The following is a 57,671-nucleotide window of genomic DNA, read 5'->3' on the forward strand; positions in this document are numbered from 1 at the left end:
AATATATAAAAAAGCAAGAAGAAGCTGATCGAAAAATTGATCAGTTGGAGTTATTTTGACCACCTTTAGGTGGTTCATGGTTTTTTGACCGCTTTGAGCGGTTCACAATCAAGCCTCCGGGTTTACCGGAGGTCATTGACTGCAGATTGAATTAAACAGAATAAAAGGTCTTAATTGACCAAGATGGAGATCTACAATATGAATGATACCCATAAGGAACCCAAAGGAGTTGGTAAGAGCAGCTTTGAATTAATCGATTCAAATATATTAAGGGATATTTTACCAGTGGGGTCTGGATCTGTTGTCCTTGATTTAGCCTGTGGTAAGGGTATTTATTCTATGTTCCTGTCCGAAATTGTAGGTGATCAAGGCTTGATTTATGCTGTAGATCTATGGAAAGAGGGGCTTACACTTTTAGAGGAGCAAATTGAAATCCAGGATATCACCAATATCAAAATCCTTCTACTTGATGCTACTGAACAAATCGATATTGATAATTACAGCGTGGATGTATGCTTGATGGCCACTGTCCTACACGATTTTGAAGAAACCAATAAAGCCGGTGCTGTTTTAAAACAAATCAGGGGCTTACTCAAGCCCGGCGGATGTCTTGCCGTTATTGAATTTAAGAAAATTGATGGTCCTCCCGGCCCACCGATAAGGATACGATTGTCTGAAGATGAAGTTGAAAAAATGATCACTGGCTATGGATTTAAAAAAGATAAAACTGCTGATATTGGTGCTTATAACTATTTGATGACGTTTCGGTCAAAATGAGCCGGAAATATATGTCAACAGAATCCGGGTAGAGTTTTTTTCTGCTTGACTGTAAATCACAAATTTATTATTCGCTGATCTATGAAGCAAATCATTGAAAATATTTATCATGTGGGCGACAACGAGTGCTCTGTTTATATGGTGGATACACAAAGCGACCAGGGATTGGTCCTGATTGATGCAGGCATGAATCTGGATATGATCAAGCAAATTGATTCCCATGGGGTGCGGTTTGAAGATATCCAACATTGCATCCTGACCCATTGCCACATTGACCATATCGGTATCTGTGCTGAATTAAGTCGGGAATTGCCGGACATCAAATTTTATGCCCATGAATTAGACGCGATTCCAATTGAAGAGCCTGACCATGACGGACGGACAGCAGCATCCTGGTACGGAGTAAGGTTTGAACCTGTCAAATTGTATCAGAAATTTCGCTCAGATACTGTCCTCAGATTTGGCAGCTACGATTTCCAATGCATCCACACGCCAGGCCATACACCCGGATCAATATCTGTTCTCGTTGAATTAGAAGGTAAAAAAGTGTTGTTCGGCCAGGATCTACACGGCCCCTTTAATGAAAGCTTTTTATCTGATCTACAGGATTATCAGATATCCATGCAAAAACTCCTGGATTTGGAAGCAGATATTCTATGTGAAGGACATTTTGGCATTTTCCAGCCGGGTAATCTGGTCAGACAATACATTGACAAACACAAGCACCAGAATCAGCCCTGATTAAAACCAGCTTTATCTGGAATATGAGGGCATGTATGTGGGAAAAGATTAATTAGAGAGCATGGATAATGGAAAATGACTTGATATCAAAACAGCAGCTTGAACTATTGACCCGGGAAGCAAAAAGGCTTGGAGCAAGTGCTTCGGCTATTATATCGTCCAAAGAGATTCTGGTGAAAGATGATTTGGCAGCACTTTGTAACGGAGAGTATCCCTGCCCAAATTATGGGCTTGCAGCAAGCTGCCCACCCAATGTGGAAGGCCCGGTCGAATTTAGAAAGTGGCAGGCACAGAGCAATTATTCCATTACCGTGAAAATAGAATTGCCTGCATCAGTCATGTTTTCCGATGAGCGTAAGGGTGTGATGCAACTGCTTCATCAAATTGTAGCAGCAATAGAGCACAAAGCCATTGAAATAGGTTTTGAAAAATCAAAAGCGTTTGCCGGCGGATCATGTAAAGAATTGTTTTGCGACGATCAGGAAAAATGTTGCGTTGTAGCAGAAAACAAATCCTGCCGTCATATAGAGTCTGCTCGCCCATCCATGTCGGGTTTTGGTATCGATGTCACCCAGTTGATGATGTCTTCCGGGTGGGCGGCCCAGAAAGCGAAAGATGCAAGTTTATCCAATAAAGATGCCATAAGCTGGGTGGCAGGACTAATCATGCTTGCCTGAAATGCATGAGTTTATTGATAGTTTTATGTTCAGTTTATTGAATTTTCAATAGTATACGTCTTTAGACTTTCTTAAACTGGGCAGTAGCATCAAGTGCATCAATGGCTTTTTTAAACAGAATGTTTTTCTTCTCTTTTTCAATCCAATATGATCGGTCATTAAAACAGGGATACGCATTCGTACAGAGAACAGGCCGCTGCTCAAATGACAAGAAACATCCGGTTTTAAGTAAAACAGGACACTGGTCTTTTCTATTGTTGCAGATCAATTTTGCCAACGCCGCCTGCTGTTCTTCCGGCATATGAAATATTGCAATAAAAAAATCTACATGGGATAGGTTTCTCGGAAAATGCCATTTGCAGCAGTCTCCCCTGCATGTGGGAATGGATGCTTTGCACGCTTGAGAATATCCTTTTTGAGCTGCAATAGTTTCCATCTGATATTTTAAGGCGATGATTTCCTTGACCTGTAATTCGGCAAGTCCTATCTCATTTTGGGATAATTTTTGGAACCCACGCATTGCTATCATCAGATTTTTGTGCATTTCAGCCTGTACTATTTGCATTTTTCAAGACCTCTTCCATTGCATTCTATTGTTGTTTTTAATATAGTTTAACACAAAAAAGATCTTGAACTGAAATATATATCAATTATTTGCAAAGGCTTATACAGATGGACACTCTCTATAGTTCGACTAAACCACCGACTCTTAAGATATATCATGAATTAATGGCAAACAAGGTGGGTGAAATCCTCCTGGTATCCTGCCCGTACGATGCATTTATCATGGAGGAGGAAGGTCGTCTTTCAACAAGGATTATTAATGAGTACAAAGGGCTTAACCTTTCAAAGCCTCCAAGACTTACATGGGTGTCTTCGGCATCAGAGGCATTTGGGATGCTGGAAAGTAAGAGATTTGATTTGATTCTTGCCATGCCGAGCCTGGATGGAATGGATGTATATTCCTTTGGTGAACAAGTAAAGAAAAGATATTCTGACCTGCCCTTTTTCATGTTGCTGCATAATACCTGTGATATTGATAAATATATTGGCGTGGATAATTCAACGGCTATTGACCGGACATATATCTGGGGTGGGAATGCCGACCTTTTGCTGGCCATTATCAAGAATTTTGAAGATGAAATGAATGTTGCCTTTGATACCAAGAATGCCAATGTCAGGGTGATCATCCTGGTGGAGGATTCTCCGTATCATTATTCTTCTTTTTTACCGGTGCTTTACAAACAGATTGTGATGCAGACCCAGTCTGTTATCGAGGACTCCATTAATGAAGAACACAGGCTGTTAAAAATGCGGGGTCGGCCTAAAGTATTGGTTGCCCATAATTATGAAGAGGCCATTGCCCTTTATGAAAAGTATAAACCATATCTGTTGTCAGTCTTTTCAGATATGCGGTATTTAAAAAACGGAGTGGAGGATGAATCCGCCGGATATAAGCTTCTCACAAAGATTAAAAAGGAAATTCCGGATTTGCCTGTATTGATTCTGAGTACGGAGAACCATAATAAGGAAAAGGTGGTTGATATCCCGGCAGTATTTATCAATAAGAATTCAAATAATTTAAATGACCGGATTAAAAATTTTTTTGTATCATATCTCGGGTTCGGTGCTTTTATTTTTCGACTGCCCAATGGAGAAGAAATTGCCCGAGCAAGTGATTTAAGGGCCATTGAAAAACTTCTGCCTGAAATTCCTGATGAATCCATTGTCTATCATGCCATGAACGATGATTTTTCAAGATGGTTCATGGCCAGAAGTGAAATTGATTTCGCACTTAAGCTGAAGCCTTATAAGATCAGTGATTTTCCAGACCCCCAGGACATGAAGAAATTTTTAGTTGAGAGTATTCATGCCAGGCGGAAGGGATCAAGACAGGGACAGATTATTGATTTCGATTCTGAAAAGTTTGATTCAGATACGGATTTTATGAAAATCGGGAACGGATCTCTTGGCGGAAAGGCCAGGGGGTTGGCTTTTATGGCATCCCAGATAAGGCGGGACTCTTCTTTGCGGGATAAGTTTCCAGACGTGGATATCAGCATTCCCCAGACCTTTGTGATTTCAACGGAAGGGTTTAAAACGTTTATTGAAGAAAATAAACTGGCAAGGCTTCTTGAGTCTGATGAGGAACTGGAAGACGACCATATTGTTGAGCAGTTTGTCCAGGCCAGATTTCCAGACTGGTTGGAAAAAAACCTTCAAGCCTATTTACAGAGTGTCAGATATCCCATTGCCGTCAGGTCCTCCTCCCTTTTTGAAGACGCCCATTATCAGCCCTTTGCAGGACTTTATAATACCTATATGCTCCCCAACTCCCACCCAAATCTTGAAAAGCGGCTTGAACAGCTGATTATGGCAATTAAACTTGTCTATGCTTCTACGTATCTCAAGGCGCCAAGATCCTATTCAAAATCGACCATGCATCGAACCGAAGATGAGGAAATGGCTGTAATTCTCCAGCAATTGACCGGCATGGCGCATAAAAATCTTTTTTATCCTGTAATTTCAGGCGTGGCCCAGTCCTATAATTTTTATCCCATCTCCCATTTAAAAGCAGAAGAGGGTATTTCCTATATTGCCATGGGGCTTGGAAAGATTGTCATGGAAGGCGGTAAGACCTTAAGATTCTGCCCCAAATATCCTCAGTTCTTACCCCAGTTTTCTATTGTAGACGATATCCTTGAAAATTCCCAAAAATATTTTTATGCACTGAAACTCGACGAATTTCCGGATGCCGATAAATTTATATCCGGCTCCACTGAAGACTCAACCCTTGCAAAACTCGATTTAATTGATGCAACCGATCATCCGATTATCAGGTTTTTATCCTCCACCTTTTATGTCCAGGACAACAGGATCAGGGATTCTTTTTCCAATAAAGGCTTCCCGGTATTAACCTTTGCCAATATTTTAAAATACAATTCTTTTCCCTTGGCCCAACTTCTTGAAGAGGTCACCAAAATCGGCAGCAAATGGATGGGGTCTTCTGTTGAAGTCGAATTTGCAGTTAATTTATTGGAGGATGAAAATCAGAAACCACAATTCTCGTTACTTCAAATCAGACCCATGGGGAGATATAAACAAAATCTCGGTGTTAAAATTGGAAAAAAAGAAATTTCGGAGGCATTCTGTTATTCTACGCTTTCGCTTGGGAACGGAGAATACAAGGATATCTATGATGTGGTGTATGTGGATCCTGAAACCTTTGACGCGGGAAAAACAATTGAAGTCGCTGCGGAAATAAACAAAATCAATGCCCTGTTTAATGAAAATAACAGAAAATACGTTTTGATCGGCCCTGGCCGGTGGGGATCATCAGACCGGTGGCTGGGAATTCCTGTGGTCTGGAATGATATTTCAAATGTGGGGGTGATGCTGGAAACCACCATTGAAAGCATTAAGGCCGATCCTTCCCAGGGATCCCACTTTTTCCAGAATATTACTTCCCTTGGTATCAGTTATATTACCATATCAGATAAGGGAGATGATTTTATTGATTATGAATTTTTCAGGTGCCAGACATGTGAAAACACAACAACCTATTTAAAGCATATAAAATTTGAAAATCCCATAAAAATTCTTGTGGACGGAAAGACATCACTGGCAGTATTGATGCCCTATAAAAACGATGATCCGGATTACACGATGGATGACATCCCGGTCATTGATTCATGATAAAGCCCATGGTTTTCGCATCAATATTACCCCCGCTTAAAATAATCCCGGTCTTTTTTTTGGGTGCAATCTTTTTGCTGAGAAGAGCTGCAAGGCCAAGGACACCGGAGGGCTCTACTACAAGCTTCATTCGAAAGAATAGAAATTGTACCGCATGGATAATATCTTTTTCCGAAACTGCGACCATATCGTCAACATGTTCCAATACCAGGGGAAAGGTTATTTTTCCTAAGGATGAAGTTCTTGTGCCGTCGGCAATGGTAGCGGGATTTTTCACCGTGTGAAGGATCCCGGTTTTAAATGACCGACAGGCATCATCTGCAAGTTCCGGTTCTACGCCAATAACTGTGCAGTCAGGATTCACACCTTTTGCAGCAATGGCGCTGCCACTTAAAAGTCCTCCGCCACCACAGGGGGTTAACAGCATGTCAAGGGGGCCTGCCTGGTCAAATAATTCCAAGACAGCGGTTCCCTGACCAGCGATGACATCCAGATGGTCAAATGGAGGGATCATTGTCAGCCCCTGTTCTTTCTGGATTTTTAACGCAAGACCTTCCCGGCTTTGGGTTTGAGGGTCATATTCAATTACATTGGCACCATAGCCTTTTGTCGCGGCAAGCTTTATGGCAGGGGCGTTACCGGGCATGACAATGGTTGTTTTAACATTGAGCATCTTTCCCACCAGGGCCACAGCTTGAGCATGATTCCCGGATGAATAGGTGATGACTCCGTTTGATTTTTCTTCGCCGGAGAGCTTTGAAATACTGTTAAACGCACCCCGAAATTTAAACGCACCTGTTTTTTGGAAATTTTCACACTTTAAATGAACGTCGGCGCCCACAAGGTTGTTCAATGTCCCGGATGTCATGGTGGGTGTTATATTGGCATAGCCTTCTAATCTCTCACGGGCCTTGATGATCCTGCTAAACATTGATAGACTCCCTCAAGTTTATTGTTTTGGAGTCCATTATTCCAGGTTGTCTGTGATAAGTAAATATTTTTGGCGTCTATTTTTTAAAGAATAAAAATCTTGCGTTTGCTTTAGAAAATGGATTGCTTTAAGTTAAAGAGAGTTCTTTATTGTAAATATTATGTAGTCTTTTTCTAAGGATCTTTTTTCAATGGAATTTTTCAATAATTTTTCAAAATTTTCAAAGGGGTTTGACAATTGCATTACAACCATTGATTCCCATACTGAAGGGGAATCCACGCGTCTGATCGTCAATGGTTTGGGGGATATCAAAGGAAAAACCATGATGGATAAGCTTGAATGGTTTAAATCCCGATATGATCATATCCGGTGTCTTTTGACAAAAGAACCCAGGGGTCCCAAGATTCTGGCAGCTCTTGTGACCGGAAATGTTACTCCTAATGCAAAGTTTGGACTGATATACATGGATGCCAAACGATATCCCTATCTTTGCGGGCATGCAACCATTGGTGCCGTAGCAACCCTTGCAAGAGCAGGTTTCCTTGTGCTTGAACAGGGGGAAAATTCTGTGCTTGTGGATACCCCGTCAGGGCTGATGGAGGCCAGGGTGTTTGTTCAGGAAGATACGCTCGATGCTGTGGCCATCAATATGGTGCCCTCCTTTGTTTATGCTACAGATCAAGAGATCAAGGTTGAAGGGTTTGGAACGATAAAAGTGGATCTTGTCTGTACAGGCGGTTTTTTTGCCATGGTCGATTCACATCAAATCCGAATGGAGCCGGTTTTGGAAAATAAGGAATTTTTAACGGATCTGGGCATGAAAATTATTGATGCTGCCAATGAACAGCTTACCGTGTCCCATCCTGTCAGGCCGGATGTCAGAACCATTGATGTCACAGAATTTTATGATTCGCAGCATGATGAGGGAAACGCCTCTGGCAAAGGCATGGTCATTTACGGGGAATCCCATGCAGACCGATCTCCCTGCGGTACCGGCACGGCTGCGAAACTAACCCTGCTTCATCATTATGGAAAAATCAAAATGAATCAGAGATATATTAATTACAGTCCTCTGGGTACGTCTTTTGACGCGATGCTTGTAAAAAAGAAAAAAATCGGGTCTGTGGAGGGTTTTGTTGTGCAGATTAAAGGCATGGCCTATTTAACCGGTGTTCATCATTTTATCGTTGAAGAAAATGATCCCTTTCAACAAGGCTTTATCATGTAATGAAAACTGTTGCAGATATCATTTTGCATAATGGCAATATTCAAACCCAGGATGGTTTTCATCCAATGGCCCGGGCCGTTGCCGTATCAGGCAAGAGGATTTTAAGTGTCGGGTCTGACAGGGATATTTTGGGTTTGGCTTCAAGCCACACACAAGTGATTGATCTTGATAACAGATTGGTATTGCCGGGATTTATTGATACCCACTTTCATTTTTATGAGTGGGCGTTGAACTATGACAGTATTGATTTTTCACGGGTCGGCTCGTTTAAGGAAATGGAAAACGCTGTTTCAAACAAGGCCCTGGCCCTTGGCGAGGGTAACTGGGTGTTGGGCCAGGGATTTAATGAGTCGGACTGGCCTGAAAATAAAATACCGGATCGGTATGATCTTGACAGGATTGCACCCAATAACCCGGTTTGTATCTGGAGATGTGACCTTCATTTGTCTGTTGCCAATTCTCTTGGCTTAAAGCTTGCCAAAATCGGTTTTGAAACCCCTGATCCAGAAGACGGTGTGATTGCAAAGGATACATCCGGCCGTCCCACAGGTGTTCTAAAAGAGCTTGCCTCAAACCTGATCAGGAATGTCCTGCCTAAACCTTCCCGTGCAGCCGTGCTTGAAAATATGCAAAAAGCCGTAGGCGATGCCCATAAATTTGGACTTACATCCATCCATGATATCCGGCTCATGGGAGGACTTGACGGCGCAGATGCGTTAAAGGCATGGCAGCAGCTTCATCGGGAAAACAGGCTTCATATCCGTTGTCATGTGGCTCTTCCCGGGGAAATGACAGACCAGGCCATTGATTTAGGGCTTTGTACAGGGTTTGGGGATGACCTTTTAAAGATCGGTTATTTAAAGTTTTTTTCCGACGGAGGCATGGGCGCAAGGACCGGCTGGATGACAAAAAAATATCTTGATGCAGAATTTGGTATGCCCTTAACCCCGGTTGCGGATATTGAAAGGGCTGTGTTAAAAGCCGATCAGGTCGGATTGAGCGTCATGGTGCATGCTGTTGGTGACCGGGCCAACAAAGAAATTATAGCCATGTTCCAGAGGATTGAAAGCCATGACCGGACCCGGTGTATAATCCCCCATCGAATCGAGCATGTTCAGATGATTCTGCCCGAAGATCTTGAAAAACTTTCAACGTTGAAAAACATTGCTGTCTCCTGCCAGCCCAACAACTTAAGCCTTGATATCTCCATGATTGATTCCTGTGCAGGGCCCAGAGGAAAGTATGCCTATGCCCTGAAAAATATTTTAAAAACAGGTGTTCCCCTGATGCTCAGTTCTGATGCCCCTGTGGCAGATCCCAATCCTCTGGCAGGGATTTATTCTGCTGTTACAAGAAAAAGAATGAATAAGACCCCGGAGAAGGGATGGTATGTGGAGCAGGCACTCAGTGTTGAAGAAGCCGTTAAAGGGTATACGATCACCCCGGCTGTGGCGTCAGGGACAGGGGATTGTCTGGGGTCCATTTCAAAAGGAAAGATTGCGGATATCATTGTTCTTGACCAGGATATCTTTAAGATTGATCCTGATGGGATCGCTGATACAAAAGTGGATATAACCCTTTTTGATGGAAGAATTGTCCATGAAAGATGAATCATCACACATGACCACGACATATCTTCAAACGATTTTTAATCGGTCGGCTGATGGTTTGATGATCTGTGATGCCAAGGGAACAATCCTAAAGCTTAATCGTGCGGCTGAAATCTTAAACGGGGTAAAGGCATCTGAGGTTCTGGGAAAAGATGTTAGAACCCTTGTAAAAGAAGGACAGATTGACAGGTCAGCCACCCAGGAAGTCCTTGAAACAAAACGCCAGGTCAGTGTAATTCAGACGACACCGCGATCAAAATATACCTTGCTGGTTACGGGAACCCCGGTTTTTGATGATCACCATAATATTGTTTTTGTTGTTATAAATGAACGGGATATTTCTCTTATTGAAAGCATGAGAAAGGAGCTTGCGCTTGCACGGCAGGAATCTGAAAAAATTAAGGATGAGTTGACCGAGTTAACCCTGCTTGAATTAAAAGAGAACAATATTGTGGCCCAGAGCGATTCAATGAAGCAGACTTTAAAGCTTGCCTTAAAACTATCTGTTATTAATGCTTCCAATATTCTGATCCAGGGAGAATCCGGGACAGGCAAAGGGTTGCTGGCAAAATTCATTCATAAACACAGGACGGGGAGTAAAATGCCGTTTATTCAGATCAATTGTGCAGCCCTGCCTGAAAACCTTCTAGAGGCTGAATTGTTTGGATATAAAAAGGGAGCGTTTACCGGAGCCAGTGAAAAAGGAAAGATAGGTTTGTTTGAATTGGCATCCGGGGGCACGATTTTCCTTGATGAAATCGGGGAAATGTCCATCGGGGTACAGGCCAAGCTGTTGAAGTGCCTGGATGATCACGAAATTATGCCTATTGGTGGTACCGTCCCAAAAAAAATAGAATGCTCGATTATTGCCGCCACAAACCAGGACCTTGACTCCCAGACATTCAATAAGAAGTTCAGGCTGGATCTTTTTCACAGGCTTAATACATTTACGCTTTTGATTCCACCATTGAGACATCGGCCTGAGGATATTCTTGAGCTGGTTCGAATAACCCTGAAAAAATATAACAAACAATACAATCGCAGAGCACGTATCGGTTACAAGGCTTTTGAGACACTTCAAGCTTATGACTTCCCGGGGAATGTCCGGGAACTGATCAATATCATTAAGCAGGCCATTGTTATGTGTGACAGACGGTCTTTGGATGATTATCTGGTAAAAGCATTAAACAAGATCACGCCCCTTGGAACAAAAGTGCAACCAATGAAAGAAGGCAGCACTCTTTCGGATAAAATATGGGCGGTTGAAAATGAAATATTGATGCAGGCAGCTATGAAATGCCTTACCACCAGGGAGGCAGCCAGCTTTTTGGGAATCAGCCAGCCCTCTGTGGTCAGAAAATTTAAAAAGCACGGGATTGCTATTATAAAAAAGTAACAGTGATCCGTTTTTGTATCAGGCATGTGGATAAGCCTTCTATTTAAGGCTTTGGATGGATATAATTTTGATCCATTTTTAAATCGGATTATATATTCAATTATTTTAGATGGTTGAATACATATTGATGATTCATATGTAAATCAAAATAGATTTTTTACAATTATTAAAACTTTTCTGAAATCAAAATCCTTTTAATTTCAGATAGTTAATAAAAAAATTAATATATGGTACAAGAATTGCACCGAATTAAAATTTTAAATGCAGCTAAAATCGTATGAACTAGTAATAAGGTATAGGATGGTTGAATGAAAAATAAATCTTGGAAGCCCTGGATTTTATTATCCCCCTCTTTGATAGCTGTCTTTCTCCTTTTGGTTATACCCATCTGTTTTGTGATTGTATATAGTTTTTGGCTCAGAGCACCAAGTGGTGCGGACATCCCCGCCTTTCAATTTGGTAATTATGCTAAATTTTTTGCAGATTTTTTTTATCCGTCCATCCTTTTAAATACACTTCGTGTTGCCCTTGAAACGGTTATTTTATGCCTGATCCTGGGCTACATCCCGGCATATTTTTTTTATAAGACGGAATCCCGGTTCAAACCCTTTCTCATGATACTGGTCATGCTGCCATTCTGGATCAGCTTTATCATCCGGACCTTAAGCTGGATAAACATCCTGGGAGATTCCGGGTTGATCAATCACCTGCTGCTGAAGTATAATATCATCTCCACTCCTTTGGCCATGCTGTATAACGAAGGGGCCGTCATCATGGGCCTTTTACAATACCTTTTGCCATTCATGATTTTAAATATTTACGTCAGTCTTGATGGCATTGATAAAAGCCTGGCTGAAGCGGCAAAAAGCCTTGGATGCACAGAATGGCAGGCCTTCAAAGAAGTGACACTTCCTTTAAGCCTGCCAGGTGTGAGTGCCGGGTGCCTGCTTGTTTTCGTGTTGACCTGCGGGACATACCTTCCCCCGATGATTCTAGGTGGTCCTGGAAATGAAATGATCGCAAACCTGATCTTCAAGCGGATAATCGGAACCCTTGACTGGCCGTTTGGTTCGGCCATCAGTGTTATTTTAATGGTGCTGTTGATGGTCATTGTCTACACCTACAACCGATATATGGGCATCGGCCAGATATTTAAAACACTAAGCAATGAATCGTAACAATGGGTCGTAACAGGGAAGAAATATGAAAAAATTTATTTCAGGATGGTCATTGATAAAAATATTTACACTCCTGGTTTATATTTGGATGTTTACCCCGATTATTGCCGTTGTCCTTCTCTCATTTAATCCCCAGCAGTTTGGATCATTCCCAATGGAGGGGTTCAGTTTCAAGTGGTATGTAAAGCTCTCGCATAATTCAACTATTTTGGATGCCTTTAAGAATTCCCTGGTGCTGGGGTCCTGCACAGCGGTATTGGCCACGGCTTTTGGCGTGCCTGCCGCCATGGCGTTTATTCGATATGAGTTTAGGGGCAAGGAATTTTTAAACACCCTTTTAATTGCACCCATCATGATTCCAGAGGTTGTATTGGGGGTTGCTTTATTGTTATTTATCAGGTGGCTGCAACAACCAAAGAGTTTTGCCCTGCTGCTCATAGGTCATGTGGTTTTAACCCTGCCCTATGTCCTTCTTATTGTCCAGGCAAGACTTGTAGGAATTAAAAAGGAATATGAGGAAGCCGCATTGTCCCTTGGCGCAAACCCGTTTCAAACATTCAGGGAAATTACGTTTCCCTTGCTGGCACCTGCGATCTTAGCTGGAATGCTGTTCGCCTTTACCATTTCCTTTGATGATGTAACAGCAACGCTTTTCTGGGCCACGGCACAGAATCAGACCGTTCCTGTGAAAATATTCGGTATGCTGCGAAACTCCATCAGTCCTGAAATTAACGCCCTTGGTGCGGTCATGATTGTTCTGACGGTTTCGACCCCTCTTCTTGCAGGATATATCTCAAGAAAGTTTGCAAAAGGAATAGGAAAATAAACAAAGGTTTAAGCATCAAGGCGGCACATAATATTATTAGTTTAATTCTAAGGAAAAAGGAGAAAAAGAATGGGAAAAGATTTGAAGAGAAAGTTTGATGATGTTTATGAAAGTTATCAGCAAGGCAACATTTCAAGACGTGATTTTGTAAAATTTCTTGGCATTTCCGGCGCTGCATTGGGACTGATTGGCGGTCCTTTTGGGCTTGTACAAAACGCATTTGCTGCAAAATCAATTACCTTACATTCCTGGGGCGGGTCAACCTCTGAAGCATTAAGAAAATTTGCATTTGATCCTTTTACCAAAGCCACTGGAGTTAAAGTGATTGATGCTGCATTTACGGGTATGGCTGCATTTTTAACACAGGTAAAAGCCTCTTATCCACCCGGCGGAGAATTTAATATCGCCCATTTAAGCGCTGTTTATGATTATGCCCGCTACACAGATCTCGGGTTTGGTGTTGAACTGGATGAAAGTAAAATACCCAATCTCAAGAATGTAATGAGCAAAATGACCAACACCCTGAAAGGAATCAGTAAGGGAACTCTTTCTGCCGTGCCTTATGATTTAGGCCAGACAGGTATTGCCTATAATACAGATAAAATATCCAAGGAAAAAGCTGAAAAACTTGGTGCATCTTTATTATATGACAAGAGCCTTAACGGAAAACTTGGATCATGGGGTGGAGACCACATCACCAACATGTGGTATGCAGCGCTTCATACGGGACAGGACCCGAACAATATCAAAGACGAGAAAGCAGTCTGGGCGGCTTTGAAAGAACAAAGAGGCATGATTAAAAAATATTGGGCATCCGGTTCCGAGCTGATGAGTCTTCTGGGAAATGGTGACATCTATGCCACTGTTGCCTGGTCAGGCAGGGTAGGATTACTGCAGAAAGAGGGGCATCCAATTGGATATCTTGCACCGGAAGGTACTTATTCCTGGATGGAATACATGTATGTCCTTAAGGGGACAGACCTTGACGTGGCTCAAAAGCTACTCAATTTTATGCTTGAACCCGAAGCTGCCAAAGCCGTTTCCATAGGCATGGGCTATCCGCCAAGTCTTGACCCGACAAAAATTGCCATGCCGGATGAAATCAAAAAATTACCGGCATTTGACCCTACAGGCACGTTAGAGGGGTATAAGTTTGCAGATCCTGCATATTGGAATGCCCATCAACTTGACTGGGCTGAAAAATGGGACAGGATTATGGCCGGCAAGTAAGTTAATCACAAATGTCTTCAGACCCCGGCCTGGCCGGGGCCTGAAGATTAATTTGCCCGAAGATTACTTTAATGGATAATTTGGGAGCGTATGGCTTTGAAACAGGAAAAAGACCCTGCATTTGTAAAATTTACCGGGATTGAAAAACGGTATGGAAAAGTTGTTGCAGTTAAAAAGATGGACCTTGAAATTCCGGAAGGGTCCCTGGTAACACTTTTAGGCCCCTCTGGATGCGGCAAAACAACACTTTTACGAATGCTTGCAGGCTTGGAGGAACCAACCCATGGAGATATCTATATCAAAGGCAAACGGATCAATGATACTCCGATCCACAAAAGAAACTTAGGGATGATATTTCAGAACTATGCACTTTTTCCCCATAAAACCATTTTTGATAATGTGGCGTTTGGACTTAAGTACAGGAGTGCGTCAAAAGCCATTATGAAAGAAAAAGTTGAAAAAGCTCTGGAAACAGTCCGGCTTCCCGGAGTCGGGGACAGGATGCCATCCCAGTTATCAGGTGGCCAGCAACAGCGTATTGCTCTTGCAAGAGCCATTGTTATTGAACCGGATGTGTTGTTGATGGATGAACCCTTATCAGCTCTTGATGAAAATTTAAGGGAAGATATGAGAAGAGAGATTGACAATCTCCAGCAGGCTTTGGGAGTGACCACTATCTTTGTTACCCATGATCAGAGAGAGGCATTGTCCATGTCAGATAAAGTTGTGGTTATGAAAGACGGTTTTGTTCAGCAGGAAGGTGATCCTGAAGAGGTTTATAACAATTCGGTCAACCATTTCGTTGCAGATTTTCTAGGGCATTCCAATTTTCTCAATGCCATTGTAAATGAGAAACAAGACGATTATTTGAGTGTAACCCTGGAAGATAACACTACCTGCCTTGCGGTTCCGGCAGGAACATTTAACAAAGGGGACAAGGTGGAAATGGTAATCCGGGCGCAAAAATTTAACCTGGGTTACAGAGCCGACCATGTTCCGGAACAAGGGGAGAATGTTTTTTTCGGAAAGATTGTGGATCGCAGTTATATGGGAGGAGAAGTCAGTTATTTTATAGAACTTGAAAACAAGCTTGTGCTGCATGCAATAAACTTTGTCAAACGATCTCCATATCGGCGGGGTGATGAGGTTTTTATGAAAGTTATGCATGAACACTGCCGGTTACTTAAAATTTGATGACGATAGATTTTTCAGGGCATAAAATGATCCGAAAAAGTTTTGGCTGGATTAAGAAACATCTTGATCCTTCAATGAGCTATATTATTTTTGAAAATGATTTAACCAAACAGCGTCTTTCTATTTTTTCCGAATCCCTTATCGCATATCAATATTTAAAAAAGGGAAATTATGCCTGGAAAAAAGTTTATGATTCCAAATACTCAAAAGAATACCTGGTCATAAAAATTGATCCGGAAAATGAAGATGAAACATTGGGAAAAGTCCTGGGATATGGATTCCCTAAAGATACTGTATACTATTTGTACAAGGCCGAAAAGAGGTTGTATTGAGTTTGATGGAACCCGTTAGGAAAAAGATCCGTAATGTGGATGTTTCCGGACGGCTTGGAAATGAAATTTTTGTTTAAAGGAATATGGTAATGGAAAGTTATGATCGTTCAATAAACATAGTGTTCAAACATTCAGGGAAAAAAATAGAAGTCGGTCTTGCCGCTTTGACAAAAACCGTGATTGAATTTTTTGATATCTATGGGACGAAAACGCTTGCAGGAAAACAATTCTGCAGCATCACAAAAGAGGGCGATGGGGTGTACAAATTTTCCAAGCTTTTGGAAAAAACAGGATATCCAAATGATCCGGCAGGTTTTTTTACTGAGGTTTTATCGGTCATTGTTAATGGGGAAATGAAAAAGATAATAGTGAATCAGATTGAGATTCCTCATCTCATGCTCATGGCAATCCTTGAGCAGGTACTCCCGGGATATGGATATATTTCCATTAAAAATACCCATCAGCTTGAGCAAGCCACTCATCTTGCCGTTCCTGAAAAAGACCGGGAACAACTCCAGCAGGTGATTGAAACATATCCGGTAAGGTTGTCACGCCATACCATTCGTCAGATGCTGGTATCAAAGGATGTGGCTTATCAGTATCTGCCGTTTATCGAAGAGCTGGATTCCGGCGGTCATACCAACACCTGGATTGGCCAGTTCCATGACGGCCTCTTGGAACAGATGTACCAGAACCGGGTCATCTTTCTTTTAAATATGGCCTGTCCCGTTTATTGCAGGTTTTGTTTCAGAAAACATAAAGATTCCAGGAATGAAAAAAACCCGACGGTGGAGGGTGTTCAAAAAGCGGTCCGGCATGTAAAGGATTCGCCATCCATCAAAGAAATTGTTGTTACCGGAGGTGATCCCTTCATGAACAGGGCCAATATGGCGGCTACCATAGACGGGCTCATGCAGGTGGATCATGTTCAGACTCTCCGTCTTGCCACACGATCCATTGCTTATTATCCGGATCTTTTCCTTGAAAATGAAGGTGCTTATCTGAAATACCTCAAGCAAAAGAATTTTGAACTTCAGCAGCACGGCAAAAGGATGGAAGTGGCCACCCATTTTATTCATCCGGATGAAGTGTCGCCTGAAAGTCTTGAGATTATAACCGATCTTGTCAACAATGGCATTGCCGTGTATGTTCAGACTCCGTTTTTGAATGACTGCAATGACAAAGGCCCTGAACTGGTAAGACTTTTCAGCCTGTTGCGGGGCGCCGGTGCCGAACTTCATTATATTTATATTCCCTGCAGTCCCATCCACGGGAACAGCATTTACTGGAGTTCTTTGTCCCATGGGATAAAGATTGCCAATCATCTTCGGGCTCACCTGTCTGACAGGATTATTCCCAGCATCTGTACGGCAACCCCCATTGGAAAAATTGACTGGTATACAAGTGGATGGGCAGTGGAGAAGGTGAAAGACAATGAGAATTTTGTCTGGATCAGAACGCCCTATACACCGGGTTATTTTAAAGCCTTTGCCCCCCTTGCCGCTGAGCTTGACAATATAAGGGTCAATGATGAAGGCACCATTGATATTCAGTATATGGCGCAGATCGGGGATGAAACTCTTCTTCATGGGCCCAGACCCAAAAGAATTGCCAATGAAAAAGAGTCTTTATCTGCTGGTGATATTGAAACCCTTAAATTTATTTTAGTTAATGAAAGACAGACAGGGTCATCCATTGTAAATACGGGTTTTGAAAAACTTTCGCGGCTCCACGAAACCAGGGTTGAGATTGATGCTCTCGCATCTGAAAGCGAGATCAATTATATCAGATCAGATGACAGGATTACAGATGTCATTATATCCTCGTCAAAGGATGCCATAGAATCTCTTTTTTATATTAAAAAACTCATTAAAGACTTAAAGGATATTCCCCATGTAAATGCCGTCCGGCTTTTAAGCATGAAGTTTAACAATGAGCCCCAGGCTTATACACGGGCTGTGATCAATACTCTTGGGGATTTGAATAATCTTTGTGTGGTGAATCCTTTAAGACTGGAAATCGAAACCTGGTTTACCCTGTCAGATGAGTTAACCGATGCCCATACAAAACTTGCCGGAAGATTAAACAACAAGGGCATAACCGTATATTGCAATACCGCTCTTTTAGGGGGTATCAATGATTCAGATGAACATATCCATTCTCTTGCCTATAGTGTACGAAAAGCAGGAATCGAATTTCATCACCTCTATGTTGCAGGGCTTCCCATTCAGCAAAAATGGAATATAGACCACCCAGTGGATTCCTATGATGTAGTTGATATTGCCACAAAAGTCAGAAGAGAAGGATCAGGAAGAGAGATCCCGAGATATATGATTGCAACCTGCTTAGGGGAAGTGGATTATGGCCTGACATCATCTTTTGTTCACGATAATGGTCAACTAAAGATAAAGCCTGGTTGTTATGATTTGTTCTATTATAAAAATTTGGATGAAAAGTTTGTGCTTCCCAAAGGCGTTACCACAGATGATGATGGATCTCTTGTGGTGCCCATAGAAGGGCTTATAAAAACAAGCGAATTCCCTGTTTCCTAGGTAAAACAAAATGATGAAATATCCCTATATCGCATATAGTGAAAAAATTAAGATTCACCCCATCTTTAAAAATTTGACAGGTGATCCCCTGGTCGTAGACATGTCGATTTACTCGACTCTTTTTGATACCATTGATGTCAGGGATCAGAAAGGGTTCCAGAAGCATCTGGATGATGATATGAAAAACAGATACTCATGGGGGGTTTCGTCCTATCTTGAAAATCGGGAAATTGTATTGTCGCAATGCCCCCAGATGGTTGAGGAACAACGGTTTTACCATCTGGGTCTTGATGTAATTGTTTCTCTGGATACCCCCCTGCATTCCCCTTTGGATGCAAGGGTTATGGAAAGTGGATATGAGGCGGGCGAAGGAAATTATGGCGGCCACGTCCTTTTAATGCATCAAAGCCCATATTTTGAAATTTTTTACAGCTTTTACGGCCATTTAAATCGGGAAAGGCTCCCTGCCATTGGTACAGAATTTTCGGCCGGAGAAGCCTTCTCCTATATCGGGGATTTCCATGAGAATGGGAACTGGTTTTACCATACCCACCTTCAGGTCATTACTCAAAAAGGACTTGAACAGGGATATCTTTCCAAGGGATATTGTGCAGCCAAAGACCTGGCTATAATGGAGTCCTTATGTCCGTCGCCTTTGTCCCTGTTCAAAATTTGATCACGTAACCTGTAAATGGAGGTATGCCGTGGATGTTAACCAGATTCTCCCACAGGTTGATCTTCCCCCAAATATGATCCACCTGGGATTGGGGCAGCCGAGCAACCATTTACTCCCCATAAAAGAGTTGGAAAAAGCGGCTGGTCATTGCTTGTCAAAAGAAAATAGTTTTTTTCTTGCCTATGGAGAAGAAAGGGGCAATGCTAACTTCAGGCAAACCCTGGCTGATTTTTTAACCGGCCAATATCCAAATCCAGTGGATCCTGGACAATTGTTGATCACCAATGGAAACTCTCAAGCCCTGGATTTTATCTGCACATTGTTTACCCGTCCCGGAGATACAGTGCTGGTGGAGGAACCCAGTTATTTTTTGGCTCTAAGAATATTTGTCGATCACAAACTCAACCTGGTGAGTATCCCCGTGGATGATAACGGGATGGTAACAGATGTCCTCAAAAAAAAGCTTGAAACCCTGAAGCCTTCCTTCCTGTATACCATTCCCACTTATCATAATCCTGCCAGTGTTACCCTGTCTTACAAACGGCGGCAGGACCTGGTTAAAATTTGTGCACAAAAGAATTTGCTGGTGCTGGCGGACGAGGTCTACCATTTTCTCAATTATTCTGATGATCCGCCCCCTCCCATGGGCAACTGGATCGACAAATGCCCCTTGATCAGTCTGGGATCATTTTCAAAGATCCTGGCACCGGGCTTAAGACTGGGATGGATGCATACAAGCCCTGATTTAATTAAAAAAATGGCAAAGTCCGGTGTTTTAGACAGTGGCGGCGGTTTTAATCCCTTTACGTCTGAAATTGTAAATTCAGTCATTTGCCTCGGGTTTTTAAAGGCCAATATCCAACGCCTCAAAAACGTCTACAGTCAAAGGATTAAAATTTTCTGCGATCAATTGCGCATGCACCTGCCGGATCAGGCAGTGTTTAAGGTTCCAAAGGGCGGATATTTTATCTGGGTGCGGTTACCGGATGGTATTGATACCAATTCGTTCAGGCAAGCAGCCCGAAAACAGAATGTGGATTTTCATCCGGGATCTGTGTTTTCACACAATAAAGGATTAAAGAATTACATGCGCCTTTCCTTTGCTTTTTATGATGAAGAAGTGCTGGCAGAAGGTGCCCGCAGGCTTGGGAAAGTGATTTCGGAAAACTTATCTTAACCCTGGTTACAAAGACTTGATTGCCGTTATAGCCATTTTTTTTTTAAAGTCTGAATACAGAGCTTTATAGCCAGTTATGTAGCGAGTTACTCCGCCTTTTTTTAAAATCCCCGATAGTTTTTCGTATAGAATGATCATAGACTTGAGGAGGCACTAAACAACGAATAAAGGCCTAATGAAAAATTGTAAAATCAAGAAAAACAAAAATTGGAACTAAAATGAATAGTTATGGAAAATATAAGGGAATATTCGACTCAAGAATTTTTTTACCGAGATGCAATGTTTCTTAAAGTTTTGATATCATAATATGGGCCTGGATTCAAGGTTTTGTTCGGCCCGTGATGAACTTGATTCAGTAACCTTTCCATAGATTGATCATCCTTGAATTTTTTGTGAGTAAGTGTTACCTACCGTTTTGATATTGGGGGCCATTGAGAATGCCTGCCTCGGGGAAATTATTTTTGGTAAAGAACTTGATATTGATGAGGTGTCAACCGGTATTGCAAACATTGTATTCAACGGAGCAAAATCATAAATGAAACTGACAGATCTTCAAGAACTGATCGATGCAAGATTATTATCACCTTCAAAATCCATAGTTGAAGATGAGGCAAAAAAAATATTTAAATTGTTCCATATCCCGGTTGTGGAAGAAAAGCGGGAGACAGATGTTGCCCAAGTCCTGGATGCCTGCCAAAAAACAGGTTTTCCTGTGGTGATAAAAGGCATTGGTGCAAATATTTTACATAAAACAGAATCAGGCCTTGTTCGTGTTGGATTAAACACTGAGGATCAGGTATGTGATGCTGTTAAGGAAATGAAGAACTCTGCGAAAGATGATATTGAGGCCTTTCTCATACAACCTGTGGTATCAGGGAGAAGAGAGTTTGTTGCCGGCATGTTTAAAGATCCCCAGTTTGGCCCGGTCATTGTGTTTGGCCTGGGTGGGGTATTGACCGAGGCATTAAAAGATATTGTCTTTAAAATCGCCCCGTTAAATGACGCGGATATGGATGATATGTTTGAACAATTATCTTCAAAAAAACTTTTAGCCGAGTTCAGGGGTGAAAAAGCAGTCAAAAAGCAGGCAGTCAAAAAAATTCTCAAAGGACTGTCAGATATTGCTTTAACATATCCGAATATCAGGGAGATCGATATCAATCCTCTGATTATACAGCCTGACGGTTTTCCTGTTGCCGTGGACGGCCTGATTGTCCTGGAAGAGATGAGGCAAGAAAAACATAAGACCTACGATATTGATTTAAATGTATTGGGTTCCTGTTATTATCCAAAGTCCATCGTCTTTATCGGGGCGTCCGCCACTCCCGGAAAATGGGGGCATATGCTTTTAACCAATACCTTATCCCGGGATTATAAGGGCAAGGTTTTTCTGGTAAATCCCAAGGGCGGAAAAATAACCGGGCGAAAGGTGTATAAATCCGTCACTGAAATTGAAGAGGATGTTGAGCTGGCAGTGGTGACCATTCCAGCAAACAAAGTGATTGATCTGATACCGGGTTTGAAAAAGAAACATGTCAAAGGGATTTTGTTAATCACTTCCGGGTTCAGGGAAGTGGGTGTTGAAGGGGCAAAATTAGAGGAAAGACTTGTCCAGGAGGCGTATGATGCAGGGATATTGATCCTTGGGCCTAACACCATGGGAGTATGCAATCCTCATATTGATTTTTATTGTTGCGCTGCCCATGCTTACCCGCTACCGGGTTCTACCGCCCTTGTCTGCCAGTCAGGAAATATGGGGACCCAGCTTCTGGCTTTTGCCGAGCAGCAGGATATTGGTATCCGGGCTTTTTCAGGGTCGGGAAATGAAGCAATGGTCACCATTGAAGATTATATGGAGGCATTTGAAATTGATGACCTGACAAGAACGGTGGTTCTTTATATTGAGAGTGTAAAAGACGGCTCAAGATTTTTTAAAAGTGCAGCAAGAGTATCCCGGAAAAAACCTGTGGTTGTCTTAAAGGGCGGCAGGACCAGAATGGGTGAAAGGGCAGCGTCAAGCCATACCGGGGCCATGGCTTCAGACACAAAAGTCTTTGATGCCGCCTGCAGGCAGGCCGGTATTATTCAAGCGGATCAACCCATGGAACTTCTGGATCTGTCTGCCGTATTTTCATCCCTGCCCCTGCCAAAGGGAAACCGGGTGGCCATCATGACCCTTGGGGGCGGATGGGGCGTGATCACAACAGATCTTTGTGTGGAACACGGACTTGAGGTTCCAGAGCTTTCCAAGAATATTATTGAACGGCTCAACAGGATTCTGCCATCATTCTGGAGTCATGGAAATCCTGTAGATATTGTGGGAGAAGGTGATCCTAATATTCCCAAGATCTGTTTGGAAGAGCTGCTAAAATGGGACGGATGCGATGCGGTCATTCATCTTGGTATTCATGGGAAAAGGGTGCTGGTCAATAATATGATTGAATCGGTGCTCAGAACAGATCATGATATTGACAGGGAAGCGGCACAAAGTTTTAAGGATGCAATACTGCAATTTGAAGAGGACTATACCCGGTATGTGGTCAAATTAACCCAGAAGTATGAAAAACCGGTTCTGGGTGTAAGCCTTTTGACCGATGAAATCAGCAGAACCCTTTACAGGGTTGAAGGATATGAACATAAGAGTGTGTTCTTCCCATCCCCTGAAAGAGCGGTTAAAGCGCTTTGGGGAATGTACCAGTATAATGATTGGCGTAAAAGCCACTCAAATCAGTGATCAAGCCCAGCAAAAGCCGGGCCGGGGCAGGGTCAGACCTGCCCCGGCCCGTTTAAATTTTAAACAGGGTTAAGGGTTTTTTCGATAGTTGTTTGTTGGCTTTTTCAAGGTTTGTCCTGCTTGATATGATGGCTGTCCCTTTTTGAGTTTCATCAATGGTGAAATACTTTTTGGCAATGTCCTGGATTCTTTTTTTATCAAGTCGCAATAATGAATTCTTGAACTGCCGGCGAATGTCATCATCAAGTTTTGTGATATCCCTGTAAAAGGCTTTCATTGCTGACGGCCCAGGAGTTTCAGGCTTGTCGATTTCTGAACAGACCTGTAATATGGCTTCTTTGACATCGGTCTGGGTATAGTCTCCATTTATAATGAAGTCGCAGGCCTTTTTATAGACATCCAGAGTTCTTGCAATGTGGGGATCCCTGTATGATCCGAATGAAAAGATCCCTTCTTCAGTGTTATAGATGGCAAACCCACCGTATGCCCCACCCTTCTCCCTGATTTCACGGTGAAGATACAACGATCTGAGTATTTTGCTGATCACTGCCAGTCCCGAGGAGTCCTCATGGGTGATTCGAACGGTTTTAAATGACTGCCCCACGAAAGAGACCGATGTATTGGTATACCAGCCGTCATAGGGAAGGTCTTGTTCAAAGGATATATCCGGTGTAAAAAAAGATTGCTGAGAATCATTCAAAAGATTCTCATGGATGGACCTAAACTGTTTGTCCGCGCGTATGATGGAACCTGAATCACCAATTACAGCAGGTTTAAAATTTCCCCTTTTTAAAACAGATTGAGCAATTTTGATCAAGTTTTCCGAAAGGATTTCAAGAACTTTATTTTTATTTCCGGTTGTGTTGAATTGCTCGGTAATCTCTTTGATGAGCTGATACTGGGCAATGCCATGCCAGAGCTCATTGATATACGAGGCTTTTGAAAGATGCCTGGAGGCAAGGGAGATGGCATACCTGTGGCCGGTTGAAACAATGGAGGCTTCCATTCCAGCCTGGTATTGCAACAAAAGGCTTTTCAGCCTTTCAAAATCCTGGAAATCGTATTCTTCAATAAACTCTTTTATCAAATCAAATAGTTTTTCAACATTCCGGTCCAGGGCCTTTCCCTGAATGGCAAGAAATGAATGGGGTTCGGCTTTTTTTGAAAAGTAAGATCCTGAGAACGGGGAGACAGATACCCCTCCAGTATAAAGATCCATAATTTCTGCTATTTTGTCATAGGAATTTTTCTTTGTCCCACTGTTTGTAAACGATTGGCAGAAAAACGGTATCAGGGCAAAAAGATCCGGCGGGATGTTGCCGGCACCCATAGGGCAGGTAAAATAGAGGATACCCGAAGTAGCCTTGTCATAACAGGTGGAAAGATTAACATTTTTGATAGTGTCAGGTTTTATGATTTCTATTTCAGGAGGAACATCAACAAGATCCAGAGTCGGCAGAATTGAAACATCTTCTTCTTTTTCCTGAAGTGCTTCAAGGGTTTTGGCATCTTTTCGGATCTGTTCAAGGTCCTGTTTGGTCATCTGCTTTAAAAGATTTTTGAGTTCTTTTTTTGTCTCTTCAATTTCTTTTTGCTCAAGACCCGTATCCGGTTCAAGGGTAAAAAGGACCCTGTGAGGATTTTCAAGGAAATATTGTTTTAATTTATTTTCAAGAAAATCTCCTTTTTTTATATTTTCTTTTAGTTTGTCCAAGTCCGCATCAATATTAATGCAGGATATAGGATCTCCATCATGGATAACCGTACTGGCAAATGAAAGCAGTAATTTTATGCCGAACGGGTAAGGGGTATTGGTGATTTCTTTTCTGTGAAATTCAATCTGGTGGATGGCCGAGTCAATCAGGTTCTGATCAATCCCTTTGTCTGCGATTTCTTGAATGGTTGAAAAAATAATATCTTCAATTTTTTTAACAGAATCTTTGGAGATATCCTTTAAACCGCAGGCAAACATGGTGTCCCGATTATCTGAGTCAAATCCGGTTGAATCTGATAAGGTCGATCCTAAAGTTGAGTCAATCAGGGCTTTTCTTAAGGGAGAAGCAGAGTTTCCCAGAAGAATCTGTTCCAAAACGGTGAGGACAAGGATTTCAAAAGAATCTTTGACATCACAGGTCAGCCAGGCCACACAGGCTTGGTATTTCTTTGAGACGTCTTCCGGGTCGGAGTAAGCATAGACTTGTGTCGCTTTTTGGGGGGTGTCCCATCTGGGTTGAGAGGGGACTTTTGAATCTGTCTCAATTTTTTCAAATTGATTGAGTGCTTTCTCACAGATGAATGAAAGGGTTTCTTCCAAAGGCAAATTGCCGTAGGTGTAAAAATACGCATTAGACGGGTGGTAATATCTGGCATGGAAATCTTTAAGGTTTTCCCAGGTGAGTGTCGGGATGTCAGATGGTTCGCCGCCTGAATTATTCCGATAGGTTGTGTCAGGGTACAGGGCTGTGAGCAGGGATCTTCCCAAAACCTGACCGGGAGAGGACATGGCACCTTTCATTTCGTTGTAGACAACGCCTTTGTATTCAAGTTCAATATCCTTGTCATCCGCTTCAAGGATTTCCAGGCGATGCCCTTCCTGTTTAAAACTTAATTCATCAATCTTTGGAAAAAAGGCAGCATCAAGATAAACGTTCATCAGGTTATAATAATCTTTTTGATTTTGGGTGGAAAAAGGATACATGGTCCAGTCAGACGCGGTAAAGGCATTCATAAATGTAGACAGACTTCTTTTGATCATGGAAAAAAACGGATCACGAACATTGAATTTTTTTGACCCGCATAACACGGTATGCTCAAGGATATGGGCCACACCGGAAGAATCCGTGGGAACCGTTCTGAAAAACACGCCAAAGGTATTTTCCTTGTCCTTATTTAAGATATGGATGTGTTTTGCCTTTGTCTTTATGTGTTCAAGCTGAACCATCACGGAATCTATGGTTTCAAGCGGAGTAATTTTTTTTATGGTATATCCGCAAAGTTCCTGCCCCGGTTTAAATGCAATAATTTCCATCTGTTTGTTTTTCCCATTAAGCTTTTTTGTAAACACCACGTTTTACCCGTTTAATCCTTTTTATTTTATCCAGCCTGAATATGATATTTCTCAGTTTTTTGTCATCAAATCCGGTGGCAGCCTTAATCGTTTTAAAATTTGTACCTTTCGGGTGATTTGCAATCACATCGAGAACAATGGAAGAAGCACTTTCGCGTCTGCCTGCCGGTCTTATTCTCCCGCTTTTAGCCGCCGGTTGCTTCTGATAAAGTAATTGCTCCAGCTTGTCAAGCCTGTCATGTAAAAAGATAATATCTTCTTTTTTCGGAATATCAAGCCTGTCCAATAACATTTTTATGAAACTTTCCCAATTGGTTCCATGTTCTGGTTTTTCTACCATGATAAGCCCCCCTCCCCAAAAAAGGTTTGTTGTGACATAATAAAGATATTAAAAATATCAACGCCAGACGCAACTGATATGAAAACAAAGAAAAATAAAGCTTGAAACGCTGGTAAAACAGCTTAGTTTGTATTGGTTGTTGAATCTTATTTTTTGTTGAAGTATATATATAATAACTACTTGCAAGGGTAAAGAAAGTCAAGTAGTGATTTTTTGTGAGGTATGTTTAAGTAAACTTTATTACTAAGCTGCGTAGAAAAAAATTAGTAAGAAACTAAAGGGTTATAACATGACACATCCCGGGCAGTTGTTAAAACAAAGAGAGTTGTATGCAGGCAAGGAACTGGGGCAAAACTTTCTCTCAAATCCCGGTACGGCAAGACTGATTGTTGAAAAAATCGAGCTATCAAAAGACACTCGGGTGTTGGAAATTGGGTCCGGTCTGGGCGCTCTTACCATCCCTGTCGCGCAGACAGCATCCCATGTGACGACTGTTGAAAAGGATTCCCGCCTGATACCCCTTTTACAGCAAGAGCTTGATAATGAAAACTTAAAAAATGTAGAGATCATCAATAAGGATATTTTCAAAGTTGATATAAAAAAAATAGCCAAAGACAAAAAACTTGTAGTCATAGGAAATCTTCCTTATAATATTTCATCACAAATCCTGATTAGACTGATTGAAGAAAGAAGCTGTATTGAGAAGGCATTTTTGATGTTTCAAAAAGAACTGGCAAAAAGGATTATTGCACCTCCTGGCGGAAGGGATTATTCAAGACTGTCCGCAGTGGTTCAATATGCAGCTGATATCAGTTTTGTTGCCCAAATCGGGCCGTCATCTTTTTTTCCAAGACCCGATGTAGACTCTACTATTTTAAAATTCAATTTTTTTGAAACTAAAGAGTTTAATAAAGAACAGGAAAAGGTGTTGTTTAATGTAATTAAAGCGGCTTTTTCAAAGCGAAGAAAAACATTAAAGAATTCAATGACAGGCGGCGGCGAGCTTGAGTTTAAAAAAGAGTTTGTTGTTCATGCATTGGAATTAGCCGGGATAGATGCTCATAGACGGGCGGAAACATTGACTGTGGAGGAATTTAAATCTCTTGCCCGGGCAGTATTGGAAACAAGCTGAAGGAAGGCGAATACAAGAACTTCTATATATATGAATTGAAAGGACGTTTTATGATCAGGGCAAATGATAATTACAGCAAATTAAAAGCATCCTATCTCTTTTCAGACATTGCAAAGAGAGTGGGTGAATACCAACTTAAAAATCCAGGGGCACAAATCATCCGTTTAGGGATCGGGGATGTCACAAGGGCCTTGGTTCCTGCGGTTATTAAAGGATTCCATGAAGGTGTGGATGAAATGGCCAATGATGCTACATTCAGGGGGTATGGACCGGAACAGGGATATGGTTTTTTAAGAGAGAAGATTGCAAAAAATGATTTTCAGGACAGGGGGGCAGATATCTCAGCGGATGAAATATTTGTCAGTGACGGGGCAAAATGTGATACCGGCAATTTTCAGGAACTGTTTGCGACCGATATCAAGGTGGCTATTCCTGATCCGGTATATCCGGCATATCTGGATACAAATGTCATGGCCGGTCGAACCGGTGAGTATGAAAATGGCAGATATGAGGGGATTGTTTACATGGATTGTCTAAAAGAAAATAATTTTCTCCCGAAGCTTCCTGATGAAAAAGTGGATCTGATCTATCTTTGTTTCCCAAACAATCCTACAGGTTCCACTGCTACAAAAGAAGAACTCAAGGTGTGGGTGGAGTATGCAAAGGAAAACAAGGCGTTGATTCTATTTGATGCAGCCTATGAATCCTTTATCCGGGATGAAGAGCTTCCCAGAACAATCTATGAAATTGAGGGAGCAAAAGAAGTAGCGGTTGAATTCAGAAGTTTTTCAAAGACAGCAGGATTTACAGGAACTCGATGCGCGTTTACTATAGTGCCCAAAAACTGCATGGTTTTTAATTCAAAGGGGGAAAAAACATCCCTCCATGCCATGTGGAACAGGCGGCACAGCACAAAATTCAACGGAGTATCCTATCCGGTTCAAAAAGCGGTAGAAGCAGTCTATTCTGAAGAAGGCAAAGTCCAGATCAGAGACCAGATTGCCTATTACCTGAACAATGCCGATATCATAAGAAAAACTGTTGAATCCCTTGGGTTTGATTATGTTGGCGGAAAAAACTCCCCCTATATCTGGATAGATGGAAAAGACAGGGAATCCTGGGATTTTTTTGATTTGCTTTTAACCAAAGCTTCTGTGGTGTGTACACCGGGTGCAGGGTTCGGCAGGTGCGGTAAACAATATATTAGAATCAGCGCATTTAACAGTTTTGAAAATGTAACAACGGCTATGGATAGAATTAAAGAGGCATTACGATGAATCATTTCTTCAAGGTAAAAAGTCTTGAAGAGGTGATGGCATTGATAGGAGAATTTTCTCCTGTTGGGTCTGAAAAAATACCGATATCCAAAGCTTTTTCAAGAGTCCTTGCCCGGGATCTGGTTGCAAAACAAGATATGCCGGGGTTCAGACGGGCTACCATGGACGGGTATGCAGTCGTGGCACAGTCCACATTCGGTGCATCGGAATCAGGCCCTGCCTGGCTTGATATAGCCGGAACCATTCTTATGGGGGATATTCCGGATTTTACTCTTAAGTTGGGCCAGGCGGTCAAAATTTCAACAGGTGGAATGCTTCCTGAAGGGGCGGACAGTGTGGTCATGGTGGAACATACGGAGCAGATTGATGAACTTTCCGTTGAAATTTATAAAAGTGTAGCTCCGTTACAGCATGTGATTGATGCATCCGAAGATTTTGCAAAAGAAGAGATCGTTTTATCCAAAGGGATATTTATCCGGCCTCAGGAAGAAGGCCTTGCAGCAGGACTCGGGTTTGCACAAATTGAAACCTATAAAACACCAAAGGTTGGCATCATTTCAACCGGGGATGAGATAATTCCCATAGAAGAAGAACCCCTGCCCGGTAAAATTCGGGATATCAACTCTTATACCCTGTCAGGTTTTATCAGGGAAGCCCATGCCATACCGGTTCGTTACGGTATTATCAAAGATGATCTTGCGGCCTTGAAAAAAGCTGTTGCAAAAGCCCTCGAAGAAACGGACATGGTACTTATTTCCGGGGGAAGCTCTGTGGGAACAAGAGATTTTACAGTTGATGTCTTATCGGCTTTACCGGATACGGATATTTTAGTCCACGGCATGTCCGTGAGTCCAGGGAAGCCGACAATTCTTGCTAAGTCCGGGGGAAAACCTGTATGGGGACTACCCGGCCAGGTGGTGTCTGCCATGGTGGTCCTCAAAATTGTGATTATACCATTTTTAAACAAGCTCAAGGGGCTTAAGGCTAAGGACCGGCTGATCAGGATTCCTGCGAAACTGACACGGAATGTATCCTCCACACAGGGCAGAAGAGATTTTATCAGGGTCGAGCTTGCAAAAAAGAACAGCCAACTGCTGGTAAAACCGGTTTTGGGCAAATCCGGACTGATCAGAACCATGATTCATGCAGACGGACTCCTTGAAATCGGCGATCATGTTGAAGGCCTGGAAAAAGATACCATGGTGGATATTATCCTTTTATAACGCATGGGGTCAGGCTTTCCTTATTGTCGTTTTGGAAATAAAAACGACAATAAGGAAAGCCTGACCCCGCCCACAAAAGAGAGATCAAATTAATGAATTCAAAAAGAAATGTATATCTTGATATGAAAAGTATTGAAGAGGCAAAAAAGCTCCTCTTTGATCATTTTGAACATATAGTGACAAAAATCGAAACTCTTGATGTGGTGAATACTAAAAGCAGGGTTTTAGCAAAACCAGCTATCGCAGCCGTATCTTCTCCTAATTTTCATGCAGCCGCCATGGATGGCATTGCTGTGGCTGCAAAAGTCACGTTTGGGGCCAGTGAAGAAGTTCCGATAACCCTTTCCCCTGGTAAAAATGCCTTCTGGGTCAATACCGGTCATGTCATGCCGGAAGGCACCAACGCCGTCATTATGATCGAGCATCTCAATATTATTGATGAAAAGAGTGTTGAGATTGAGGCACCGGTGTTTCCCTGGCAGCATGTCAGGAAAATGGGAGAAGATATTGTGGCCACCCAATTGCTGTTTCCAAGAGGGCACCAGATTAATTCCTATTCCCTTGGTGCATTATTGTCAGGTGGAATATTTACAGTGGATGTTTACAAACAGCCTAAAGTCCTGATGATTCCGACCGGATCGGAACTCAAACAATGGCATGAGATCAGGATCGATCAGCTTAAACCCGGGGATGTGGTGGAATCCAATTCTTCTGTACTGGGCGGGCTTTGTGAAGATTATGGGGCCCGATTTGATCGTCACTCCATGCTCAAGGACAATCTTGAAAGTATTAAAAGGGCTGTGGAAACAGCGGCAAAACAAGATTATGATTTGATTTGTATCATTGGCGGGTCTTCGGCCGGGTCAGAGGATTTCGCAAAACCTGTGATTTCCTCTCTGGGTGAAGTCTATGTTCACGGGATTACCATGATGCCCGGAAAACCCATGATGTTTGGAAAAGTGTTTGATACCCCGATATTTGGCATACCGGGATATCCTGTGTCGGCCATTGTTGCCTTTGAACAATTTGCAGGTCCTTTGCTGTTAAAAATGCAAAAACTTCCTGAAAGAGAAATGACAAAGGTATCTGTTTTTCCGGCAAGAAAAATTGCTTCAAAACTTGGCCAGGAAGAATTTCTAAGGGTGAAAATCGGTTCGGTGGACGGACAACTTATGTCTTCCCAATTGCCCAGGGGGTCAGGAAGTATCACCACCCTGACTGAAGCGGACGGCATTATCAGGATCCCTCGAAATATTGAGGGAATATCAGAAAATGAGAAAGTCCAGGCCCAGTTGTTACGACCATTATCTTCCATTGAAAACACCATCGTGATTACCGGTTCACATGATAACACCCTGGATTTGCTTACCGATCAGATAAAATCAGTAAGCGGCGATATCAGTATTTCATCAAGCCATGTGGGCAGCATGGGCGGTTTGATGGCCATTAAAAAAAGGGCCTGCCATATGGCCGGTGCCCATCTTTTGGATCCTGAGGACGGCAGCTATAATATTTCATATATTAAAAAATATCTGTCGGATCAAAAGGTTTGGCTGATCAATCTTGTTATGAGGGATCAGGGACTTATTGTGTCAAAGGGAAATCCTAAAAATATCCAATCCATTGAAGATTTAAAAGACAAAAACCTGCAGTTTATCAACCGCCAGCCGGGATCAGGCACAAGAATTTTGTTTGATTATAAGCTGAAGATACTTGGTTTATCGCCTGATGATATTCAAGGCTATGAAAATGATGAATACACCCATATGTCTGTGGCTGTTTCCGTTCTTTCAGGAAGGGTGGACGCAGGGCTTGGTATCCAGGCGGCAGCCCGGGCACTTGATCTTGATTTCATCCCGGTTGTGACAGAAGAGTATGATCTGGTCATTCCGGACAGGTTTTATAAGACCCGGAAAATTCAGGTTTTACTTGAAACCATTCAGACCAGGGAGTTTCAGGACCGAGTCATGTCTCTCGGTGGATACAGCACTAAGAATACCGGCAAGATTATTTACGCGTGACCTTTAGGTTATAGATCTGACGAATCAGATACGCTTTAAAGAACGTATTTAAAGCACGTCAAAATAAAAAAGGCCACAAAGAAAGTAACATTTCTTTGAAGAAAGCAACATTTCTTTGTGGCCGAAAATAAATTGAATGGGAAAAAACAGTTCATTAAGAAAACAGTTCTTTCCCAGGCTTGTCTTTTAAATTAATAAGGATGAAGTTCAACCCTTCTGTTTAATGTACGGCCCGTATCAGTACCGTTCAGCGCAATAGGTTTAGTAAATCCGAATCCTTCCGTTCCCATTCTATTTTTTAAGATACCCTTTCCAATCAAATAGTTTTTAACGGCATGGGCACGTCTCATGGAAAGGTCCTTGTTATACGCGGCAGTACCGACATTGTCACAGTGACCTTGAAGCTCAACACTCATGACAGGATTTTTTTCAAGGATCTTGGCAACATTATCCAATAAAGGATAGGCTCCGGTCTTGATCACGTCTTTATCAAAGTCAAAAAGAACATTGTCAAGCACCCAGCATCCAACCGGATTGACTGTCGCACCAAGTGGAGTTCCGGGACATTGATCTTCATCATCATAAACTCCGTCTTTGTCACTGTCTTTTTTTATTGTCACAACCGGGGCGGCAGGAGCAGGAGCAGGAGCAGCCGGAGCGACCTTTTTTTCCAGGAATACCTTTTCAACAAAATCGGCCAGGCCTGCGCTGGTTGACAATTGGTCTGCTGTTGAGTAAAATCCGCAGCCTCCGGTGGTTGCGATCTGTTTTAAAATGGTTTCACCTTCCTTTGCGTCACCGACAAGGATCGGGTAAAAACAAATGGAGGAACCATAAAGATCTTTTAATTCTTGTGCAGATGCCACTACATCGCCAGGCAGATCAAGTCCGTCAGTGATGATAATAACGGCATTCATAGCACCTGAAAGTCCTTTAAAGTCAGTTTCTGCTGCATTAATTGCTCTATACAGCGGGCTGGTTCCACCCGGTTCAGTAATTTTTTCAAAATTAGTCTCTAAATTGTGAGAAGAATATTTTTCCATCCCGTAAAAGAGCTCAGTTGAATTTTTTGATACTTTGGGAGAGTGGCCAAAGGATCTTAAACCGGCTGTCTGACCCATTTCGGGAATCATATCGTTCATCCTGTATACAAGGGCCTGCGCAATATCAAATTTTGTTTCTTGATTATATCTGTCATTCATGGAGCTTGATGCATCAAACAGTATCATGAAATTGTCTACTTTTGATGCGTACATACTTTTATCAAATTGTGCTGCTTCAAATGACGGTAGTGTACTCATTTGTTTTGCTGCGCATCCAAATAAAAAAAGGAAGGCAAAAAATGTTAATAAACCTCTAATTAAAAGTTTCATGTTTCTTTTTCTCCTTTTGTTGTTGGTATTTATGTGGTGTTTCCCTAAAAAAACATCCGAAGTGAAATATACTAACTTAATCCTTTACAGGAAAATGGATATGAAATCAACTTTTCTTTATTATCTTGCAATTAAGGCTTAAGAATTATATACGAGTGCTGTTTATGGAAACTGAATGAACAATAAGAAAATTGATAAAATATGGAATTACATCAGGGGATTATTCTTGGTATTTTACAGGGGCTTACGGAATTTTTACCGGTAAGTAGTTCCGGGCATCTTGTATTGGGACAGATTTTTTTCGGAATTACCCAATCACAACTGACATTTGATATCAGTGTTCATATGGGAACACTTCTGGCAGTTCTGGTAGTCTATTCTTCTGATATTTCGGCCATGCTTTCGTCTCTGTTCGGGTTTTTTTCAAAGGCAATTTCATTTAAACCGGTTTCGCATCTGATAAATGAAGATAAAAATCTTCAACTGGCAGGTTTAATTGTAATCGGTTCTATTCCAACAGCATTCATAGGGCTTGTCTTAAAACAATTTGAGCATGTTTTGTTTACCTCAGAGGTTCTGGTAGGGGCGATGTTGATTTTGACAGGAACAATCCTGTGGGTTTCCAGAAATTATTATTTCAGTGGAAATAAAAATACTGAATTTGGTATAAAAAAGGCAACTTTTATCGGAATAAGTCAGGGGGTTGCTGTCATCCCCGGTATTTCGCGATCAGGAACCACCATTGCTGTGGGGATGTTCTTGGGGCTTGACAGGCATATGGCTGCTAAATTTTCTTTCCTCTTATCAATCCCTGCAATAGTTGGTGCTCAGATACTAAGCATAAAAGATACCATGGAAGGCGGTATAGCAATTGATCCTGTGACCATATATGCTACAATTGCTTCATTTATAACCGGATTGATTGCTTTAAAATTATTGCTAAAATTGGTTCACTCGGGCAGGTTCCATCTGTTTGCCCCTTATTGCTGGCTTGTAGGCTCACTGGTCCTTTTATCAAAAATTTTCTAAAGGAGACATCATGAATCCCAGAATTTTCAGAGAATATGACATAAGAGGTGTTGCAGGCAAGGATATTGAGGAAGAGGATGTGGTAAGTATTGGCAGAGCTTATGGCAGTCTTTTAAACCAACAGAATAAAAAAATCGTATCTATTGGAAGGGATTGCAGGCAGACCTCTGATAAATTTTCTCAATTGTTTATCCGGGGAATCATCTCCACGGGTTGTGATGTCATTGATATTGGAACCTGCCCGACACCAGTACTCTATTTTTCCATACATCATCTGAACCTTGACGGCGGTGTCATGGTAACCGCAAGCCATAACCCCCCGGAATATAACGGGTTTAAACTGATGAAAGGCACAGATTCCATTCACGGCCAGGGATTACAGGATATTCGCATTATAATTGAAAATAAAGAGTTTGTTCAAGGCAATGGCATGGTGTCCCGGAAAGATGTCATCACTCCTTATAAAGATTATATTTTAAATAATATCAATATCAAAAAACCCATTAGGATAGGAATTGATGCAGGGAATGGGACGGGTGGGATTACAGCTCTCCCCGTATTAAAAAATTTGGGGTGCGAGGTTTACGATATATATTGCGATATGGATGGGACCTTTCCCAACCATGAAGCTGATCCCACCCAGAAAAAGAACCAGCTTGACCTGATAAAACTGGTGAAAGAAAAAAACCTTGATCTGGGGGTGGGATACGATGGAGATGCTGACAGGATTGGTGTTGTGGACAAAAACGGTGAGGTGATCTATGGGGACCAGCTCATGGTGATCTATGCCAGGGAAATCCTTGGACGGAAACCCGGGGCAACGTTTATCTCGGAAGTCAAATGCTCCATGGTCATGTATGATGATATTAGAAACCATGGTGGCAATGCCATCATGTGGAAAACAGGCCATTCGTTGATCAAACAAAAGATGAAGGAAGAAAATGCAGTTCTGGCCGGTGAAATGAGCGGTCATATGTTCTTTAAGGACAGGTATCTGGGATTTGACGATGCCCTTTATGCCACCTGCCGCCTGCTTGAAATTATGGCAGATACAGGCCTTGGAGTTGACGAACTCATCCAGGATCTTCCCAAAACCTTTACAACACCCGAGATCCGTGTGGATTGCCCGGATGAGATCAAATTTAATGCAGTGGATAAAATCGTTGCCCATTTTAAGGCTAAACAACAGGATCTGATTGACATTGACGGGTTAAGAGCAGTGTATGATGATGGATGGGGACTTGTCAGGGCATCCAATACCCAGCCGGCCCTGGTCCTTCGATTTGAAGCGTTGACCGAAAAAAGACTGGATGAAATAAGAGAAGAGATAGAATCCGTATTAAAAACTATTATAGAGGAGATAAAATAAGATTTTAGATATGATGTATTAAAATTTTATTGTTTAAATTTTATGGAGTTGTCGGTACAGCAGCAGAATGCAGTAAATCATACCGGCTCCCCGGCACTTGTTGTTGCGGGAGCCGGTTCAGGTAAGACCAGAACCCTGACAGCCAAGTTTTCACACCTTGTGAATTTGGGCCATGATCCCAAAAGGATCCTTGCCATCACATTTACAAACAAAGCCGCCGGCGAGATGAAGTCCCGACTCATTGAGATGACCAGTCTTCCTTATCAAAGTTTTCAATGGGTGAGAACATATCATTCAGCCTGTCTGATGATTTTAAAACGCCATTGTGGAAAATTAGGGTACGCATCACCCATACTGGTATTTTCAGTCTATCAACAGCAAAAACTGGTCAAAGAACTCTGTGTAAAAAATAATATCGAAAAAAAGCAAGCCAATAAAATTTCATCCACTATTTCCCGGGCTAAAAATTTTGGTAATCCGGGAAAATATTTTGATTTAAAACCGGCCTTTTTCAATATCAAAATTGAAGATCTATTTGCTCAATATGAAGAACGGCTAAAAGAGATGAACAGTGTGGATTTTGATAATATTCTTTTGAAAACAAGAGATCTTTTAAGAGATTACCCTGAGATCCGGGACTATTATCAAAAATATTTTTCCTATATTCTTGTGGATGAATATCAGGATACCAACAACCTTCAGGAGGATTTAACCAACCTGCTTTTAGGTGCGCATCAAAATCTTTTCTGTGTGGGAGATGACTGGCAGGCCGTTTATGGATTCAGGGGTTCCAATGTGAATCATTTCTTAAGGTTTCCTGAAAAATACAAGAATTCAAAAATTTTCCGGCTTGAGGAAAATTACCGGTCTGCGGATGAAATTGTCCAAGTGGCAAATGATTTAATTGATTATAACCCGGATAAGATGGATAAAAAATGTTTTTCCAAGAAAAAAGGCGGTGTGATTGAAGTTTATGACTTTATGTCGGATTCCCATGAAGCTGAATGGGTTGCCAAAAGGATTAAGGGATTAAACCGCCAGGGCCGGGGCATCGACTTTGATAAAATGGCCGTGGTCTACAGGACAAAGTTTTGTTCCCTTCCTTTTGAAAAAATTTTCAGATCATACCGGATACCCTATAGTTTGAAGGGATCACAGGGGTTTTTTGAAAGAATGGAAATCCTGGATATTAATTCCTATCTGAGTGCTGCCTTTTTTTCCAATGATGATGTCTCGTTTGAACGGATTGTCAATACACCCAAAAGGGGCATCGGGCCGGCAATGATTAAAAAAATAGCAGATATCAGAACCCAGGGGACAAGTCTTCAGGATGCCGCAAGAATTATGGTCAAAGATAGGGTCTTAACCAAAAAAATTCATGAGAATCTTTCGCAGGTTCTTGAGATTCTGGATGAAATAACGGATATGCCTCCTGCCCGGGCCATGGAAGTTGTCATAGAAAGAACCGGCTATTTTGAATACCTGGAGAAAAAAACAAAAACAAAAGCAGAGTTTATTTCAAAAAAAGAAAACATTGAACAATTGATTTATACGGCAAGAACTAAAGATGATCTTTTGAAATATCTTGAAGAGGCAGCCTTGATCAGGGAAGATAAGGAAGATGAGGATCAAGCCGATTCATCAGGCGTATCCCTTCTCACCATTCATTCGGCCAAAGGACTGGAATATGATACCGTATTTATCGTGGGGTGCGAAGAGGGGCTGTTTCCCCATTGGCGGTCTCTTGAAGCGGGCGATAATGCGCTTTTCGAGGAAAGACGTCTGATGTATGTAGCAATGACAAGGGCAGAAAGGTTTTTATATCTGACACATGCCAATTATCGGAAAGGTGAATTTGCAATACCAAGCCGGTTTATCGATCAAATTCAGGAGTGTTTATCCTAATTCCCACGAATCATAAAGGTGTTTTTTTAACCCTGTTTTTTGCAATTTTTACGACGGTTACAGGGGTTGGAATAGTGGTGCCGCTTCTTCCTGTATATGCAAACGACCTGGGAGCCACAGGGATATATGTGGGAATGATATTTGGTTCATTTTCCATATCCAGGATCTTTCTTTTACCTGTTTTCGGGCGACTGTCCGATCAAAAGGGACGAAAGCCTTTTATTGTGGCAGGCTTATTTGCCTATACAGTGATTTCTATTGCATTTGTATTTTCTGAAACAGTAGAAACATTGATCCTGTTAAGATTTTTTCAGGGCGCAGGATCTGCCATGATTATGCCCGTGGTTCAGGCGTATATAGGAGAAATAACGCCTGAAGGGTCGGAAGGATATTCCATGGGACTTTTTAACCTGTCCATGTTTTTGAGCTTGAGCCTGGGGCCCTTGATGGGTGGCGGAATAAAAGATATATGGTCCCTTGATGCTGCATTTATCTGCATGGGCGTGTTGTCAGGCATAGGCCTCTTATTATGCATCTTTTTTCTACCTGCTACATCAGAAGAAAAAGTTAAAACCACAGGAAATGAAATAATTCCATGGTCCAATCTTATAAAAGACAGAGGGCTTATTTCCATTTTTATTTTCAGGTATGCCTATACAGCATGTATCGGAGTGATATGGTGTTTTCTCCCATTGTTTGCAGACATTGAATTTGGTCTTTCCAGCTCATTAATTGGTGTGCTTGTGATGCTGGGTGTATTTATATCAGGACTCCTTGGTTTACCCATGGGATATGCTGCAGACAGGGTAAATAAAAATTTGATGATTATTTTTGGTGGAACACTATCAACAATTGGAATGTTACTGCCGTTCTGGGCATCGTCTTTTCAAGATCTGGTGATTGCCGTTTCAATATTTGGAATCGGTGGTGGTATTTCCTCGCCGGCAATCATGGCCTATTCCGTCATTAAAGGGGATACAAAAAAGGCCATGGGATCTGTCATATCAATCATGACTGTTGCCCACAGCCTGGGGATGCTGACAGGTTCAATGGCTGCAGGGCTCGCCATGGATTTTTTAAGCTTGCGGCTGTCTTTCCCATGCGGAACCCTTATCATGGCCTTTGGAACCCTTGTTTTCTGGATGCTATCGGATAAAAAATCTTTTATAAAAAAGTAAGGGTCAAGTTTATTTCAGCGAAATTTTTCAATGGTTTTGCATAATTTATAACGGCCATGTAATACTGACCGGTCGTTTCCGGGCCATGAGCCAGATTCCGTATCCCTTTGAAACGATCTCTTTTTTTGATGGATTGACCATCACCTTTTTGTCAGTGGTTTGTATGGCAAAGGTCAGGTAATTGTATTTTTCCTTGAAATAATCATGCAGAGGCCACCAGGTAAAATCCTGGACAGCTTCAGGCACAACCACGTAATATATTTCTTCATCAGCATCGTTTCGCAACAGAATCTGCAGCGGTAGATGCACTTTGTCCTGCATGGCCTGTACCATCATTTCAGCCGTCATCTGCATGATGATTTGAAAATCGCCTTGAATACTTGAAAATGTATCGAGAGACTGGGCTGATATGCAGCGGACCGTAATTTCGCAGGCCGTGCTTTTCAGCTTCAGAGCATTGATCAAGGCAAACAGGCTTTTCTCATCCTTTCCCGTGTGGATAACGATTTGTGCTGCTTTTTTTATATTGGCTTTGTTCAGGGCGTGAAGGGTATCGGGTCTGCCTTTGACAAAAAAAACATCATCCATATCAGGCAAGGGGTGTCTTGATATGTCAGCCACAATGACAACATCCCGACTGGTATATGCCTCATCTTTTTGAATCTGCTCAATCAGCTGTTCTGTTTCATCGGTTGAACCCACGAGAAGGATATGATCCATTCCTTTATATTCTTTTTCTCCGTGCATTTTTTTATCTCTCCTTTCAATCAACGATGAAGCAATATGGGTAATGAATGCAGCACCCAGGCCGATGCCCATGAATATGGGCAAAATAACCGCCACGATCTTCCCGGGGTTGGAGACAGGGAACAGGTCTCCATAGCCAACAGTTGTGCTGGTCACAATACTCCACCAGAGCGCCTGGTCAAAATGGGTTAAGGCGGAATCAGACGGTTCGACAAGTTTAATCAGTAAGCTTGATATCATTAAAAGAGCCAGGTAGGCAAAAACAAGGGAGACCCCTTTGCGCCTTAACCCCATCCGTATTAAATCTTTTAAAAAATAAAGCAAAATAGATATTCCAATTTATGCAAAAGTGTTTTCCATAGTTTGCTGTGCCGTGTTTTTAGTAAATTATATCATTTAATATTTATTTGCAATATCCAGTGTTCACTCAAGCAGCCAGGACTCGTGGTTGTAAATGCTTAACAGGGCCGGGTAGAGAATGGTGTTAATCTGGCGGTTCTTAGTTGTCAGATCATCTTTGCCAAAGACAAGTTCGCTTTTAAATACCTCGGGTGTGATAAATCTTGTCGGCACGTCAATGTTGAGATGCTTGATTTTCTCCATAATTATAATGGGTAAACCCTCGGCTCTGCCGGGGGACTCCCAAAGTTTGACTTTTACGGGAATATATTAAAATCTCATATTCAGTGAACCGTTCAATGTTCAGTAGAAAGTGAGATTTTAATGAAAATAATAAACAGTTTAAGCCACTCTAAGTGGGAGTGTATGTTCCATGTAACATGGATACCGAAATATCGAAAGAAGAAAACATATGGCAAACTTCGAAAATATCTTGGTAAAACATTGAGAGAACTGGCAAAGCAAAAAGAATGTGAAGTGTTGGAAGGGCATCTGATGTCGGATCATGTTCATATGTTGATTTCGATTCCACCGAAATATGCTGTTGCTCAGGTTGTTGGTTTTATAAAAGGGAAAAGTGCAATTGCTGTTGCCAGGAATTTTGGAGGACGTACCAAGAACTTTACAGGGCAGCATTTTTGGGCAAGAGGCTATCATGTTTCCACAGTAGGAAGAGATGAAGAGGCAATCCGCCGATATATCAAGAAGCACGAGGAAGTTGATAAGAGGCATGATCAGCAAATGAATTTGTTTGATTAGGAGAGAATAATAACCGCTTTGAGCGGTTCACATTTCAAGCCACCAACCTCTGGTGGTGGTTTATGACTTGAACAAAAGGTATTGAATACTCATATTAAAATAATAAATATTTACATGGGACATGGAACGGCATTAGCAAAAAAAGCTTGGGCTTCAACTATGAATATAGATGAGAATACAGGCTGGGAGGACTATAGAAAAATCAGGAGATATTGTATTTTTTCATTTTTTGATAAAGACCGGTACGATGAATTCCCAGCATGGCTGCCGCCTTCTGCCGGCTATTGTCTGTTTTTTCTAAGGCATCTTGAATGAGTTTTTTTTCAGTGTTTTCCATGATGATTTTTAATGAGCCGCCGGTGGTATTTCCCGGCAATGATGTATTACGTCCCTGACGGATGGATATCGGCAGATCATCCAATTCAATCCTGCCTCCACTGCACAGGATCATTGCTCGTTCTGCAATATTTCGTAATTCACGCAGATTACCCGGCCATGAATAATTTAGCATTACCTTCACTGCTTCGGGAGATATTGTGGTTATTCTTTGTTTATTACCCGGATTAAGTTTGTCAAGGAAATGCTTGAATATTTCAGGGATATCCTTTTTTATTTCTCTCAGGGATGGCAGATTGATGTTGAACACATTCAACCTGTAATAAAGATCAAGCCGGAATTTTTTATTGATCATCAGTTCCTCAAGATTACGATTGGTCGCACTAATTATTCTGAAATCAATTTGTTTAGGCTTGCCTCCAAGTCGTTCAATTTCTTTTTCCTGGAGAACTCGCATGAGTTTAACTTGCAGAGACAGTGGCATATCACCAATTTCATCCAGAAATATTGTGCCCCGGTGGGCCAGTTCAAATTTTCCGGCTTTTCCTTTTTTGTTTGCTCCTGTAAAGGCACCGGCTTCATACCCGAACAATTCTGATTCTATTAATTCGCCTGGTATGGCAGCACAATTAATTTTAACAAAATTATTTTTTTTACGCCGGCTTATTTCATGAATGGAATGGGCAAAAAGCTCCTTGCCTGTTCCTGACTCACCTGTTATAAGCACCGCAGAATCACTTTCCGCGGCCCTTCGCGCCAAGGCTTTAGCCTGTCTGATGGGAACAGATCTTCCAATAACATTGTCAAGCGTATAGCGGATGCCATAGGGCCGATTCAGCTCTCCTTTATAATAATCAATCTGACTTTTCAGATAATTAATACGGTTATAAAATTTTTTTAAATGTTCAGGACTATTGAATACCAGTTTGCCCACTACTCCAATTATACGGCCATTCTTGAAAAGGGGGATACGCGCAATTACACGGTTTTTATGGTTCAACACCATGCTCCTGCCCATTTCTGCCTTGCCTGTTTTAAGTACCCGTATCATTTTGGAATCCGGTCTTACATCTTTGATGTGACGGCCTATGGAATCTTTTACAGATATCGGTGTAACTCCTTCGTTGCCTTGACTCATGAAACGGACAATCCCATCTGCATCCACTAAAATTAGACTTTCATAGGAATTATCTAAAAGGCTGAACAGAAGATCATAAGGAATATTTTTTAAGATCCATTTACTCTCCAATTGATCTTTACTATTCTTTAACAATACTTCTGAATTTGTTTTGCTATACATTTTTAACCCTGCCCCAGGTTGTCAGCGTTCTTGAAATCCATTTTTCCAAAAAGCTAAACTACAGTATATATCAACGCTGTTATTTGATATCAAGCAAATTTTCAATGATAAGAACGTCTTCGTGTATAGATTTTTATACAAGCATAGGATGTTATACATCCTGTTTTATTTGATTGTTATTCCTAATACTTCTGAATTGTTTTAATTCCTTGCGCTTAATATCCTATACATTAAAGAGGTGGTGGTCTCTATTTTTGAAAGCCTAATATAATAACTCTTTCGTCATAGGGACAATCTTTTTTAACAGTCTATATAGACATAGACAAAGCAGGCTTTCTCATACTTTTTAAGTCTCCTTAATATTCAGGGAATTAAAATATTTTTTCTTTTGAACCTTGTTGGCAGGATATTTGCTGACTAAAGTGTAAAATAGATTTAAACAAACAAAAAATATCAGGAGAAATAAATGGATATTCAAAAGGTTATGGTTGTGGGATCAGGACTTATGGGAAGCGGTATAGCACAAGTCTGTGCTCAAGCGGGAATTCAGGTTGTTCTTAATGATGTTTCCCGGGAGGCGTTGGACAAAGCAACTAAAAACATAGCATGGTCTGTTGGAAAATTTGTAGAAAAAGGTAATGTCCTTGAAGATAAAGAAACCATTATGAGCCGTATTATTACGACCAGCAGTTATGAGGATGGTGCAGATGCAGATCTTGTCATTGAAGCTGTTTTTGAAAATATTGAATTAAAACACGAAATATTCAAGAAAATTGATGCAGTATGCGACGATAAAACACTAATTGCCAGTAATACTTCTGCCATACCCATTACTGAGCTTGCAGCAGTAACCCAACGTCCTGAAAGAGTAATTGGAGTGCATTTTTTCAGTCCTGTTCCTATGATGCAGGCTGTGGAGATAATCAAAACTCTTCAGACATCTGACGAAACAGCCATGACAGGCAGGCAGTTTGTTCAAAAAATAGGTAAGGAACCCATCATGGTTAACCGTGATATTGCAGGGTTTGTAATCAATCGAATTAATTTTCCATCTGCCATTGAAGCCATGAAACTTGTGGAACAGGGGGTTGCAAGCTGCGAAGATATAGATAAGGGGCTGCGCCTGGCCTCGGGAAGAAAAATGGGAATATTTGAAACCGGTGATATGGTGGGTCTTGATGTAAGTTATGGCGCAATGATGGCAATTTACAAAGAAACCGGTGATGCCGGCTTTTATCCGCCTTTCCTTCTCAGAAGAAAGGTAAAGGCAGGACATCTGGGGCGCAAGACCGGTAAGGGATGGTATGAGTATAACGAGGATGGAACTAAAAAGGATTAATGAAAACAAATGGGCAATTTTAAAATTAATCAAAAAGATATCTTCTTTATCTTAAAAGAACAGCTTAAGTATGGAAGGCTTTGTGAGTTAGACAAGTACAAAGACCTCAATGAAAAAACTCTGGATCTTCTGGTCTCAGAAGCATTAGGTTTTGCAAAGGGGGTAGTGGATCCCCTGAACGATATAGGCGAAGAATGGGGAGTGAAATTTGATAAAGGTCAAGTCTCCTGTCCGCCTGAATTTAAAAAAGCATTTAAACAATATGGAGCTGATGGCTGGACTGCTGCTGCCAGGGATATTGAATATGGTGGTCAGGGTTTTCCAAATATGATGCGTGTGATTGTCAACGATTTCATGTATGGTGCATGCCAGGCCTTTAATATGGCCTCCAGTCTAACCCATGGGGCAGCACATCTGATAGAAACATTTGGTACACAGGAACTGAAAAAAACCTATGTTCCCAGAATGTATGATGGTACCTGGGCCGGAACAATGTGTCTTACAGAATCTGACGCAGGCTCCAACCTTGCCGCTACCGCTACAATTGCTAAACGTGAGGGAAATCATTTTAAAATTACCGGAACAAAGATTTTTATCTCCTGGGGAGATCATAATCTGACTGATAATATCATTCACCTTGTTCTGGCAAGAATAGAAGGTGCTCAGGAAGGTGTCAGGGGAATTTCCCTTTTTATAGTTCCCAAGTTCAGGCTCAATTCCGATGGTACATCCGGTGAATCCAATGATGTTATTTGCAGCAACGTAGAAAAAAAATTGGGGCTTCATGCTTCTCCTACTGCCGTACTCAATTTTGGAAATTCTAATGATTGTATTGGTTATCTCTGCGGTGAAGAGAATGATGGCCTTGCCCACATGTTCCAGATGATGAATTCAGCCAGAATAAATACAGGTGTAAGCGGTATGACCATCGCCAGTACAGCTTACAGAAATGCTCTTGAATACACAAAACAGCGTGTTCAAGGCAGGGATATCGCCAGCAGAAAGCAAGAGGACGTGCCTATAATTGATCATCCTGATGTGCGGAGAAATCTTTTATGGATGAAGGCAGTGGTAGATGGAATGAGATCCATGATTTATACTGCTGCTTTCCGGGCAGATCTGGCTTCAGAAATGAAGGACAGTGAAGAAAAGACACATAATATAAACCTGGTGGACTTTTTAACTCCTATCATTAAGGCATACTGTTCAGATACTGGTTTTCGTGTATGTGAAACAGCCATGCAATGCCTTGGTGGTTATGGGTTTTGTAAAGATTTTCCCATAGAACAGTATTTAAGAGATGTCAAGATTATGTCGCTTTATGAGGGCACAAATGGTGTTCAGTCTATGGATCTTCTGGGTCGAAAAATGACACTCAGAAATGGAGCCCCCTTTCAGGCTTTTAAAAAGGAGATAGAAGACTTTTGTGTTAAACATAGAGAGCATCCTGAGTTGGGAGATCAAGTAAGGGCGCTTAAAGGAGTTGCACAACGCTTATGGGAAGCAGCAGATGGACTTCAAGAAAGAAAGAAAAAGGATCCTTTACAATGGGCATCTTATACCTATCCCACCCTTACAGCCTTTGCCGATATTACCATGGCATGGGTTCTTCTGGACATGGCTATCATAGCCTGTCCATATACTGAGAAAAAGGGCAAAAAGAATGATTTTTACAGAGGCAAAGTTCTCCAGGCAACCTATTTTGTCGACACAACCCTGCCCCATACACTGGCGACTATTGAAATCTGTCAGCGTCATGGCAGAGAGGTCGTAGTGATTCAGGACCATGCATTTTAAACCAAAGGATATAAAAAATGAAAGAAGTTGTTATTATAGGTGCAGTTAGAACTCCGGTGGGCAGATATATGGGTGCTCTTAAATCTGTAGAAGCCTATGATCTTGCATCCCTTGTACTTGGAGAAGTCGTTAAAAGGATCAATATTGATCCTGAACTTGTGGATGAAGTTATCATGGGTCAATCTTATCAGAATGGAGAATATGTCAATATTGCCAGAATGGCTCTTTTAAAGGCTGGATGGCCGGAAAATATCCCTGGTGTTACACTGGATCGCCGATGCTGTACAGGCTTGGATGTTGTTCGTTTTGCAGCTTCCCTTATCCGTTCGGAAGAGGCGGAAATAGTTGTGGCAGGCGGAGTTGAAAGTATGAGTAACGCCGAGTTCTATCTTCCCGGCAGTATGAAATGGGGTGTTGGCGGGGAAAAAGGCATGCCCAGAGGACACGGTGATATGTCTATTTGGGGATTGCCTTTTTATGATCGCATACAAAGGGCCAGGGTTATGTCCCAGCCCGAGGAACGATACGGCCTACTCCCTTCCATGATGTCCTGGGCTGAAACCGGAGCAAAGGAAGAAAATATATCCAGAGAGGCCTGTGATAAATGGGCGGTAGAAAGTCACAAAAAGGCCTGTGCTGCCATTGAAGCAGGCAGATTCGATAATGAAATGGTTCCTGTGATGATTCCTCGGGCAAAAGGTGAGCCGATAACAGTTGATAAGGACGAAAATCCCAGACCAGACACAAGCATGGAAAAACTTCAGCGATTAAAACCGGTTATGGGAGGTGTCTGTACAGCCGGCAATTCTTCCACGGAAAACGATGGAGCAGCAGCAGTGGTTGTTACATCTGCTGAAAAAGCAGCTGAACTGGGAATTAAGCCTTTTGCAACTCTCAAAAGTTGCAGTGTTGCAGGAGAAGATCCCAAAAGAGCATATAAAACAGTCCCGGCTGCAGTTAATAAAGCTTTAAAAAAAGCAGGTATAAATCTTGAACAGATTGATCTTATAGAAATTCAGGAAGCTTTTGCGGCACAGGTACTTGCGGATCTCAAGGAAATGGGTGTGGGACCTGAATCTTATGACAGGATCAATGTGAACGGTTCTGGAATTTCCCTGGGACATCCTATTGCCTGTACCGGAACCCGTGTGCTTGTCACCCTGCTTCATGAGATGAAAAGACGGAATGCCCATTATGGGCTTGAAACCATATGTGGCGGAGGAGGGCTTGGCATAGCCGCAGTTCTGGAAAGAAAATAATAATTGCTATTATCAACAGCAAATCAATTTGTTCTATTAATTATTAAGGACTGAAAAATGACTTTTAAAAATAATGACGTTTTTGTGATAGATGCAGTTCGTACAGCTTTTGGCAGAGCCGGTGAAAAAGGAATATTCTGGAAAACAAGAGCAGAGGATATGTCAGTTGCGGTATTGCAAGCCCTGATGAAGAGAAATCCTCAGGCTTCACCAGAAATTGTAGAAGATGTTATATGGGGAGCCACCAATCAGATAGGAGAACAGGGCGGCACCATCGGAAGAATGATATCCATGCTGGCGGACTGGGGCTGGGAAGTTCCAGGGTGCTCTGTGGACAGAATGTGTGCAGGTGGCTTGACTGCCGTAGGATTCGGCGTTTCTTACATAGCAAGCGGTATGGCAGATTGTCTGGTAGCCGGCGGTGTGGAGCATATGGGGCACTTGCCCATGGGTTATATGCGGGATTCTCATCCCAGATCCGAAGAGGTTATGGGAGATGCATCTGCTTTCAATATGGGCATGACAGCAGAGAATATCCATGACATGTGTCCTGAGTTCAATAAGGAAATGGCCGATGCCTATGCAGTAGCATGCCAGCAGAAAACCAATTTAGCTGTTACCTCCGGAAAGATGAAGGATATGATTATTCCCATGGAAGTAGAGTTGGCTGATGGAACCAGGATCACAGCCGACACAGATCAGCATCCCCGGCCTGAAACAACCATGGAAAGCCTGGGAAAACTCAAAACACCTTTCAGAGAAAATGGTCGTGTTACTGCAGGGAATGCTTCAGGTCTTAATGATGGTGCGGCAGCAGTTTTGCTGATGAACGGGAAAAAATCAAAAGAACTTGGCATTACACCCAATATGCGCTGGGTCTCCACTGCAGTTGCTTCTGTTGATCCCAGGATAATGGGCATTGCACCGGTTCCAGCGACCCTTAAAGCACTTTCCAAAGCAGGCTTGACCATGGATGATATTGATATCATAGAATTAAATGAAGCGTTTGCCATTCAGGCCTTGTACGATTTGGACCGTCTTGATCTCAAAGCCGATGATCCCAGAGTAAATATTTGGGGTGGAGCCATTGCTTATGGTCATCCACTGGCTTCATCAGGCCCCCGGCTGATTGCTTTTATGCAGGGACTTTTCAAGGAAAACCCCACGGCAAGATATGGTCTAACCAGCATGTGTGTTGGAAGAGGTCAGGGTTATTCAATGATATGGGAAAACCTGAACAGACAATAATATAAATGAGGAATAATATGGCATCTGCAATGTCTGAAGAATTTGAAAAATTCAGATTAAAGATACGTAATTTTGTTGAAAAAGAACTGGATCCTGTTTCTATCAAGATCGAACAAGATACGAAAATTCCGGATAAAATTGTTGACCAAATGCGTCAACTGGGACTTTTTGGGCTGTCTATTCCTAAAGAGTATGGTGGCCTGGGCCTGAGTACTATTGAGGAAATAACCATATATGAAGAAATAACCAGAACAAATGCTTGTCATCGTTCCCGTATCGGCACCAGTAACGGAATCGGTTCCATGGGGATATTGTACGATGGCACAGAGGAACAAAAAAGAAAGTATTTGCCACGTATTGCTGCCGGTGAATGGACAGCTGCTTTTGCACTTACAGAACCTGATGCCGGATCTGATGCTGCCAACATCAGTACCAGTGCAGTTTTAAAAGATGACCACTGGGTGCTTAATGGGACAAAACAATTTATTACCAACGCAGACACAGCCAGGGTGTTTACAGTAATAGCTGTTACTGATGAACAAAAAAGAGCCCGCGGCGGTGTAAGTGCATTTATTGTGGAACAGGGGATGCCCGGTCTTTCTATAGGATCGGCAGATTTGAAGATGGGGCTTAAAGGTTCCCATACCAATGAGGTGGTTTTCAAGGACTGTCAAGTCCCAAAAGAAAATATCATTGGTGGTATGGAAAAAGTAGGTGAAGGCTTTAAAACAGCCATGAGTGTGTTGGACAAAGGTCGGTTATCCATGGGAGCATGTGCCTTGGGAGCAGCACAAAAAATCATGGAGCTTTGCATAGAAAAAATAAAGAATAAAATCATAGAAGGTTTACAGAAAAAGGAAATCCAGGCAATTCAATTTGATCTGGCAGACATGGGTATCCAAATATATGCAGCAAGACAAATGCTTTATAATACAGCCTCATTAAGAGATCATGGTGGAAATATTACAGCCGAAGCTTCTATGGTCAAGGTGTTTTGCACTGAAATGGCAAGTCGTATTGCCGAAAAAGCCATAGATATTTTTGAGATGGATGGTTGTCTGACCAGTAATCAAATAGAAATTCTTTTAAGAGATGTCAGGTTGTACAGGATTTATGAAGGGACCAGTGAGATTCAACGAATCATCATTGCAAGAAATCTTTTGAAAAAATAAAAAGACAAGATCTGCTTCGGCCAGCCATGGGGATTATATAATTGGGTGGTATCAGGCAAAAATTTTGATGGGCACATTAGGAGAACGGATGTGAATTTTGAACTTAATAAAGAACAAAAACAGATTAAAAAAGCAGTTAAAGATTTTGTAAAAGGTGAATTTAAAAAAGATATTATTCATGAATTAATAGAAAACAAAGCATATCCTGCAAAAATCTTGAACAAAGCAAGCGAGTTGGGATTTTTAGGCATCCATTTTCCTGAACAATACGGTGGAGAGGCATTAAGTGTCTTTGAAAAAATCTTGATTGCCGAAGAGCTGGCAATTGGAAGTTCTACGGTAGGTGCTTGCGTGAGTCTTGCAGGATATGGAACAGAAATATTGCTGCAATATGGCAGTGAAAAACAAAAAAAAATATGGCTTCCCAAAGTGGCGGATGCAGAAATCCTTTCAAGTTGTGCCTTTACAGAACCAGGGATAGGAAATAACATTGAACTTTCTCAAACAACAGCAGTTAAAGATGGTAATTCGTGGTTAATCAATGGGAGAAAAGCCTTTGCTGTCAACGGCGGCCCTTTGGCAGGTTTTTATATTGTTTTATGTAAAACCGATTCTGAAGCAGGAAATCCTGAGCAGGGTTTAAGTACCATGCTTGTAGAAGCAGATTGCCAGGGAGTGTCAGCAGTTGATATTGGTAATAGATTAGGTCATAAACTTTTATTTATCAGTAATATTGAATTTAATAATGTTCGCATTCCTCTGGAAAATCTCATTGGTCAGGAACATAAGGGCTACTCACAGGTCATGGAATTTTTTAATCATAGCCGTCTGGTTATCGCTGCTCTATCTGTTGGAACAGCTCAGGGTGCTTTCGACCGGGCGTTTGCACATGTAAAACAAAGAGAACAATTTGGTCAGAAACTTATAGATTTTCAAATCACCCGGCATAAACTTGCGGAAATGATTACTGAAATTGAAAATGCAAGACTAATGACCTGGCAGGGAGCCCTGGCTTGTGAAAAAGGCAGCACCAATACAAAATTATGCAGCATGGCTAAACTTGTTGCAACTCGGACTGCTATGAAAGTGTGTGATCATGCACTCCAGCTTTTAGGCGGATATGGTTATGTACAAGAGTATGAGGTAGAGGGCTTTTATAGAGACGCAAAGATGTCTGAAATCCTTGAAGGTAACCAGCATGTGCAAAAAGATGTAATTGCAGATACCATAACTGGAAAAAGATAAATTATCATATGCTATCAGGAGAACTAAAATGCTTTCATACAAGAATCTGAATTATGAAATCAAGAATCACATAGCCATTATTACTATAAACCACCCGCCGGCCAACACCTGGAATCTTGCAACCATGGAAGACTTCGAAGATTGCATTGAAAGGGCAAGCACTGATACAGACGTCCGGGTTGTCATTATAACAGGAGGCAAAGAAAAATGTTTTTCTGCAGGTTTTGATGTCAGTGATGCAGCCAATGCAGACATCATCAGTCCCAAGGGTCGTGAATTATGGCGTAAATTAGACAGGCTTTCAAAACCCACCATAGCCGTCATTAATGGACATGCTCTGGGCGGTGGTCTGGAACTTGCTCTGTCATGTCACTTCAGAATCATGGTGGACAACCCAAAGACCATACTCGGCCTCACAGAGCTGAATCTTGGAATTATTCCGGGATGGGGCGGAACCCAGCGTCTTCCCCGTATTGTGGGAAGAGCTAAAGCTCTTGATATGATTTTTTTCAGTAAAAGGATTAATGTTGATGAAGCATTAAAAATAGGACTCATTGACCGGAAAGTCGTTTCAGAATCACTTATGGATGATGCCATTGAATTTGCTGAAAAACTGGCAAATCGTCCTCCCATAGCAGTGCAGTGGATGCTGGATGCTTTTTCCGCAGGGTTGTATGACGGTCTTGAAAAAGGCCTTGAGATTGAATCCTTGGGAAGTACCGCAGTTCGTAGCACAGAAGACCGCAATGAAGGTTTCAAGGCCTTTATGGAAAAGCGAAAACCTCAATTCAAGGGCAGGTAGCTAAAGAAAGAATCAGATTGGTTATTATGTATTAAAAATACTTAGGGGGGAAGGGCAACTGTAATGGGAACAACTTTTGCAGAAAGATATGAAAGCAAACTGATTTCCGGAAAAGAAGCAGCCGGTTTGGTAAAATCGGGTAATCATATTCACCTTGGAGGTGCGGCTAATATAGCAGCAATTATAGATAAATATCTTGCAGATCGGGTAAATGAATTAGAAGATATTAGAGTTGTTACCTATATAGACACAATAAAATATAAAATCTGTGAAGCAGATCCCGAAGGAAAAGTCTTTAAGTGGTACAGCGGGTTTTTGTTGAGTTCTGTAAGGCATGTATCAAAACAGCGCGGTATTGGTGTTTATATACCGGAAACATGGCACACCGCTCCAATGGTCTATCGGGAAAAACACCATTTTGATTTTTTCTTTATTGTTACCTCTCCCATGGATGATAAAGGATATTTCAATTTTGGCCTGACCAGCGGACATAACAGAGCAATTGCAGATGTATCAGATAAAATAGTGGCGATTGTAAGAAAAGATATGCCTGCGATTAATGGAGGATATGAAGAAAGCCTGCACTTTGATTCTGTGGATTACATTGTAGAAGACAATGAATTTGAGACCTTTTGTTTACCTGAAATAGAATCTAAACCCGAAGACAAAATAATAGCAGAAAATATTTTGAACTCAGGATTAATTAAAGATGGTTCCACACTTCAAATAGGAATTGGAGGCTTGCCAAATGCTGTTCTTGATTCAATAGCTTCTTCTGGAATAAAGAATTGTGGGCTGCATACTGAAATGCTTACCTCTAAAATGATTGATTTGATAGAGCAAGGAGTTGTAACAAACAGTGAGAAAAAAGCAGACAGGTTTAAGACCGTATTTACCTTTTGCCTTGGTGATAGAAAGTTATACAATTATGCAAATCAGAATGCTGCATTTTCCCTTTTCCCTGTCGATTATACCAATAGCCCTTTGATCATTTCTCAGCAACCAAACATGTTTTCCTTAAACAGTGCCATAAATGTAGATTTAACCGGACAGGTCGCTTCAGAGCAGATGGTATTCAATGGCAGACCTTACCAAATAAGTGGATCAGGCGGACAATTAGATTTTGTTATGGGTACTTTGTTGTCTCAGGATCAAAAAGGGCTCAGTGTCCTTGCGCTGTATTCCACCTACAAAGACACCTCAAGGATACTTCCTTTATTAGAAAAGGGTTTCAATGTAACTGTTCCAAGAACACTTACACAATATGTGGCTACAGAGTGGGGTGTGGTGAATTTAAGAGGGCTAAGTAACAGCAGCCGGGCAGAGGCTCTTATTTCAATTGCCCATCCTGATTTTAGAGAAGAATTATTCAAAAAAGCAAATGAATTGGGGCTGATTTCATATACCTCAATAAAAGAAGAGAACAAAGGAATAGTTTTTCTCAGGCAATAATTATAGTATTTAACTTTAAGAAAAAGAAATTTTGTCATGTACAAACAAGTTTTAAGGCTGATGACAATTTGTGTTGTGTCTATTTCGTTAATTTTTATGCTGAATGGTGTAGCAGCTGCAAAAGAGGGACTTACTGCAATGCAGCGGGGCATGATAGATGGTTATATCGGTTCAATGGTCTACTTTGCAGGCGTTCTTCCTGAAGTAAATGGAGAATGGCTTCCTTTCAGCTGGAAAAATGTTTCTGAAGCTATGGATATTGAAAATAATGCGTTTTAGGATCAGTTTTTAAGTTTTTGTATGGATAAACGGCCCAATGGTTGGGCAGCAAGTACAAATTTTAATCATAAATGGAGGTATCGTATGAAGAAATTTTCAGGACTTATGATCGGGATGATTGTTTGCGTCATGATGGCGTGGCCGCAGGCCGGGATCGCTAAAACCAAAAAAATAACGATCCAGTGTGCTTATCCTGAAACCGCGTATGTGGGTCAGAGTACCATTTTTTTTGCAAAGCGCGTCAAAGAACTAACTAAAGGCGAGGTGGATATTAAAGTCTTCTGGCCGGGGCAGCTGGTCAAGACCAAAGAGGCGTTTGAGTCCGTAAAAACAGGTATGATTGACGGATATTCGGGCAGTATGCTTTATTTTGCCGGATTTGTACCTGAAGTAAACGCTGAATGGCTTCCCTTTGGTTGGAGTACGCCCCAGGAGGCTTCCGACGTTTATGAAAAATACGGGTGGCTGGAGCTGATGCGGGAAGCAACCCAGAAACATGGTGTCCGTTATATCGCTCCGCTTGGTGTGGCGTCCATGGGTTTGATTACCAAAGTTCCAGTGAGAACGGTTGACGATCTGAAGGGCCTTAAGATTCGGGCAGTTGGAATGGAGGCAAAGATTATTGCTGCCCTTGGCGGATCTGCTGTTGCTGTTTCCGGTGCTGAGCAATATATGGCTTTAAAGCAGGGTGTGGTGGATGGAACGGATTATCCTTTCTATACAATAGGGCAATATAAGTTCTATGAAGTCTGTGATTATATCACACGACCCGCCTTGCATACGCCTGGTATGGTAGAAATTATTATGAATGATGAATCTTATAAATCTCTTTCCGAGGCTAACCAGAAAGCCATTGACCAGGCAGGATGGGAAACATTCCAGAGAACTGTCAAACTCAATGAAGAATGGGACAAGGAGGCATATGCCGTCTGCAAGGAAAAGAATGTTGAAATTATTGATTTAACACCCGAGGCCCTGGAAGAGTTCCGGGCAAAGATCTATCCGCTTTGGGATGAAGTTGCCCAGAAAAGTGATATCAGCAAACGCCTGGTGGACAAGCTTAAAGCGTATCTGAACGATAAGGGAGTTAAAATACAATAAACATATTGGCAGGTTCAACTCTGTTTTAAACAGAGCTGAACCTGTCTGAATGACAACGGGAGAAAAAAAGTGAAGCGGTTTTGTGATTTCATTGATCGAATAAATATTGGGATTGGAAAAATTTCAAGTTTTTTAATCCTGATTCTTGTGGCCATTGTCATGTACGAAGTGGTAAGCCGTTATTTTTTTAATGCGCCAACCCAGTGGTCCAATGAATTGAGTGAATATCTTCTCACTGGTGTGGTCATGCTGGGAGGTGCGTATTGTCTGGCAGAACATGAACACGTTCGTGTGGATATCATCCATCGCAATTTCAGCGACCGGATCCAGGCATGGATTGAAATTTTTACTTTTTTATTGGTGTTGACCTTTGTGACTGCCATTGTCTGGAAAGGAGGAGAGGCCAGTTACGATGCCTTTATCCATGACAGAAGATCCATGAGTGTCATGGAAATGCCATTGTTCCCCTCCATGGTATTGGTGCCTGTGGGGGCTTTTCTTTTGGGACTTCAGAGCCTGGCAGGTGCTTTGCGGGCAGTTCTCCAATTGACAGGTTCACAACCCATGGCTAAAAAGGATATCTAAATTTATGGAAACCTGGGTTTTAATGATCATTGTTTTCAGTTCTCTTATATTGCTGCTCTGTTTAGGGGTTCCCATTGCGTTTAGCCTTTGCAGTATTTCAACCATCGGAATAATTTTTACCTGGGGTCCCAAAGGACTTCTTCTCCTTTTCAACTCGGCATACGCAGAATCCACCAGTTTTCTTTTGTTGGCGATCCCTTTGTTTGTCTTCATGGCAAACATGCTCAAATTCAGCGGCATGGGGGATGACCTGTACGAGGTGGTGTATCGCTGGATGGGCAACGTCCGGGGCGGCTTGGCCCTGGGGACGGTTGTTATCTGTGCCATCTTTGCCGCCATGGCTGGCATCAGTTCGGTTGCAACCATCAGCATGGGATTGATTGCCCTTCCATCCATGTTATCTCGAGGATATCAAAAGGATTTGGCCATCGGCAGTATTGCCGCAGGCGGCGCCCTGGGGATTTTGATTCCTCCTTCCATTATTATGATTCTTTATGGGGCCATGGCGGAAGTTTCCGTTGGTAAACTGTTTATCGGCGGAATTGTCCCGGGCTTTCTAATGTGCCTTATATTTATGCTCTATATCGCTGTCAGAGCCTTCTTTAACAAGGATATCGCGCCCGCCATAAAAGAAAAATTCACCTTTAAGGAAAAACTTATTGTGCTCAAAGGGGTCATTCTTCCCATTGGGTTGGTTTCCCTGGTTCTTGGTGTGATCTATTTGGGTGTCTGTACCCCGACCGAAGCATCCGCCGTCGGTGCCTTCGGTGCCATGGTATGTGCTTTTATTTACAAGAAACTGACCTGGGGAAATCTGAAACAATCATTGTGGGCCACCATAAAGATAAATGCCATGGTCTTCTGGCTGATCATCGGTGCCCTTGCATTTACCAATTTCATGGCCTATTCGGAGATTCAGGGGCTGTTGAAAGCGAGCATTCTTTCCCTGGAATATTCTCCCTGGGTAATTTTGATAGCCATGCAGCTTCTCTTTTTTGTTCTGGGTATGTTTCTGGATCCGGCAGGGATTATTATGCTGACCACCCCCATATTTGTTCCCATTATCGTTGAGTTGGGATTTGATCCCCTGTGGTTTGGGATACTGTTTGTTATCAATATGGAGATGGCATATATTACTCCGCCATTCGGATTCAACCTTTTTATCATGAAAGGGATCGTGCCTCCGGATATAACCATGGCAAACATTTATCGCGCCATTATCCCCTTTGTGTTTCTCCAGGCCATTTGCCTGATTCTGGTTATGGTGTTTCCAGGCTTGGCAACATGGTTGCCTGAACTTATGATTACAAAATGAACGGAGCTCAAATTGTCATAAAAACGGCTGTAGCAGCGGGCATTAAAATATGTTTTGCAAATCCCGGGACAACAGAAATGCCCTTGGTGGCAGCATTGGATTCAGTACCTGGCATTCAGGCAAAGTTGGGGCTTTTTGAAGGATGCTGCACCTGGGCTCAGGGCTGGCCAGCTACTGTATCCTGTTTAAAGGACGGAAAAAAACGCTTATTATTTTAGGAGGCCGTGCCCTGGGAAAAGATCGACGAATAAACTGATTCGCAATGCATTTTGGCGGAGACTATTAGACTATTGTTGGCGAAGTTTGTCGAAAGGTATTGAAACGTACCTAAAAGCCGGTTTTACTTGTACCCATGCCTCATGACAAAAATTAACATGAATAACATGAATAAAAGGGGTTAATATCAATACAATCAGCAAAGATTTATCAGGACTTGAGCAACTGCGTTTGAGAGTTAAAGGCATATTACCAGAATCACCTATTTTCAAGGCCATGTGCATAAAAATAATTACAGCGGAAAAAGGTTTTGTGAAATTGGAAGCAATTCCCGGCCCCCATCATCTGAACGCCATGGGTGTTGTTCAGGGCGGAGTTACTGCAAGTATTCTGGATGCAGCAACCGGATGTGCCATTCAAACATTACTTGAGACAGGTATGAGATTTGCCACCATGGATTTGAATGTTAAATACATCAAGCCAGTTCAGGCAGATGGTTCTATCTTGTTTGCCGAAGGTCGAACCCTTCATGTGTCGAATCGAATTGGTATGGCAGAAGGAACATTAAAAAATAAGAATGGCAAACTCTATGCCTGTGCTTCAGCCACATGTATGATTTTCAAAAAAAATTCAAGATCTGAAATCACTGCATTAGAATTTACGAATTGAAAAACAATAATGTAAAAGTTTATTACGGGTGGTTTGTCGTTGGCGGTCTCTTCTGGGTTGCATTCCTCGGTCCCATGGGAAGATATATTCTAACATCCCTGTTCCCTTTCATTCTCGATGATCCGGGCTGGTCAAGGCAAACTGTCGGCATTGCCTTTACGATTCATCTCTGGGTATATGCTTTCTTCGCCATTGCGGTTGGGCATATGATCGATCGAATCGGGGGAAGAAAAATCATTTTTACCGGCGGAGCACTCATTCTGATCGGGCTTATCTGTTTATCTCAAGTTCAGCACATCTGGCAGTTTTACCTGGTTTTTGGAATTATACTCTCGGCAGCAGTTTCCATGACCCATTATATCCCAAATACGACTATTGTCAGAAAATGGTTTGTCAAAAAATCCGGTATCGCCACGGGGCTGGTGACGGTTGGCACAGGAACTGGATTAGCTGTCCTGACACCGGTGATCAGTTATTTGTGTGCCTACATGGGCTGGCGCACCACCTGTTTGATATGCGGTTTCGCCATAGGGATTCCGATCATGCTGATTGCCATTTTTGTAGTAAGGGATACGCCTGAAAGTATGGGACTTCTTTCAGATGGAGAAAAGACAGCAGAGAACAGATACCGCAATTTACATGAATCGGAAAATGCAGATACACATGGCAGACTGGTTAAGATGACACCGCAACAGGCCATGAGGACAAAATCTTTCTGGTATCTTTTTATTGTCTATTCTGTAACCGGCATACCACTACAGGGGATGTTGACACATATGGTC

General features: G+C 41.9%; 49 protein-coding genes (1 of these 49 running past the window's edge). 41 read left to right on the forward strand and 8 right to left on the reverse strand.

Annotated elements, in window-relative coordinates; genetic code table 11:
- Positions 1–198: 198 nt before the first annotated feature.
- From QAI40_RS03410 to QAI40_RS03420, 3 genes are all read left to right on the forward strand, one after another.
- Positions 199–777: a class I SAM-dependent methyltransferase gene (locus QAI40_RS03410; protein ID WP_299980999.1), complete on the forward strand. Its 579-nt coding sequence runs from the start codon at positions 199–201 to the stop codon at positions 775–777.
- An 81-nt stretch (positions 778–858) separates the two neighbouring features.
- Positions 859–1,518, forward strand: coding sequence for an MBL fold metallo-hydrolase (locus QAI40_RS03415; RefSeq protein ID WP_299981001.1), 660 nt, complete (start codon positions 859–861; stop codon positions 1,516–1,518).
- 68 nt (positions 1,519–1,586) lie between these two features.
- Positions 1,587–2,195: a DUF2284 domain-containing protein gene (locus QAI40_RS03420; RefSeq protein ID WP_299981003.1), complete on the forward strand. Its 609-nt coding sequence runs from the start codon at positions 1,587–1,589 to the stop codon at positions 2,193–2,195.
- Positions 2,196–2,256: 61 nt separating this feature from the next.
- On the opposite strand, the gene QAI40_RS03425 is transcribed toward QAI40_RS03420, so the two are convergent.
- Positions 2,257–2,760 (reverse strand): hypothetical protein, encoded by a 504-nt coding sequence (locus QAI40_RS03425; RefSeq protein ID WP_299981005.1) that lies wholly within the window; start codon positions 2,758–2,760, stop codon positions 2,257–2,259.
- 107 nt (positions 2,761–2,867) lie between these two features.
- Between QAI40_RS03425 and QAI40_RS03430 the strand changes: the two genes are divergently transcribed.
- Positions 2,868–5,891, forward strand: a complete 3,024-nt coding sequence (locus QAI40_RS03430; RefSeq protein ID WP_299981007.1) for a PEP/pyruvate-binding domain-containing protein — start codon at positions 2,868–2,870, stop codon at positions 5,889–5,891.
- Here QAI40_RS03430 and QAI40_RS03435 read toward each other — a convergent pair.
- Positions 5,878–6,822 (reverse strand): threo-3-hydroxy-L-aspartate ammonia-lyase, encoded by a 945-nt coding sequence (locus tag QAI40_RS03435; RefSeq protein WP_299981009.1) that lies wholly within the window; start codon positions 6,820–6,822, stop codon positions 5,878–5,880. The genes QAI40_RS03430 and QAI40_RS03435 overlap by 14 nt on opposite strands.
- A gap of 190 nt (positions 6,823–7,012) precedes the next feature.
- Here QAI40_RS03435 and QAI40_RS03440 point away from each other — a divergent pair, with 190 nt between their 5' ends.
- From QAI40_RS03440 to QAI40_RS03500, 13 genes are all read left to right on the forward strand, one after another.
- On the forward strand, positions 7,013–8,050 hold the full coding sequence (locus QAI40_RS03440) for a proline racemase family protein (RefSeq protein WP_299981011.1): 1,038 nt from the start codon (positions 7,013–7,015) through the stop codon (positions 8,048–8,050).
- Positions 8,050–9,660 carry an amidohydrolase gene (locus QAI40_RS03445; protein ID WP_299981013.1) on the forward strand — a complete coding sequence of 537 codons (1,611 nt, stop codon included), beginning with the start codon at positions 8,050–8,052 and terminating at the stop codon, positions 9,658–9,660. The genes QAI40_RS03440 and QAI40_RS03445 overlap by 1 nt, the downstream gene beginning before the upstream one ends.
- Positions 9,650–11,056, forward strand: coding sequence for a sigma-54 interaction domain-containing protein (locus QAI40_RS03450; protein ID WP_299981015.1), 1,407 nt, complete (start codon positions 9,650–9,652; stop codon positions 11,054–11,056). Before QAI40_RS03445 ends, QAI40_RS03450 begins: the two co-directional genes overlap by 11 nt.
- A 308-nt stretch (positions 11,057–11,364) precedes the next feature.
- The gene (locus QAI40_RS03455; RefSeq protein ID WP_299981017.1) at positions 11,365–12,234 is read left to right on the forward strand and encodes an ABC transporter permease; all 870 of its coding nucleotides are present in this window, start codon (positions 11,365–11,367) and stop codon (positions 12,232–12,234) included.
- 25 nt (positions 12,235–12,259) lie between these two features.
- Positions 12,260–13,060: an ABC transporter permease gene (locus tag QAI40_RS03460; protein WP_299981019.1), complete on the forward strand. Its 801-nt coding sequence runs from the start codon at positions 12,260–12,262 to the stop codon at positions 13,058–13,060.
- A 69-nt stretch (positions 13,061–13,129) separates the two neighbouring features.
- On the forward strand, positions 13,130–14,290 hold the full coding sequence (locus QAI40_RS03465; RefSeq protein WP_299981021.1) for an extracellular solute-binding protein: 1,161 nt from the start codon (positions 13,130–13,132) through the stop codon (positions 14,288–14,290).
- A 90-nt stretch (positions 14,291–14,380) separates the two neighbouring features.
- The gene (locus tag QAI40_RS03470; RefSeq protein ID WP_299981023.1) at positions 14,381–15,484 is read left to right on the forward strand and encodes an ABC transporter ATP-binding protein; all 1,104 of its coding nucleotides are present in this window, start codon (positions 14,381–14,383) and stop codon (positions 15,482–15,484) included.
- Between the two features lie 26 nt (positions 15,485–15,510).
- Entirely contained in the window at positions 15,511–15,816 is a 306-nt protein-coding gene (locus QAI40_RS03475) for a hypothetical protein (protein WP_299981025.1), read from the forward strand.
- Between the two features lie 89 nt (positions 15,817–15,905).
- Positions 15,906–18,368: a radical SAM protein gene (locus QAI40_RS03480; RefSeq protein ID WP_299981027.1), complete on the forward strand. Its 2,463-nt coding sequence runs from the start codon at positions 15,906–15,908 to the stop codon at positions 18,366–18,368.
- A 10-nt stretch (positions 18,369–18,378) separates the two neighbouring features.
- Complete coding sequence (locus QAI40_RS03485) at positions 18,379–19,044, forward strand: hypothetical protein (protein WP_299981029.1); 666 nt, start codon at positions 18,379–18,381, stop codon at positions 19,042–19,044.
- A 28-nt stretch (positions 19,045–19,072) separates the two neighbouring features.
- Complete coding sequence (locus QAI40_RS03490) at positions 19,073–20,221, forward strand: aminotransferase-like domain-containing protein (RefSeq protein WP_299981031.1); 1,149 nt, start codon at positions 19,073–19,075, stop codon at positions 20,219–20,221.
- A gap of 400 nt (positions 20,222–20,621) precedes the next feature.
- Positions 20,622–20,756, forward strand: coding sequence for a hypothetical protein (locus QAI40_RS03495; RefSeq protein ID WP_299981033.1), 135 nt, complete (start codon positions 20,622–20,624; stop codon positions 20,754–20,756).
- On the forward strand, positions 20,757–22,955 hold the full coding sequence (locus tag QAI40_RS03500; RefSeq protein ID WP_299981035.1) for an acetate--CoA ligase family protein: 2,199 nt from the start codon (positions 20,757–20,759) through the stop codon (positions 22,953–22,955).
- 52 nt (positions 22,956–23,007) lie between these two features.
- Here QAI40_RS03500 and QAI40_RS03505 read toward each other — a convergent pair whose 3' ends face one another.
- A complete protein-coding gene (locus tag QAI40_RS03505) occupies positions 23,008–26,019 on the reverse strand; it encodes an insulinase family protein (protein WP_331520617.1) in 3,012 nt (1,003 codons plus the stop codon).
- Positions 26,000–26,362, reverse strand: coding sequence for a hypothetical protein (locus tag QAI40_RS03510; protein ID WP_299981037.1), 363 nt, complete (start codon positions 26,360–26,362; stop codon positions 26,000–26,002). Before QAI40_RS03510 ends, QAI40_RS03505 begins: the two co-directional genes overlap by 20 nt.
- A 289-nt stretch (positions 26,363–26,651) precedes the next feature.
- Between QAI40_RS03510 and rsmA the strand changes: the two genes are divergently transcribed.
- From rsmA to QAI40_RS03530, 4 genes are all read left to right on the forward strand, one after another.
- Positions 26,652–27,494 (forward strand): 16S rRNA (adenine(1518)-N(6)/adenine(1519)-N(6))-dimethyltransferase RsmA, encoded by an 843-nt coding sequence (gene rsmA / locus QAI40_RS03515; protein ID WP_299981039.1) that lies wholly within the window; start codon positions 26,652–26,654, stop codon positions 27,492–27,494.
- Positions 27,495–27,544: 50 nt separating this feature from the next.
- Positions 27,545–28,771 carry an LL-diaminopimelate aminotransferase gene (locus QAI40_RS03520; RefSeq protein ID WP_299981041.1) on the forward strand — a complete coding sequence of 409 codons (1,227 nt, stop codon included), beginning with the start codon at positions 27,545–27,547 and terminating at the stop codon, positions 28,769–28,771.
- Complete coding sequence (locus QAI40_RS03525; RefSeq protein WP_299981044.1) at positions 28,768–29,994, forward strand: molybdopterin molybdotransferase MoeA; 1,227 nt, start codon at positions 28,768–28,770, stop codon at positions 29,992–29,994. The genes QAI40_RS03520 and QAI40_RS03525 overlap by 4 nt, the downstream gene beginning before the upstream one ends.
- A gap of 92 nt (positions 29,995–30,086) precedes the next feature.
- Positions 30,087–32,015 carry a molybdopterin biosynthesis protein gene (locus tag QAI40_RS03530; protein WP_299983514.1) on the forward strand — a complete coding sequence of 643 codons (1,929 nt, stop codon included), beginning with the start codon at positions 30,087–30,089 and terminating at the stop codon, positions 32,013–32,015.
- Between the two features lie 191 nt (positions 32,016–32,206).
- Here the strand turns inward: QAI40_RS03530 and QAI40_RS03535 are convergent, their stop codons facing one another.
- Positions 32,207–33,388, reverse strand: coding sequence for an OmpA family protein (locus QAI40_RS03535; RefSeq protein WP_299983516.1), 1,182 nt, complete (start codon positions 33,386–33,388; stop codon positions 32,207–32,209).
- Between the two features lie 201 nt (positions 33,389–33,589).
- Here QAI40_RS03535 and QAI40_RS03540 point away from each other — a divergent pair, with 201 nt between their 5' ends.
- The 4 genes from QAI40_RS03540 to QAI40_RS03555 are packed head-to-tail and all read left to right on the forward strand — an operon-like array spanning position 33,590 to position 38,869.
- A complete protein-coding gene (locus QAI40_RS03540) occupies positions 33,590–34,417 on the forward strand; it encodes an undecaprenyl-diphosphate phosphatase (protein ID WP_299983518.1) in 828 nt (275 codons plus the stop codon).
- A gap of 10 nt (positions 34,418–34,427) precedes the next feature.
- A complete protein-coding gene (locus QAI40_RS03545; protein WP_299983519.1) occupies positions 34,428–35,786 on the forward strand; it encodes a phosphomannomutase/phosphoglucomutase in 1,359 nt (452 codons plus the stop codon).
- Between the two features lie 42 nt (positions 35,787–35,828).
- Positions 35,829–37,691, forward strand: coding sequence for an ATP-dependent helicase (locus tag QAI40_RS03550; protein WP_299983521.1), 1,863 nt, complete (start codon positions 35,829–35,831; stop codon positions 37,689–37,691).
- The gene (locus QAI40_RS03555) at positions 37,679–38,869 is read left to right on the forward strand and encodes an MFS transporter (RefSeq protein ID WP_299983523.1); all 1,191 of its coding nucleotides are present in this window, start codon (positions 37,679–37,681) and stop codon (positions 38,867–38,869) included. Before QAI40_RS03550 ends, QAI40_RS03555 begins: the two co-directional genes overlap by 13 nt.
- A gap of 45 nt (positions 38,870–38,914) precedes the next feature.
- On the opposite strand, the gene QAI40_RS03560 is transcribed toward QAI40_RS03555, so the two are convergent.
- Entirely contained in the window at positions 38,915–39,940 is a 1,026-nt protein-coding gene (locus QAI40_RS03560) for a potassium channel family protein (RefSeq protein WP_299983525.1), read from the reverse strand.
- A 99-nt stretch (positions 39,941–40,039) separates the two neighbouring features.
- A complete protein-coding gene (locus tag QAI40_RS03565; protein ID WP_304511454.1) occupies positions 40,040–40,219 on the reverse strand; it encodes a hypothetical protein in 180 nt (59 codons plus the stop codon).
- 120 nt (positions 40,220–40,339) lie between these two features.
- On the opposite strand from QAI40_RS03565, the gene tnpA reads away from it, so the two are divergent.
- Positions 40,340–40,774 carry an IS200/IS605 family transposase gene (gene tnpA / locus QAI40_RS03570; RefSeq protein ID WP_299982783.1) on the forward strand — a complete coding sequence of 145 codons (435 nt, stop codon included), beginning with the start codon at positions 40,340–40,342 and terminating at the stop codon, positions 40,772–40,774.
- A 202-nt stretch (positions 40,775–40,976) separates the two neighbouring features.
- Here tnpA and QAI40_RS03575 read toward each other — a convergent pair whose 3' ends face one another.
- Positions 40,977–42,410: a sigma-54 interaction domain-containing protein gene (locus tag QAI40_RS03575; RefSeq protein ID WP_299982781.1), complete on the reverse strand. Its 1,434-nt coding sequence runs from the start codon at positions 42,408–42,410 to the stop codon at positions 40,977–40,979.
- 466 nt (positions 42,411–42,876) lie between these two features.
- Between QAI40_RS03575 and QAI40_RS03580 the strand changes: the two genes are divergently transcribed.
- The 15 genes from QAI40_RS03580 to QAI40_RS03645 form a co-directional block, all read left to right on the forward strand.
- Positions 42,877–43,749 carry a 3-hydroxyacyl-CoA dehydrogenase family protein gene (locus tag QAI40_RS03580; protein ID WP_299982779.1) on the forward strand — a complete coding sequence of 291 codons (873 nt, stop codon included), beginning with the start codon at positions 42,877–42,879 and terminating at the stop codon, positions 43,747–43,749.
- A gap of 9 nt (positions 43,750–43,758) precedes the next feature.
- Positions 43,759–45,546 carry an acyl-CoA dehydrogenase gene (locus QAI40_RS03585; RefSeq protein WP_299982777.1) on the forward strand — a complete coding sequence of 596 codons (1,788 nt, stop codon included), beginning with the start codon at positions 43,759–43,761 and terminating at the stop codon, positions 45,544–45,546.
- 17 nt (positions 45,547–45,563) lie between these two features.
- The gene (locus tag QAI40_RS03590) at positions 45,564–46,805 is read left to right on the forward strand and encodes a thiolase family protein (RefSeq protein ID WP_299982774.1); all 1,242 of its coding nucleotides are present in this window, start codon (positions 45,564–45,566) and stop codon (positions 46,803–46,805) included.
- Between the two features lie 57 nt (positions 46,806–46,862).
- Positions 46,863–48,053 (forward strand): thiolase family protein, encoded by a 1,191-nt coding sequence (locus QAI40_RS03595; protein ID WP_299982771.1) that lies wholly within the window; start codon positions 46,863–46,865, stop codon positions 48,051–48,053.
- A 17-nt stretch (positions 48,054–48,070) separates the two neighbouring features.
- Positions 48,071–49,225: an acyl-CoA dehydrogenase family protein gene (locus QAI40_RS03600; protein ID WP_299982768.1), complete on the forward strand. Its 1,155-nt coding sequence runs from the start codon at positions 48,071–48,073 to the stop codon at positions 49,223–49,225.
- A 90-nt stretch (positions 49,226–49,315) separates the two neighbouring features.
- Entirely contained in the window at positions 49,316–50,470 is a 1,155-nt protein-coding gene (locus QAI40_RS03605) for an acyl-CoA dehydrogenase family protein (RefSeq protein WP_299982766.1), read from the forward strand.
- Positions 50,471–50,498: 28 nt separating this feature from the next.
- Positions 50,499–51,272 carry an enoyl-CoA hydratase/isomerase family protein gene (locus tag QAI40_RS03610; protein ID WP_299982763.1) on the forward strand — a complete coding sequence of 258 codons (774 nt, stop codon included), beginning with the start codon at positions 50,499–50,501 and terminating at the stop codon, positions 51,270–51,272.
- Positions 51,273–51,335: 63 nt separating this feature from the next.
- Complete coding sequence (locus QAI40_RS03615; RefSeq protein ID WP_299982760.1) at positions 51,336–52,724, forward strand: acetyl-CoA hydrolase/transferase family protein; 1,389 nt, start codon at positions 51,336–51,338, stop codon at positions 52,722–52,724.
- A 36-nt stretch (positions 52,725–52,760) separates the two neighbouring features.
- Complete coding sequence (locus tag QAI40_RS03620) at positions 52,761–53,003, forward strand: hypothetical protein (protein ID WP_299982757.1); 243 nt, start codon at positions 52,761–52,763, stop codon at positions 53,001–53,003.
- Between the two features lie 84 nt (positions 53,004–53,087).
- Complete coding sequence (locus QAI40_RS03625; RefSeq protein WP_299982754.1) at positions 53,088–54,104, forward strand: TRAP transporter substrate-binding protein; 1,017 nt, start codon at positions 53,088–53,090, stop codon at positions 54,102–54,104.
- Between the two features lie 69 nt (positions 54,105–54,173).
- Positions 54,174–54,689 carry a TRAP transporter small permease subunit gene (locus QAI40_RS03630; RefSeq protein ID WP_299982751.1) on the forward strand — a complete coding sequence of 172 codons (516 nt, stop codon included), beginning with the start codon at positions 54,174–54,176 and terminating at the stop codon, positions 54,687–54,689.
- Positions 54,690–54,693: 4 nt separating this feature from the next.
- On the forward strand, positions 54,694–56,004 hold the full coding sequence (locus QAI40_RS03635; protein ID WP_299982749.1) for a TRAP transporter large permease: 1,311 nt from the start codon (positions 54,694–54,696) through the stop codon (positions 56,002–56,004).
- Positions 56,001–56,222, forward strand: coding sequence for a thiamine pyrophosphate-binding protein (locus tag QAI40_RS17150; protein ID WP_299982747.1), 222 nt, complete (start codon positions 56,001–56,003; stop codon positions 56,220–56,222). The genes QAI40_RS03635 and QAI40_RS17150 overlap by 4 nt, the downstream gene beginning before the upstream one ends.
- A gap of 274 nt (positions 56,223–56,496) precedes the next feature.
- Positions 56,497–56,889, forward strand: a complete 393-nt coding sequence (locus tag QAI40_RS03640) for a PaaI family thioesterase (RefSeq protein WP_299982785.1) — start codon at positions 56,497–56,499, stop codon at positions 56,887–56,889.
- A protein-coding gene (locus QAI40_RS03645; protein ID WP_299982744.1) for an MFS transporter crosses the window boundary here: on the forward strand, positions 56,886–57,671 show its 5' portion. It continues 507 nt past the right edge of the window; the window shows 786 of its 1,293 coding nt (coding positions 1–786); its start codon is at positions 56,886–56,888; its stop codon lies beyond the right edge, outside the window. Before QAI40_RS03640 ends, QAI40_RS03645 begins: the two co-directional genes overlap by 4 nt.

The sequence above is a fragment of the Desulfobacula sp. genome (assembly GCF_030611305.1).
GTDB lineage: Bacteria > Desulfobacterota > Desulfobacteria > Desulfobacterales > Desulfobacteraceae > Desulfobacula.

Excerpts from the sequence above, each read along its gene's own strand:
- QAI40_RS03445 (WP_299981013.1), top strand. The coding sequence starts at position 8,050 with ATGAAAACTGTTGCAGATATCATTTTGCATAATGGCAATATTCAAACC.
- QAI40_RS03425 (WP_299981005.1), bottom strand. The coding sequence starts at position 2,760 with ATGCAAATAGTACAGGCTGAAATGCACAAAAATCTGATGATAGCAATG.
- QAI40_RS03625 (WP_299982754.1), top strand. The coding sequence starts at position 53,088 with ATGAAGAAATTTTCAGGACTTATGATCGGGATGATTGTTTGCGTCATG.
- QAI40_RS03550 (WP_299983521.1), top strand. The coding sequence starts at position 35,829 with ATGGAGTTGTCGGTACAGCAGCAGAATGCAGTAAATCATACCGGCTCC.
- QAI40_RS03420 (WP_299981003.1), top strand. The coding sequence starts at position 1,587 with ATGGAAAATGACTTGATATCAAAACAGCAGCTTGAACTATTGACCCGG.
- QAI40_RS03440 (WP_299981011.1), top strand. The coding sequence starts at position 7,013 with ATGGAATTTTTCAATAATTTTTCAAAATTTTCAAAGGGGTTTGACAAT.
- QAI40_RS03600 (WP_299982768.1), top strand. The coding sequence starts at position 48,071 with ATGGCATCTGCAATGTCTGAAGAATTTGAAAAATTCAGATTAAAGATA.
- QAI40_RS03590 (WP_299982774.1), top strand. The coding sequence starts at position 45,564 with ATGAAAGAAGTTGTTATTATAGGTGCAGTTAGAACTCCGGTGGGCAGA.
- QAI40_RS03580 (WP_299982779.1), top strand. The coding sequence starts at position 42,877 with ATGGATATTCAAAAGGTTATGGTTGTGGGATCAGGACTTATGGGAAGC.
- rsmA (WP_299981039.1), top strand. The coding sequence starts at position 26,652 with ATGACACATCCCGGGCAGTTGTTAAAACAAAGAGAGTTGTATGCAGGC.
- QAI40_RS03545 (WP_299983519.1), top strand. The coding sequence starts at position 34,428 with ATGAATCCCAGAATTTTCAGAGAATATGACATAAGAGGTGTTGCAGGC.
- QAI40_RS03455 (WP_299981017.1), top strand. The coding sequence starts at position 11,365 with ATGAAAAATAAATCTTGGAAGCCCTGGATTTTATTATCCCCCTCTTTG.
- QAI40_RS03540 (WP_299983518.1), top strand. The coding sequence starts at position 33,590 with ATGGAATTACATCAGGGGATTATTCTTGGTATTTTACAGGGGCTTACG.
- QAI40_RS03450 (WP_299981015.1), top strand. The coding sequence starts at position 9,650 with ATGAAAGATGAATCATCACACATGACCACGACATATCTTCAAACGATT.
- QAI40_RS17150 (WP_299982747.1), top strand. The coding sequence starts at position 56,001 with ATGAACGGAGCTCAAATTGTCATAAAAACGGCTGTAGCAGCGGGCATT.
- QAI40_RS03525 (WP_299981044.1), top strand. The coding sequence starts at position 28,768 with ATGAATCATTTCTTCAAGGTAAAAAGTCTTGAAGAGGTGATGGCATTG.
- QAI40_RS03410 (WP_299980999.1), top strand. The coding sequence starts at position 199 with ATGAATGATACCCATAAGGAACCCAAAGGAGTTGGTAAGAGCAGCTTT.
- QAI40_RS03620 (WP_299982757.1), top strand. The coding sequence starts at position 52,761 with ATGTACAAACAAGTTTTAAGGCTGATGACAATTTGTGTTGTGTCTATT.
- QAI40_RS03485 (WP_299981029.1), top strand. The coding sequence starts at position 18,379 with ATGATGAAATATCCCTATATCGCATATAGTGAAAAAATTAAGATTCAC.
- QAI40_RS03575 (WP_299982781.1), bottom strand. The coding sequence starts at position 42,410 with ATGTATAGCAAAACAAATTCAGAAGTATTGTTAAAGAATAGTAAAGAT.
- QAI40_RS03640 (WP_299982785.1), top strand. The coding sequence starts at position 56,497 with ATGTGCATAAAAATAATTACAGCGGAAAAAGGTTTTGTGAAATTGGAA.
- QAI40_RS03465 (WP_299981021.1), top strand. The coding sequence starts at position 13,130 with ATGGGAAAAGATTTGAAGAGAAAGTTTGATGATGTTTATGAAAGTTAT.
- QAI40_RS03520 (WP_299981041.1), top strand. The coding sequence starts at position 27,545 with ATGATCAGGGCAAATGATAATTACAGCAAATTAAAAGCATCCTATCTC.
- QAI40_RS03480 (WP_299981027.1), top strand. The coding sequence starts at position 15,906 with ATGGAAAGTTATGATCGTTCAATAAACATAGTGTTCAAACATTCAGGG.
- QAI40_RS03415 (WP_299981001.1), top strand. The coding sequence starts at position 859 with ATGAAGCAAATCATTGAAAATATTTATCATGTGGGCGACAACGAGTGC.
- QAI40_RS03470 (WP_299981023.1), top strand. The coding sequence starts at position 14,381 with ATGGCTTTGAAACAGGAAAAAGACCCTGCATTTGTAAAATTTACCGGG.
- QAI40_RS03585 (WP_299982777.1), top strand. The coding sequence starts at position 43,759 with ATGGGCAATTTTAAAATTAATCAAAAAGATATCTTCTTTATCTTAAAA.
- QAI40_RS03535 (WP_299983516.1), bottom strand. The coding sequence starts at position 33,388 with ATGAAACTTTTAATTAGAGGTTTATTAACATTTTTTGCCTTCCTTTTT.
- tnpA (WP_299982783.1), top strand. The coding sequence starts at position 40,340 with ATGAAAATAATAAACAGTTTAAGCCACTCTAAGTGGGAGTGTATGTTC.
- QAI40_RS03430 (WP_299981007.1), top strand. The coding sequence starts at position 2,868 with ATGGACACTCTCTATAGTTCGACTAAACCACCGACTCTTAAGATATAT.
- QAI40_RS03510 (WP_299981037.1), bottom strand. The coding sequence starts at position 26,362 with ATGGTAGAAAAACCAGAACATGGAACCAATTGGGAAAGTTTCATAAAA.
- QAI40_RS03500 (WP_299981035.1), top strand. The coding sequence starts at position 20,757 with ATGAAACTGACAGATCTTCAAGAACTGATCGATGCAAGATTATTATCA.
- QAI40_RS03475 (WP_299981025.1), top strand. The coding sequence starts at position 15,511 with ATGATCCGAAAAAGTTTTGGCTGGATTAAGAAACATCTTGATCCTTCA.
- QAI40_RS03565 (WP_304511454.1), bottom strand. The coding sequence starts at position 40,219 with ATGGAGAAAATCAAGCATCTCAACATTGACGTGCCGACAAGATTTATC.
- QAI40_RS03595 (WP_299982771.1), top strand. The coding sequence starts at position 46,863 with ATGACTTTTAAAAATAATGACGTTTTTGTGATAGATGCAGTTCGTACA.
- QAI40_RS03460 (WP_299981019.1), top strand. The coding sequence starts at position 12,260 with ATGAAAAAATTTATTTCAGGATGGTCATTGATAAAAATATTTACACTC.
- QAI40_RS03435 (WP_299981009.1), bottom strand. The coding sequence starts at position 6,822 with ATGTTTAGCAGGATCATCAAGGCCCGTGAGAGATTAGAAGGCTATGCC.
- QAI40_RS03610 (WP_299982763.1), top strand. The coding sequence starts at position 50,499 with ATGCTTTCATACAAGAATCTGAATTATGAAATCAAGAATCACATAGCC.
- QAI40_RS03530 (WP_299983514.1), top strand. The coding sequence starts at position 30,087 with ATGAATTCAAAAAGAAATGTATATCTTGATATGAAAAGTATTGAAGAG.
- QAI40_RS03635 (WP_299982749.1), top strand. The coding sequence starts at position 54,694 with ATGGAAACCTGGGTTTTAATGATCATTGTTTTCAGTTCTCTTATATTG.
- QAI40_RS03615 (WP_299982760.1), top strand. The coding sequence starts at position 51,336 with ATGGGAACAACTTTTGCAGAAAGATATGAAAGCAAACTGATTTCCGGA.